Raw genomic sequence first — 57,671 nt, forward strand, 5'->3', positions numbered from 1 at the left:
GTTTAAGACCCCCAGAGCGTTTGGAACTGCTAGGTGCTTCAGAGGAGCCTATAGGCTCAGCCCCATCCTGAGCCGAGTTTTGGCTTGGTTCTGTGCTAGTCAAATTTATAACTGAGTCCAATTCAGCATGGTGACGATACCTGTCTTTGGTTACCCCTTGACTATTTAAATCCTGATTAATTTCATTATTATATATTGATTTATCAAATTCTTTCACCATAAAAAAGCACCATTACCTGGCTACAAACTTATTTTTTATCAAAGCATTGATATATCTATTATCTAAAAAAAAAGTATCGTTTGAGGGTAGTTTTAAATTAACAATCAACAATTCCCAGCTGGCATTGAGTTTAAGTCAATTCCCGTTAAATTAGGTGTTGTGTAAAAGAGATGAAGCCATAATTGCCAAACCATCTAGTACTAACAAAATTTCTTGCTCTTGCAAAGCGCATCCCCGTAAGTAGGGAACCAAACCCGATGACACTTCTCCCAGTGGAGATTGAATACAATCGGGTGTGAGTCGCAACACCCCTTCAATGCTTTGGACTGCAACCCCTAAAGACGCTGACTGATTACGGAGCGTCACTATGTTGTACTGTTGAACATTAGTTTCTACGGTCGGTAAACCTAGCATTTGAGCTAGATCAATTACCCACAAAACACGAGAACGCCGATTCATCAACCCCTGTACGTACAGGGGCATATTTGGCATGGGGGTCAGACGCTCTTGGGGCAAGACTAGAACTTCCTGGGCTTGATGCATAGATATAACCGCAGGGGTTTGTTCATTTAACAAAAATTTAAGATAAGCATCCCCGATATTATTGTGTTCTTCAGATGGTTTGGTTATACTAGCTAACTGAGACCAGGTTTGGGGGGTATGGGCTAGTGCTGACGTATTCATTAATTCACAAGTAAACCTATGTTAGGAGACCGATCATTGGTGAGTTGATATATAATTTCTGAGTTTGCCAAGATATTGGTTAAGTAAACTCTAACCAATAGACTAACCTATAATAGTAACCTATAACAGAGGGATATGTTTTTATAAAACCACCCTAAATGTCTGAATAAATCAACACCGAATTCAGCTTTTTATCCTTGATAGATATAAAGTAGATAGATACCCAATGATTAGTTGAGATGTTTAAACACTATCTTGAGGAGATCGGATTGGTTAAACGGTTTAGTCAAGTAACCAGATGCTCCAACAAGTTTAGCCTTAGCTCGGTCTAGGAAACCAGTATTGCCAGTTACCATAATAATTGGGGTATGTTTAAAAAGTGAATGCTTTCGTAACAGAGAACATAGCTCATAACCATCTAAGTTTGGCATGGCAACATCGAGTAAAATTAGGTCAGGCTTAATGCGGATAACTTGCATTAATGCCCTAACTGGGTCATTAATCATGACAACAGAGAAACTTTTATCTTCCAAGAAGGAGTTAATGGCATTTAAAACACTTGTACTATCATCAATGCAAGCAATCTTGTAAGTTTTACTGGTAGACGTTGGTTGTTGATTAACCGAGGTATGATGCTGAAATCTCTGCTCTAATGGAGCCGAGTTATTTAGAGAGGATTCGTGAATTGAGTTCAATGGTGTAGAATTTCCGATTGGGACTACAGAATGAGAGCTATAGGGATTATTCACTGGCTTTGATTGAGAAGAGGGCTGATGTTGTAACTGTTCGTAACAGTGTTCAACAATTGTGCGAAGGTCAAGCCTACAAAATTTATGCAAATCCTCAGATGGATTAGTTTCCAGTAATTGGTAAGTTCCTTCTTTCTCTGACAGCAGAGAACCTATTACCTCTTCAGCCAATTCTTCGATTAGACTTGCTGCCTGAACGGAATTCAGATAATGTTGATTGACCAACCAACAAATTGCTTGGTAATCTGAAGGATAACTTGAAGTACTGTTTAAGTTGGCTTCAAAGAGCAGACGAACCTGAACCCGAACGGCACTAACAAGGGTAGTAATTCTACGACTTAGACGAGATAAGTAATGGTCTAGGCGATCAAAGGGGTTGATGGAGTTTGAGGCATAGATTAATTTACCATTTTCTAGATAGATTGACCAAGAAACTGAACCACTAGATACTTGTAAACATCCATTGGCATGACGACTGGATAATTGAGCCAATAAGGAAAGGGGGTTTAGTTTTTTATCATGCCTGTAGCTATTGATGTAGGTGGAGTTCATTTTTATCTAATCCGCTGTAAATCAATTGATGAAAAAAATCAATACTAATGATTGATTTCCTTGGCGTAATAGTTAGCTACATCCTAGCTAGGGTAGATTCCGTAAAGTTTTATTGAAGTGAAATTATTTTTTTAACTAAAAATCGATTTTCCAAACAAATAACAGCCATACCCTAACTAAAACTGTACAATAGGTTATGTGACTAGTAAAGATTACCTAATCAACTTAGGTAGTAGCTGCTTCCCTGAATTTGATATCTCAGAAATGAATGGGAGCTGAGATTCAAAAATTAAACGGTTTTAAGTTATTTGAAAAAAAATGAGGGGTGGATTCTCATTTGCATTGCACCATGACATCCAAGAGTGAAGGGTAACTATAGTCAGCTTGCATACACCCTCTAGGGACAGAAAAACTTTCCCAATACTAGATTAACCAAAAATTCACTCGTTGTCAATTATCATAACAAGATTGTGTATCATCTGTGTAAAGCTTATATAAATAGTTTTTTTCAATGGATGAAGTTAGTGTAATTAATCAGTGACTATTTACTGACTGGCAGAAAATATTACCTAACAATGGGTCAGGGAAAAAGTCTCGGAATTTATCATGATAGTCGGAAGTACTGCTCTAATCAATAAGAAGCTTAGCTAAAATCACTTTAAGATTTGGCTAATTACATTAACGACAAATTAGTTAAGATAACCAAAATTGCACTTGTCAATATCCTTATTGTCAAGTTAAAATTGACTGAGGTCAGACTAGCCTATGGCAACTCGAAAAAAGCGTCTACGTATATAGAGCCCCTATATAACCCTACTATGCGCAAGTTTGGGGGGCTAGTGCAAGATAAGAGGTAGATTAATAGTATATTACTATAGTAATTAGTTTTTGTGATTGCCAGCAAAGAAGTGCTTTCCATCAGCAGGGTGATTTGCTCGAAACGTTTTCCGCTCTACAGGAAGACGCAAAAAAATAGTTAGCTTAAATAAGACCTTACTTTGGCAGTCTACCCTGGGAGGAATTGTCTCCCATTATAGGAATAACGTTACGAATAAACTTGTCTGGATGCTAGCTACCGTTAACAATTAACAATCAACGCTAGGAATGTTGCGGAAACATTTCCTAGGCTATATCTTGTCGTTTTATCGATTGGTTAGACAAGTATCGGGAGATATTAATCCCTTACAAAGCCAGTTGATGTTACATTTGGGCTTAATTTTTTATCAAGTCCTATTAAATTCCGCTATAGCTATAAACTCAGTTACAAACGTCTTTTATTAATCAAATATTATGACTCATTTTGGCATCATTTGTCCGGCTGCTTCTGGTCATATTAACATGATGACTACTTTAGGTTATGAACTGAAACAGCGTGGTCATCGCGTCACCGTATTGGGAATTGAAGATGTTCAAGAAAAAGTTCTAGCTGCAGGATTAGAATTTCAGGTTATTGGCAAGTCTGATTTTCCCAAAGGAACAACGAAAGACATATTTACTAAACTAGGTAATCTCAGTGGAATTAAGGCATTTAAGTATACAATCAATTCGTTTGTAAATGTAGCCAAAATGTCTCTTAGGGATGCCCCAGAAGTAATTAAAACAGCAGGTATAGAGCTATTGTTAGTCGATCAAGCTTCTCCAGAAGGAGGAACTATCGCTGACTATCTAGACATTCCTTTTGTTAGTGTATCCAGTTCCTTAATTTTCAATCGAGAAATAAGTGTTCCTCCCGTTATGACGTCCTGGAATTATGACCCTTCATGGCGGGGAATTCTACGGAATAGACTAGGTTATGTACTGGTTTATTTTATGAGTAAGTCTCTGCGAAAAGTTATTGGTTATCATCGTAAAAAATGGAATTTATCTTCCTATAATAATGTGAATGAACAGTATTCCCAATTGGCTCAAATTAGTCAAGAGCCTCCTGAACTTGAATTTCCCAGAAAAGAACTACCATCTTGTTTTCATTTCACAGGTCCGTATCATTATTCAAATTCAGCTAGTCGAGAATCAATTCCCTTTCCCTATGATAAATTAACTGGACAACCCTTAATATATGCTTCGATGGGAACGTTACAAAATCAGCTCCTCTCGATTTTTTCAATGATTGCAGAAGCTTGTGTGGGATTAGATGCGCAATTAGTCATTGGTTTAGGTGGGGGTACTAGTCCAGAATCTTTGCCAGAATTGCCGGTAAATCCGATAGTTGTTGGCTATGCACCTCAATTAGAACTCTTAAAAAAAGCCACTCTAACTATCACTCACGGCGGGACGAATACTGTCATAGAATCGTTGACTAATGGAGTACCAATGGTAGCTATTCCCATTACTAACGATCAACCAGGAGTGGCGGCGCGGATCGCTTGGACAGGAACAGGGGAAGTAATACCTTTGGGAAAAGTCAGGGTGGAGAAGTTACAAAAGGCTATCAAACGAGTCTTAACCGAAGATTCCTATAAAAAGAATGCTTTGAGGCTACAAGAGGCAATTACACGAGCAGGGGGAGTGAGTCGAGCTGCTGATATTATCGAGCAGGTTGTTGCTACAGGTAAACCCGTTATTTCTGAGATCACTACCCAACATTGATATACTATTGACTATGGCGATATCGACGAAATATATACTACTATAAATCGTAATAAATCACTAATTAAACACGATTAATTAGTATTAATTATACATTATTATAGTTTTTTATAAAATAAAATGACTCATATTGGCATCATTTGTCCTGCTACTTCTGGTCATCTTAATCCTATGACTACTTTAGGTTACGAACTGAAACAGCGTGGTCATCGCGTCACCGTATTAGGAATTGAAGATGCTCAACCAAAAGTTCTAGCCGCAGGATTAGAATTTCAAGTGATTGGCAAGTCGGATTTTCCCAAAGGAACAACAAAAGACGTATTTATTAAACTAGCTAATCTGAGTGGATTTAAGGCATTTCAGTATACAATGAATAGGATGGTCAATGTAGCAAAAATATTTCTTCGAGATGCTCCAGAAGTAATTAAAGCAGCAGGTATAGACCTATTGTTAGTCGATCAAGTTTCTCCAGAAGGAGGAACTATTGCTGAGTATCTAGACATTCCTTTTATTAGTGTATGCAGTGCCTTAATGCTGAATCGGGAAATAAGTGTTCCTCCCTGTATAACCTACTGGAATTATGACCCTTCATGGTGGGGAATTCTACGTAACAGAGTGGCTTATGCACTGCTTTCTATTATAGTGATCAAATCTATGCGAAAAGTTGTTGATCAGTATCGTAAGCAGTGGAATTTATATCCCTATCATAATCCCAATCACAGCTATTCCCAGTTGGCTCAACTAAGTCAACAACCTGCTGAATTTGAATTTCCTAGAACAGAACTACCGTCTTGTTTTCATTTCACAGGGCCTTATAGTAATCCAGGGAGTCGAGAACCTGCGCCTTTTCCTTATGAAAAGTTGACTGGACAACCATTAATTTATGCTTCTATGGGAACTTTACAAAATCGGCTTCTCTGGGTTTTTCAAATGATTGCAGAAGCTTGTGTGGGATTAGATGCTCAATTAGTGATTGCTTTAGGTGGGAGTGCTAGTCCAGAATCTTTGCCAGAATTGCCCGGAAATCCCATAGTTGTTGGCTATGCACCTCAATTAGAACTCTTACAAAAAGCCACTCTTACCATCACTCACGCAGGAATGAATACGACTCTAGAATCATTGAGTAATGGGGTACCAATGGTAGCTATTCCCATTACCAACGATCAACCAGGAGTGGCGGCGCGGATCGCTTGGACAGGAACAGGGGAGGTAATACCTTTGGGAAAAGTCAGAGTGGAGAAGTTACAAAAGGCTATCAAACGAGTCTTAACCGAAAATTCCTATAAAAAGAATGCTTTGAGGCTACAAGAGGGAATTAGACGAGCAGGGGGAGTGAGTCGAGCTGCTGATATTATCGAACAGGTTGTTGCTACAGGTAAACCAGTTTTTGTTTCAACAAAACCAAAAGTATTGAATCTAGGAATAAGAGATTACCAAAATCCCTGATGCTTAATGGGGCAAAAAACTCCTGAAAGTATTGTTACGAGGAAGGGTTAAATTTAAGCTAAAAAGTTTACCCTATATAGCGTTTATCGTAGCTATGAAGTACACATTATTTTGTGCCTATTCCCTCTTTCCTCTTTTTTATTCTCTGCTCCCGTCTTGATGCAGCGGTGCATCGCTGCATCGCTGCTCCCTGCTCCCTGCTCCCTGCTCCCTAAAACCTTAAGTGCGACCCGTGGCTAATTTAATTAGCCACGGGTCGCACCTCATAAATTTGTATATCAAAAGTTGTATAGTTGCTATATATATTAGCACTATTTCTGTCGCAAATTCTCGCGCTTAGTCCCATTAGGTAGTTTTCGTAGAGTGTTGGTAAAATTTTAAATAGGTAGGTCTTTTGGCAAATTAGAGACCTATCTTTTTAGACTACACAATGCTATTAGCTTTACATACCCAATATTTCAGCCTATTTTTTTGCCTCTTTATAACCTTCCGCATATGAACCTGATATTTCCCTCATGTAAGGTTCTAACTTATGGAAAATTTTATCATATTTTTTGGTGACTTCTGGCAATAAGTTTATGGGACGTGGTTCGATGACGCTTTCATAATCAAAATTTGATTTTGATTTTAATTTTAGAAAATCTAGACTCTTTAAAATGGTAGTTTTAGGGGCATCACATAGTTGTTCGTATGTGATATAAATATAGTCTGTTTTTGGTAAGTAAATAATATTATTGAAGTAGTAATGATGGAATTGAACAGTCTTTTGAGTAACTTTGCTTAATGCGAAGTTAAAGTAAGGTGAATATAAAATTCGAGAGATTAAATGTCGAAGCGGTTGGTTTAATATATTTCTGTAATCTCTGGAAATTAGAGCAGTGTATTCGCACCTAGTAGATAACATCAGACGTATGGCTTTTAGTTTAGAATTGATTATATGAATCGGATTACGGTGAATGAAAATAAACTTAGCTGCCGGAAAAACACTCTTCACATACATATAATTTGGAAAATCCCATGGATTCTTCAGCAACAGAGGTTTATCTGGATCGGATACCAATTGAATTTTGCGGCATAACTCTTTTAAAATAGGTAAATTATTAGGGTTTAGACCTGCTCTTTTTCCGGTTTTATTATTAATAATAAAACCATACTCTTCTGGTAAATTTGGAGTTACAATTACTTTATCAATAGTGCGATTACTTATCCCCAATGATTTAAAAAGTTGCGCTAATTCTTGAATAGCCTGTTCTTCAGTTTGATTAATATGATTAAACAAAAGCTCATCATATTTCAGGATATGATAAGCTTTGACAAAGTTAAAACACTCCGTCGCCACCAATAGTTTGTATAATAAAGTTGTACCAGACCGATGATCTCCCATAATAAAGATCGGATTAAAATCTACTTTTTGTAGCAAATTTAGGTAAGGTTTGTCAGAAACAGTATTATTAGTTTTAGATTGCATATTCTCTATCAGCCTTATTTCTATGTTTGATAAAAAACTTGGTTACCTGTAGATACCACAAATGTCTTTAAGGGTTTGTGGCTCCCGTTTATTGTTATTTATAGTTTATTGGTGATCTGGTCAAATTTATACTCCTGATAAACAAATGAAAGGTCTTTCATAATCTGCTCTCTTGTTAAGTTAAATTCTTCAAGATTTCTGACACGATGTTTGCGTTTATAGTTTTTCTGTTGTTGCGCTTGTTCTTTGATAGAGTATTTTAATTGCTCGCTGGGATTAATTCCCGTAAAATTAACTATTTCTTCGAAGGCTTTATATAAATCAGATATTAATAAATTATAACGCATAATTCTGACGTTAATTTCTGGTATTTCTTGATTTTTTTTAAGCTGATAAAAATAGCGATAAAGGTCTACATTATAGCGATATCGCCTTTCTTCATATCGTTTTATTTTATCTAGTGGTATATTTTTTATCCCCCATTGGTTATCGAGAAAATTTCTATCCAGGGAAAGATGAGAAGGAATTGTTTCGTGAGGTGAACGAACTAAATAGATAAATTTGGCATCTGGAAATATTTCTAGCAATGTTTTAATACGGTGAGTAGAAAAATGAATTTGGGCAATTACTTGTTTTTTCCCTGTGTAATAGATATGCCGCTTTAAACAACTTTCAAAAAATTTTACTGAACTTCGACGACGAGATGCTGGTTGCTGATCATGGAAGCGAAGCTCGGGATGCTCCTGATCATCAAAGGCTAGGGGTGTTGTTAAAAGCACAAATTGAGTATCGGCTTCGTGAAGAAATAATAGTTCTTCTTCTTCTACTCTGTCAAGAGAAATTCCATGTCCAATATCATCAGGTATCAGGGAGTTTAGATTGTGTTTAACTAAATAGTCAACCAGAGGTTTAACTAAAATACGAGCTGTAAGTGATGGCACAAAAATATGCCAAGCTTTGAATGTGCTAAATTCTTCTGTCTGGGTTAATACATGATGGAGGAAAGTAGTTCCACTCCGAGGGTGTCCAATGACAAATATCGGTTTCACCACTTTAATGTCACGATACTTAGAAAAGAAAATTTCATCTAAAGCCAGGGTTAGTCTAACAAAAATAAAAGCTAAGGGTGGCAAAAATACCCATAAAAAAAACCAGTGGCTTATCCCAAAGGTTTTCCAACAGGAAATAATAATTCGGTAATAAACTTTTAACATGTTTTATGTCCCAATTATGGTAAATAATTTTTAGTTAAAATAGACATATATAGCGTTTATCTCAGTTACGAGGTACGCTTTTCAACCTCAAAGTCCCCCTTATTAAGGGGGATTTAGGGGGATCAATTTGTACCTTATGGGATATAGAATTGCTATATAGCAGTTCTCAATATTTGAGAACTGCTATAATAACTAATTAGTGCATCTGTGGAACAGGCTTAGGGCTTTACTGCCACCTGTTGACCAGTGGCTGGTGTTCGCCGGAACTGAATCGGTTTGCGGGGAACTAAACCTGCCTTTTGTTGCCATTGAGCGATCTCAGAGAACGACCAGTTACTACCAGCACTGGTCAAGGATAAAAACAAATTCCCCAATGCACCTAGTTGTCCATCTTGTTTGGAAGGAAGTATAGTTTTCTGAACGACGAGATGGCCTCCAGGTCGCAGAGCTTGAGCCAAACGCTGAAATAGCTCAATATTGGTGTGTTCATCAAACTGCTGTACTAGGTTAGCCATAAAGACTAAGTCATAGACATTGGTGCCTAGATCGTCTGTAAGAACATTGCCAGCTTTGTACACCACGCGATCGCCCATGCCTTCCTCGGCAAGAAGCGGTCCTGCATATTCAATCTGCTCAGGTAAATCGAGGATGACCGCTTGAAGGTCAGGGTAGCGGCGGCAGAGGGTTACTGAAAAATAGCCGTGAGAGCCACCAACATCTAGCATATTCTGAGCACGAGTTGGTACAGGTGTGTATTGAACTACCTCAGGAGCAGCTAGGCTAGCGATTGAGCGCAGACCCCGATGATAAAGTTGCCAGTGATCGGGGGTCATTTTATCCTGAGATTCCAGAGGCTCTCCAGTGCGGATGAACTCTTCTAAGTGGGTCAGCCATTCCCAGGCCAAAACCCGGCTAATGGTGAAATCGTAAAGTGACGACTCATTCTGACTTAGTAGCCATTTACGGGCAACTACAGCCAAGCTATAGGACTCCCCCTCCTTGGCAAGGTAATCTGTAGCAACAAGAGCATCTAAAAGCTGGGTTAAGGCATGCTTGTTGAGATTACACCGCCCAGCAATCTCTTCGGCTGAAAGTGAACTTGACCCTAGGGCTTCAAACACACCTAGCTGTGTTGCTGCTATAAGAGATCGGGCTAGAATCAGGCAGGCTTGAGTTTCGATCGCAGGTTGGGGTACTTGCCCCAAGGCAAGGGCACTCTTTTCGAGCAAGTTTTCAGGATTAATACCAACTCTCATCTAGAACTATTAGCTCCTTTAATAAATCCAATGACTGGAATAAAACGGGGTCGATTGGCAAAGACATCACCATAGTTGGTGTCTTCGCTTAAGGCTTGTTCTTCAGTTTGAATACGCCGACTCATTAATAGAGCATTGGCGATGCTGAAAACGATAGTGGTGAAATAAGCAGTATGGATCAGGGGTAAAGCGGCGATTTCCAGAATTACTCCTAGCCAATTGGGATGCTTTAGGTAAAGGTAAATTCCTGAGTTAACTACAGGCTTGCCTGGGAAGGTGATGATCGGAAGAGTCCAACGCTTTTTTAGCGATCGCATTGATAAATACCGCAAGCCTTGACCAGCTACAGTAAGCATCAGTGCTATTGCTGCCAATCCTGGCATAAAAGGGCGGTTGAGCCACCAAACCTCGTTAATCATCGCTGCAAACCAGCTCACCTGCAATACTTTCACTATCCAAAGAGAATTTGAGCCATATTCTCGTCCTCCGTTAGTAAGCAAGTATGTTGCATTCTGTTTGCTGATACGAAGTTCAATCAGTCGCTGTAAAATCACCGCAACTACAACAAGCGTGAAGATAACCTTAGTAATCATGGAGCGCTTCCTACCATTGCAATAGCAGAATTTCCTGGGAGAAACCAGGTCCCATTGCGACCATCAAGCCATAACTACCTGGACTCGGCTGCTCTTGAGATAAGACTTCATTAAGCATATAGAGCACAGTGGATGAAGACATATTGCCAACTTTTTCTAAGGTGTCCCAGCTAAGCTGTACTGCTTCCTGAGTCAGTCCAAATTCCTCTTGTATAGTTTTAATTACCTTCGGTCCACCTGGATGCACAATCCAGCAAGAGATATCATCTGTTGATAAGTTATGCTTGTTCAGGAGTCGGTCAATCACCTCTCGCAGTCCTCCTTTGAGATGGTCAGACACTTCAGGTCTAAGAATATTCCTGAAGCCGGTATCGGCAATATCCATTCCCATCAAGTGAGTGGTATTGGGAAGCAAGATTGATCCAATATCAATTACCCGAGCTTGACCTGGCTTGGCTAAGGCATGCTCGCGACCTACCATTAAAACTGCTCCCATCCCATCAGCAAACAATGCAGCAGTAACGATAGAGCAAATGATTTCGCTGTAGAGAGAGGGGTCGTCTGGTAGTTTAGAAATCATTGTTTGCAATTCCATTTGCAAGGAACCCTGCCACAGAGCAGAGGACAGTTCACCAGCAAAGAAAATTGCAGCATCCTTGGGGTGTCCCTCTAGGTACTCTGTCACTCGCGCTATACCTGCTGCTCCACCCATGCAGCCATAGCCAAACATTGGTAGTCGTTTGATGTACCGTGAAAAAGGGATGCGATTCATTAACCGAGCTTCCAGGGAGGGAACCGAAATGGTTAGTGTAGAGGAAGCGATTAATGCGATCTCCTCGGGCTCGATGCCGGTTGAACTGAACAATGACCCCACAGTTTTTTCAAAGTTATCGAGAGCAAGGTTTATAGACCGGTCAGCAGTGACTCCAGGAGTCGGTGGGTCAAACAAGGAATCTAGGGAGTGGGTGAAATAACGGCCTTTGACATTGACATTGGTGAAAAAGCGGTCGATGGTATCTAGATCAAAATCTAGATTCATCGTGATGCAAAACTTTTTGACCGCTGTGGCTAGCACTTCTTGAGGATAGTAGTGCTCGGGAAACGTGAAGGCAGTAGCAGCAATAACAGGCATGGTAATTTTATTCTTAAATAGGTTGAAAGTTAGTCGGTTGAAAGTTAGTCGGTTGAAAGTTAGTTGGTTTTTCGCGTAGCGTGGCCTTTTGGCCAAGGTTAGTTGGTTGTTCGCTTAGCGTGGCCTTTTGGCCAAGGTTGAAAGATTTTGCTGCTTTGTGAAAATAGTGGTTAGTGGTTAGTAATTAGTAATTAGTAGTTAGTGGTTAGCACTTAGATTAGGAAGATTGTTATGCTTTGTTGTGAGCAATAGTATCTGGGTGGTATCCCACTCTCGATCCGGGAGTGGGATTTGACATCACCCCATCACCCCATCACCCCGACAGGTTGGCTAAGTTGGCTAGCGATCGCATCCAATAAAAGCTGGTCATGGCTCTTGAGGAAGAAGTGGTCGCCAGGAAACATTTGCAGGGTGAAGTCTTTCTGGGTCTGCTTGCGCCAAGCCTCAAGTTCCGAATCACTGACTTTGGGGTCGGATTTGCCACCAAACACTGTGATTGGGCAATCGAGGGGATCTGCGCTGGAGTAGAAGTAAGTTTCCAAAATCGCAAAGTCTGCTCGCAACACTGGGAGGAATAGCTCCATCAGCTCAGGATTTTCTAATGTTTCCTGTGGTGTTCCATTTAAGCGACCTAGTGACTGGATAAACTCATCATCAGGCAGTCGATGGATGGGTAGATTCAGATCCGGTAGCTGAGGAGCAGGGCTTGCAGAAACAAATACGTGAACTGGGCTTGGTAAGTTCTGTTTGCGTAACTCACGGGCAAGCTCAAAGCTAATTAATGCTCCTAAACTGTGACCGAAAAAGGCAAAAGGAATGTCTAAGTAAGGATGCAAAACAGGTGTTAGGGCCTGAATCAGAGGTGAGAGGCGAGTAAATGGCTCTTCTTCGAGTCGGTTTTCTCGCCCAGGCAATTGAATTGAACAAACCTCAATCTCTGGTGGTAGCAATTCTAACCAAGAGCGGAAGATAGAAGCACCAGCTCCTGCATAGGGGAAGCAGAATAGACGTAGTTTTGCTTGGGGATTCGGCTTTGCACAAGTGACCCAAAGATTGGCTTGAGGTACTACCTTCTCTGAAGAGTTCATTGTCCCTGAAGACTCATTAGTTGAATCCATCAAGTCCGTAGTGCTCGGTTTGCCTTGAGTTCCTTCATTAGGTGATGATTTGGCTTCTTTAACAACCAGCAATAAAACTTGGGTGATAAAATCCTCAATGCTTAAACTAATGAAGTATTCTAGAGGAACAACCACCTCCAGATCAGTCTCAATTTGATTCCTGAGCTCAACACCAACTATGGAGTCAAGTCCTAAGCTATGAAGGGGCTGCTGTAAGTCCAGTTGGCTGACACCAATTCCAATAACCCTGGCTAATAATTCTGTCAAGTAAGACTCCAACAGTCCCTGGCGTTCTTCTGGTTCTGCCGCCAGCAATTTAGGGCGAGTTAGACTTGGCTTGGCTTCGGGTGCGACACCATGATTAGGGGTGGATTTCCCATTAAGTTCTGATGGCATGCTCAGGGTTACGGTTACCCCTGAACTCTCCTGTTCAGTTGAGTTAGGAACTACGTCCAACCAGTAACGCGATCGCTGCCAAGGATAAGAGGGCAACGAAACACACTGACCCCCAGATGGATAGCGTCGGCTCCAGTCTACTGGGTAGCCCTGGCTGTAGAGAGTACCCAAAGAACCCAACATAACTGCTCGTTCCCGTTGCTGTCGGCGTAGAGAAGGCAATACTGTTCCGTTTTTGCCTGAGTTCTTCAGACACTGGGAGATATTTATCCCTAGGACTGGGTGGGGGCTAATCTCTACAAATAGATTATGCTTGGTCTTGATAAGTTGATCAATGGCACCGGCAAAACGCACTGGCTCTCTGATATTGCGTCCCCAGTAGGCACCATCAAAATTTTCACCCTCATGAGCTAGACCTGTGACGGTTGAGATGATTGGAATAGATGCAGTTTGAGGTGTAATTCCTTGAAGCGATCGCACTAACTGCTCTTGAAATGGCTCCATCTGGGGACTGTGGAAAGCATAATTCACCCGCATCATCTTACAGAAAATCTGTCGCTGGTCAAGGGACTCAAGCACTTCTTCCAGGGCTGCTGCTTCACCTGATAGAACCAGTGAGGTAGGACTATTGATGGCAGCAATAGACAAACGACCGGCATACTTAGCTAACAGTTCCTCTGCCTCAGCTACGGACAACTCCACAGCTGCCATTTTCCCAAAACCTGTTCCCTGCTGCATGAAGCGAGCACGGTGGAAAACAACTTGGACTGCATCCTCCAAGCTAAGAGCTCCCGCAACATGAGCTGCTGCTACTTCTCCCACGCTATGCCCGATTATGGCCTTGGGTTCTATTCCCCAAGAGCGCCACAAAGCAGCTAAAGCAACTTGCAAGGCAAAAATAGCTGGCTGAGCAATCTCAGTTTCTGCCAAGCGGGATGTTGACTCATTAGCCGTCAGTTCCTCCAGCAGTGACCAGTTGGCATAAGAACGTAGCAGCTGATCGCACTTCTCTATAGTGGAGGAAAAGACCGGTTCAGTCGATAATAATTCACGCCCCATCCCCCACCATTGCGGTCCTTGACCAGAAAAGACAAAAACTAGCTTAGGACGGCGGTTCCGTTGCTTACGACCCCAAGACAGACCGGAGTAAGTTTCTCCAGAGCAAAATGCTTCAAGGCCTTCCGTTAGTTCCTCACAGTTTTGAAATACCAAGGACAAACGGTGGTCATGATCAGAACGTCGTACACTAGCTGTATAACAAATGTCTGATAATGAGGCAGTGCTACCAGACGCTGCTGGTGCTAGGAATTCCTGATACTCCTGAGCTATAGCTCTGAGAGCTTCTGGACTGCGAGCAGATAGGGGAAGCAGATAAGGTGACGAGGAGATCCCAGGATAGACAGACTTATTTTTCTTCAAGTTCTCATCCCCTTGGAGAGCTTGCCCTAGAATTATATGGGCGTTAGTTCCGCCAAAACCAAAAGAACTCAATCCAGCCAAAGCTAGACCATCGGTTTCCGGCCAAGGGGTCAGGGTTTGCTGTACCTGAAGCAGAAGTTTGTCGAAGGGAATATAGGGATTCGGTGTTTGGAAATGCAGGCTCGGTGGTATCTTACCATGATGTAACGATAGCGCTACCTTAATTAGACCAGCAATGCCAGCGGCAGATTCTAGATGACCGATATTGGTTTTAGCGGAACCGATAATGCAGGGGTTGTTCGGGGAACGGTCTTGACTCAACACAGCCCCTAGAGCTTCGGCCTCAATTGGGTCTCCTAGGGGAGTGCCTGTACCGTGAGCTTCGACATAGTTAATTTGAGCTGGTGCGACTCCAGCATTTGCCAAAGCTTGGCGGATAACTGCTTCTTGAGACGGACCATTGGGAGCGGTAAGTCCGTTGCTACGGCCATCTTGGTTAAGTGCTGAACCCTTGATCACAGCAATGATATTGTCATTGTCTCTAATCGCATCCTCTAGACGTTTGAGTATTACAATACCGCAGCCTTCTCCCCGGACATAACCGTTGGCTCTGGCATCAAAGGTCTTACAACGCCCATCCTTAGCCATCATTTGTGCCTGAGAGAAAATGATGGTCAACTCCGGAGACAGTAGCAGATTAACTCCACCTGCCAAGGCTAAATTAGACTCTCCACTCTGCAGACTTTGACAAGCAAGATGCACAGCCACCAATGAGGAGGAACAGGCTGTGTCAATTGCCATACTCGGTCCTCGAAAATTAAATAGATAGGAGAGGCGGTTAGCAGCAATACTTAAAGCATTGCCAGTCCCCATGTAGGCATTGATGACACTATACCCCCCTTGCTGAAAACGCTGGTGGTAATCGCTGGCAGAAATACCAACAAAAACACCTGTGTTACTGTGGGCTAGTTTTTCTAGCACCTGCCCAGCATTGTCCAGGGCTTCCCAAGCTACCTCTAGCAAAAGTCGCTGCTGGGGGTCGATATAAACTGTCTCTCTCGGAGTAATTCCAAAAAATTGGGGGTCAAATTGATCTACTTGTTCTAAAAAGCCACCCCACCGAGTACTCATTTTTCCTGGTGTACCAGGTTTAGGATCGTAGAATGCATCGATATCCCACCGATCAGCTGGTATCTCTGTAATGGCATCTACCCCGTTACATAGGAGCCGCCAATACTCCTCCGGGTTTCTGGCACCAGGAAAACGACAACCTAGACCAATAATTGCGATCGCTTCCATTTCTTAACCTTCATCTGAACTTTGGTCATGATTACCACTACTGGCTGCTTGATATTTAACCATTCGCATCTTCAGCTAAACGTTGTGCTAGGGCTTCGATGTTGGGATAGTTCCACAAAAGGGTGGGAGATATCTCACGCCCAAGATAGTTTTCCAATCTACCTAAAAGAATCAAAGCATCTGCTGATTCTAGGTTGTAGCTTTCAAATGGTTCCTGGATATCTATTTCTTCAGGATCAACCTCCAGGCGTTGGGCGAGTTGGGAAACTAACCAGGCTTGAATAGCTTCTTCAGTATGAACGTCTTGATCGATTTGCTCAGAGATTGTTTCAAGCATTTTGTTTACTTTTTTAGTTAGTTTTAATCTGTCATTAATCAAAATACAAGTGCCAATTTGTAATTGGTAATTGTATTGTGGTAGTTGCAGTTAATTGATGATGTTAATGGAAATTTTCAATTTTCAATTTGTCTTTCGACTTTTGCCTTTTCCATTTCGTCATTAGCTGGTGACTGTGGTGTGATTAGATACCCGTCTTCCATACGAAGGATGCGATCAGCAACATCCAAAATTCTGTTATCGTGAGTCACCATCAAAATAGCGCATTCTTGCTCAAGAGCTAGTCGTTGCATAAGATCGACCACATCTCGACCTGTCTTACTATCTAAGGCAGCAGTTGGTTCATCTGCTAAGACCAATTTGGGATTATTGACTAAAGCACGGGCAATTGCTACCCGTTGTTTTTGCCCCCCAGAAAGGTTTTGAGGGTAGTGATTAACTCGATCCCCCAGCTTAACCAGTTGGAGCATGGCTTCAGATCTAGTGCGAGCTTCCCGGCGAGAGATGCCTCGATGCAGTTCAATCGCCATTTGAACATTTTCCCGGGCTGTCAAGAACTCTAGTAAGTTGTGAGCTTGAAAAATATAACCAATGTGGCTACGCACTGACACTAATTCGTCAGGAGTAGCGCCATACAATTCTCGGTCTATAATTTTTAGACTTCCCTCTTGTACAGAACGCAATCCTCCAATTAACGTCAACAACGTTGTTTTCCCTGACCCCGATGGTCCCGTTAGAATGACAATTTCTCCAGATTTTATTTCCAGATTAATGTCAAATAAAATTTGGCTCCGTAATGACCGTTGACCCAAGTAATGATTCAGTTTTTTTATATCAATCAAAATTTCTTGGGACATCGGTTTATTGGATTATACTCTAGTAATTATCAAGTTTATGTCTAGTAACTATCAAACTTTTGAGAAGAAAACTAAAAAATATCAGCTGGATCAGCAGACCGCATTTTGTTAACAGCCAAAACACCAGAAGCAAAACACATTAAAATGGTTACTATTAAAACGATAGAGGCTTGATTAAGTCTAATCTCCATTGGTAACCCAGTAGCATCCCTGACAACATTATACAGACCTATAGAGATTGCTAATCCTGGGATATACCCTAAAACAGCTAATATAACAGACTGTTGAAATACTACAGATAATAAGTATTTATTTGGATATCCAATTGCTTTTAGAGTGGCATAGGCAACTAAGTTAGTAGAAATATTACTATGAAGAATTTGATAGACAATAACTATACCAACCACTGCAGCCATAACCAGCATCATACCAAGGATAAATCCAACGGGAGTTCTTGTCTGCCAATACTGTTTTTCAAAGTCAAGAAATTCTTGATAAGAAAAAACTAGAACATCTTTAGATAAGTGGTTTCTCAAATTTTTTAAAACAATTGCAGGATCTGCATCAGGTTTGAGGTTAATGACTCCTACATCAACCATCCCTGAATTGAGATCGAATATCCGGAACAATGTTGAGTCGCCAACTACTAAATTACCGTCCACCCCAAAGGAAGGTCCTAGACTAAACAAGCCTCCAACCTTAACTCGATAACCTTTTCTTGCTGTAAAACCAAATATTTCAATAGTTTGTTCCGTGTTTCCCTGCTCAAAGTTCTCAGCAATTGGACCAAAATCAGATCTAGACTTCCGGTCAAATAAAACTACATTAGGAAGTTTAAGCATATCCAGGTTTTGATTAACTTCCGGGGAATTAAGGACAGGCTTTCCCGGATCAAAGCCAATAACATAGATTGAGAACTTTTGAGCATTAATGGGATTTTTAAATTTCGCAAATCTTAGATATAAGGGACTAACTGATTCTACTCCATTAAATCCTAGAGCCTGATATAAACGCTCTCTATGGAAGCTCTGCTTGGCCGTCAAGGATTTATATTGGGAACTTATTAAAAACAAATCACCTTTGATAATCTGATGCACCTTGACAGCACTAGTATAGAGAGAATCGTTAAACCCAAGTTGCATAAAAATAAGAACAACGATAAACGCAATACCAGCTAGAGCAACCAGAAAACGAACTCTTTGTCTCGCTAGTTGAAACCAGGCAATAGGAAGTTGGAGAATCATTATTCAAGCATTTTGCTAAATGAGATGTCTGGGGAATTTAATATAGAAGTTCTCAATGGGGTGAGGGACTTTCGTGCTGGGTTAATAGGAGTAGGTAGTAAGAATGCGGCGCTGCATCCCTTGACAATAATGAGAGACAGACATAAACTATTTTGGTAAACCTTTATTGCTGGATTCAATACTTCTAAATCTGGTTAACCGAGTTACAGGTGAATCCTCACCTCTACTTGTAAGTTGGTAAATGCTGCAACTCGTTGACTGTCTACGGAATCATCAATGCGGATTTTAACGTCCACCACTTTACGATCTGTATCTGATCCAGGATTAACATCAAAAACCTGTTGTCTGTCAATTTGTAAACCAATCTCAGCGACTGTTCCCTGTATTTTCCCCTCAAAAGCAGCACTACTAATAGTAGCTTTTTGACCCAGATGGACTTTGCTAATATCCGTTTCATGGACTTCTGCGATTACATACATCTGGTCGGTTTGACCTATTTCAAGAAGCCCGTTACTGCCAATAATTTCTCCAGATTTGGTGTGAACTTTCAGGACTTGTCCATCGATAGGAGAACGGATGTAGGTTAAATCTAGTTCAGCTTGAGCAAGCTTGACAGCAGCGATCGCACTCTCAATCTCTCCCTGAGCTATTTGTACATCTACTGGACGAACCTCAGTAATACGGTCTAGAGTCGCTTTTGCTTGACTGATCTGTTCTTGACCTGTGTCCATAGTCCGTCGCTGAGTCGCTTTTGCTTCATTAATTTGCTCTTGAATCGTTTCCACAGTTCGTTTCAGAGCAGCATTTGCTTCATTAATTTGCTCTTGAATCGTTTCCACTTGCAGACGTTTACTGTCAAAAAGAGAGGCAGAAATTGCACCTTCTTGATAGAGTTTTTGATTACGTCGATACTCGGCTTGAGCATTACGCAATTGGGCTTGTAAGCGAGCCAGGGTTGCTTCCTGTGTCGCCACTTCCCCTCGTAACTGAGCTTGTAAGCGAGCCAGGGTTGCTTCCTGTGTCGCCACTTCCCCTCGTAACTGGGCTTGTAAGCGAGCGATCGTTGCCTCTTGTGCCGAAATTTCTCCTGCCTGAGCCCCAGCTTTAACTTTGTCCAGACGAGCTTGGGAAATTTTAACCTTTTGTTTAGCTTGTTCTAAAGTAGCAAAACGAAGAGCATAACTGTCTAGCAGAGCGATGATTTGCCCTGCCTTAATCTTGTCTCCTTCTTTCACTAAGAGTTGGTCAACTCGAGTACCTCCTACAGAATTAGGGGCAGACAAACGAGTCACTCCTCCTTGAGGCTCTAGACGTCCAAGGCCAGTGACCCCAACCATGACCATGGTATTATTTTCTGGGGAATTTGATATAGAAGCTTGACGTTTAGATTGAAATTGGGGCAAGCCATAGAAATAAATCCCCCCAGTAGCTAAAGCCATAGCTGCTGAGAAAATCAGGTACCATTGACTTACAGGGTTTGTAAATGATTGACTTTCCTTATGCACGATAATCGTTAGTTGGCAATAGTAGTGGAGAAGTGCATCGCAATGCCACTGGGTTGACTGTATAATGAATTCTGTTGTACATTAACTTCATCTAAGAAGATGAGGCAGAAAGCATGGATGGTTTGAACTGGCTAAATTTGCTATTGCTGAAGTAATAAAACGCGCATCATAAGATATATAGCATTTATTAATTCGCTGAGGTACTTTCGTCCTGGGTTTTAGGGAGCTAAGACCGTGGATCACGCTTTGGCCTAGCGTGGCCTAGGGCCAAACGCGAATGGAGCTGGCAGTAGGAAGTAGGAAGTAGGGAGAATAAAATTGACTTTACCTAATAAGTACGATAAACGCTATATTATCTTCGCCATCACTAGATGTAACTAGTGTGTACAAAGTTTTGCAAGTTGGTAAAAATTCAATTATTTATGAATGTTGGCAGTACACCACTGAACCTATATATTTTTTTTAAAACCAGTAATTATCCTAAATTAAACTTTATTTTTTTGGTAAATTAACCCTATTTATCTACCTTTAAATAGTATGTCATGATTGGCAAATTATCGCAAGGGAATTTTAGGAATATTTTTTAAAGATTGTTTAAAGCCTATCTAGGACATTTAATTGAATAAAATACTAATTTTATGATTATTTTTTGATAGATATTTTTATAAATGTAATCGTGAAATTTTCTAGATAATAAAAAAACGTTTTGGCGCTTTAAGCAAAGTCTCAGGAGTTAAGCAGTGAACCCAACAATCAATGTTCCAATTTTGCTGACTACACTCCACACCCTATAGCCCACAACCATTCTAAATCAATAAGCTTGGAGCCTAGGGCGTGTCTTCAAACTCGGATATCCCCCTAAATCCCCCTTAAAAAAGGGGGACTTTGAGTATGGCTCCCCCTTTTCTAAGGGGGGCTGGGGGGGATCTAAATCTTGCAGAAAACTTTGAAAACACGCCCTAAGTACTAAGTCTTAGAAAGTGGTAGAAGACACCCTCAAGCAAGACCGCTCAGATTTTAGCTACTGGGTTAATGCTACTGGGTTAATGCTACTCTCAGTAGATCACAAAGTTAGGAAATCCTAAGGTTTTGGTGGTGTTAGGTTAATGATTTTAGATTAAACTGGTTAAGTACTTTTCTTGGAGACAGTGGTGTGGAACTTCTTTCCAAGTCTTTTCTTGAAGCCAGCACCAAAAATCAGTGTGGCTAAAGAACCCAAAATGGTGGTGGGTTCAGGAGCTGAAGGCACAGATCCAGTAGAAAGGCTGGAACTAGCTACCCAGGCATCAAAGGATCCGGCATTGGCTCCTCCCAAAGACCCATCAGTGAATCCGGCTAAGTAAACCTTAGCAGCCTGTTGGGCATCAATACCAAAAAAGGCAAAGTCATCTTCGGGGGTTCCAAACTGCTCAGTCATCAACAGGTTACCGTCACTGTCGAACTTGGCAACAAAGACATCATTGAGTCCGGCATTTATTCCTCCTAAATCACCATCAGTGATCCCTGAAATATAGATCAAGCCGTCACTGTCGATGTCAATAGCGAAGGCGCTCTCAGAACCAGAAGTGCCAATCTGTTGAGTCCATAGCTGGTTGCCATCCGTGTCATACTTAACCAAGAAAGCATCATAATACCCAGCATTAGGTCCCCCTAAAGAGCCCAGGGTAAATCCTGTGCTGTAGACATTACCAGAGCTATCAAGAGCAACATCCCAGGCAAAATCATAATTAGAAGTACCAAACTGCTCAATCCACAACTGCTCACCGTTACTATCAAACTTCGTCAACCAGCCATCATACAACCCAGCATGCTCTTCGCCTAATTTACCAGTAGTGAATCCTGTAGCAAAGACATTACCATTGTTGTCGGCTGCAATACCGTAAAGTTCGTCAAACTCAGGAGTACCAAACTGTTTAGCCCACAACTGGTTACCATTGCTATCAAACTTGGCGACATAGGAATCATCAAACAGGGGAATGGGCTGATCTGATCCAGCATTTACTCCGCCTAAGTCACCTGTAGTATATCCCCCAGTGTAGATATTACCGTCATTATCAACGTCAATTGCAAAGGCAGTGTCAAATTCGGAAGTTCCATACTGTTGACTCAACAGCGTGTTGCCATTACTGTCTAACTTAATAAAATAGGCATCATCTCCTCCAACAACCGACCCCCCTAAGTTACCCGTGGTAGTCCCTGCAATGTAAACATTGTCATTGCTGTCAAAGCTAATATCAAAGGAGCGGTCCTCACCAGAAGTCCCCAACTGTTGAACCCACTGTTGTTCACCCTGGCTATTGTATTTAGCTATGTAGGCATCTTGAGATCCAGCATTGGATTGCCCCAAGTCCCCTTGAGTCCATCCTGTAACGTATACATTACCAACGCTATCAGTGCCAACGTTAAAGGCGATATCAACACTGGCACTTCCCAACTGCTGAGCATTATCGAAAGCTGGTTGTTGGGATGGGGGAGTATTATCGTACTCAAAGTAGTCACCATCTACACTCAGACCAGAAGCTCCTGGCAAAACGGCGATCAGATCAGGTCTAGGATTATTCACAAATATGGCTGTGCCATTTTGTTTCGGTCCGATCGGTTTGAGAGTATACTTACTTGAATCGCCGTGAAGCCTAATAATATCTTGGTTGGGATCGAAGTCTGGAATTAAAGCATAGTCATTCTTGCCTCGGAATCCGGTACCGCCAGCGTAGTAGGGATTATTCTCATCGCCCAACAAAAATCGGTCTGTGGTAGGGGCATTGAAGCTCGATCCTTCACTAGTACTATCAGGACCACCAATTAAGATATCAATTTCTCCTTGACCAGGTATAGGAGCACCAGGATCGACACCCAGTAAAATATCATTGCCAGTACGAGTGAAAATGATATTATTCCCTGAATCCCCTACAAAAGCATCGGGACCTGGGGTGCCTACTTTCAGGACAGTAATAAAATCCGCTAGTATATTATCATCTGAGGTTTGACTACTACCTGATGTTCCGCCTGATGTTCCGCTGTTGACTATGGGCCAAGGCAATAGTCTTTGCAAGAATGAATTATTATTGGAAATCCTTCGATTGTTTGACGATAGGCTGCTCAAAAAATTACTGATATCAGATTCTTTCGGATCTGACAAATTTAAGGAATGAGATGTAGCCGGTTTGACCTCAACTCCCAAAATTCCCAAAGTAGCTAATAAAATATTAGCGGTAGCAAAAATGGAGGCTTTCACCAAAATTCAAACTCCCTATTCTTCCTTGTACTTGGTAGAAAAATTATGCTCCCAGGCGGCTTTGGTCAAAACCATGACCGTTTCTGAAGTCATATAAGGTGATTGAGGCTACAGTCTGTCATCCCTATTTGAGGTAACGGTAAGGTAGTGGTCAAGGCATTAGTTACAACCAAGACAAATATATCTCCTGAGATAATTAACTCAAGTCATTAACTCAAGTCACCTCATCAGCCGCTAGCTTCTAAACTAATTGTTGCATACCCCAAGCATATGCAACCACAGATTTTGGATATCTTTATTGAAACAACATAGTGATTGCTCAATGATATAATGCTTCTCTAAAACTGTCAATGGATTGGCTATGGGATTAACTCTAGACAAATGAAAAAAAAAATTGCCTTTGAAGAAAATTTTATTGTATAAAAGAGGTATTATTCTGCTAGTAAAGCAGAGGATATATTTATAAAATACCATGATTACAAAATACTTTCTATTTTTGAGTGAGTTTTTAGCGTTTTAGGCACGCTAGCAGCTTATATGTCCATAAAAAACATATATATTCACCATTTTTTTACCATTACTTGAGCTTTCTTTATCGGACTTTCATTCACAGTTTTTGAATGATTGAATAGAAGTTCTGTATAAATCAATTATGGTTCAAGAATATGGCTTATTAACGAGAGGTAGTTGTACTCACTACCGGTGCAGTTGGTGGTTTTGGACAGGAGTTAACCCGACAGTTATTAAGGGCTGGCAGTCTATTAATTCTATCTGATCTCGAAGAAATCATTGTCCGTAAACAGGCTGAAGTGATTTGACGTGAAGTTGCAACAGGGGATGTGATACCACGCCTAGGAGCTAACTTTCCTTCCCCTTAGGGATGTAAAAGCCTAACACTTAACACCTAAAATCTTGCTCTAACCCTCAAAACTAAATTGGCAGAGTCCTAGTGGTTGACGGCTTAAAGCCCTACCTAAGGCTATAATCGCCACTTAATCAAGAATTTATACAAAATTTATCAAATATCTTTCTGATATTTATAAAATTGTATGATTATTGTATTTAAGTTAACATTTAACCTGTAATTCGGGATTGCTTTGTCAAGCTACATGGCTCCTTAAAACTAAGTTTAAGAGGCTAAGTCTAGTTTAGATCAACAGAAAAAACGGTTACAGGCGAAATCCCTGTCGTAGTAATTGAGGATAAATTATTTTTTTGTATTGAATATTTATATGGCTCAATGTGTAAATCCGTAAAAATTGGCTAGGTTAAATTCAGATATTTTTTCTAATATCAATTTGGTCAATATTGTCATTGACACCAACTATATTGCTATTCTCGATCTAGATAGATAGACTTGAACTGGAGAAAAAAGTTTGCTATTTTAGGGTGAGCGTTTACCTATCAACTCCTGAGCTAAGGCGCTACGGGTATGCTGTACACACAGCTAATCTAATTCAACCTCTGATCAATAAAGAGAGTTCCCCCATAAGCTTGTTTTCGTGAGCGACGCGCTTCGTGATCGGCTACTCCTGACTCGGTTCTGTTGCAGGAATCATGAATAGCTGATAGCTGGCAAGTAAAGTAAGCACGTAGCTCGTTAGCTGATGCCTGAATACCTCAGGGGATGACAAGCAGCTTGAAAGCTGGACTTGGTGTTGGATGTAGGGTGTGAGGTGTAGGGTGAAATTAAGCCGTAACTAAAACCTGTTAATCATCACTGAACCAGATAGAGTAGTTTCCTGGAAATTCAGGCGCTAATTTCTGGTCAATAAACCTGTCAATAAGCGCCAAGAGTGGTGAGAGTTAAAACGCAATCAAGCCTGCTCTCACCTGAAGCTATGGTATGTAGAGTTACGGCAGTAAGCGTGCAACATCGCAGAAATAAGTGATACCAAGTTGCCTTCATATATAGGACTTTCTCCCTGCTCCTCCCCTACTTTCCTCTCTTCCCACAAGTCTCTCTATTGGTAGTTTTTTATGTCCCTTTACAAACAGTCAACAATAACCATTCAGGATATGAAATTTTTGAAAAGATCATCCAACTTATCCCTTAGGGCAATCGATCCTATTTACAATAGCTAAAATGGAGGCAATAATTAGGTTGCAATCTATTATTGCATTTCATAATAAGGTACTTTAATTATAACAAAAAAAAAAAAAATAAATCTCCCTTTATTTTTGGCATAAAATTGCTAAATTTTTAATTTTTCATTTGTTATTAACGAAAAATTAATTTAAAATTAAAAGCTTGATAATAAATTAATAAACTAAGCAATTTAGTTTATAAAACTAGTTTTATAATCACCAAAAAAAATTAAATTTTAATTAAGTTAACTAGTTTACCGTGCTTAAGACTCAGTCTATGTCTAATTCTAAACTTGACATGGCATTGGCCCAGCTCCAAGACGACGTGGATAGCTTTGAAAAGAATCTGATCCAACGTATCCAAGGGAAAGACACGATGTCGGATAAATTAACACAATCAAGCAATATCAACCAAAAACTCCCACAAACTCCTATCGCCATTATTGGTATGGCATCGCTTTTACCGAAAGCCAGAAATTTGCAGGAATACTGGCGGAATATTATTCAAAAAATCGACTGCATTACTGATATTCCTGCCTCCCACTGGAATGTAGAGGACTACTACGATCCAGACCCGAAGGCACCGGACAAAACCTACTGCAAAAGAGGTGGATTTATCCCACATATTGATTTTAATCCCATGGAGTTTGGGCTCCCTCCGAACATCCTGGAAGTAACAGATGTTTCCCAGTTGTTAAGTCTAGTAGTGGCAAAGGATGCGATCGAAGATGCGGGCTATGGCAAATCCCGGGAGTTTAATCGAGAGCGTACTGGGGTTATCCTAGGCTCGGCACTGGCAAAACAACTATGTACACCACTTTCAGTTAGATTGCAGTATCCGATTTGGGAGAAAGTCCTAAAAAGTAGTGGGTTATCGGATCACGATACTAAAAAAATTGTAGAAAAGATAAAGCTAGCCTATGTGCAGTGGAACGAAAATGCTTTTCCCGGGATGCTAGCTAATGTAATTGCTGGACGAATCGCCAACCGTCTAGATTTGGGGGGAACAAACTGTGTAGTGGATGCCGCCTGTGCCAGCTCATTAGGTGCTTTAAAAATGGCAATTAGTGAGCTGAGTGAGCATCGTGCTGACATGATGCTCACTGGAGGAGTTGACACTGATAACTCCCTCATGGCCTATATGTGTTTTAGCAAAACACCTGCCATCTCCCCAAGCCAGACTATTAAGCCTTTCGATGCTGAGTCGGATGGGATGATGCTGGGTGAAGGCATCGGAATGCTGGTACTTAAACGTCTGGAGGACGCTAAGCGAGATAATGACAGAATTTATGCTGTGATCAAAGGCATTGGTACCTCCAGTGATGGTCGATATAAAAGCATTTACGCTCCTCGCCCAGAAGGACAAGCGAAAGCATTGAAGCGGGCTTACGAAGATGCAGGTTTTTCTTCTAGTAGTGTCAGCTTGATTGAAGCACATGGTACGGGGACTAGGGCTGGGGATCCTAGTGAATTCAAGGCTCTAAAGGACGTTTTTAGTCAAAACAACCCCAAAAAGCAGTATGTTGCTCTCGGTAGTGTTAAATCTCAGATTGGGCATACCAAAGCTGCGGCTGGTGCCGCCAGTCTAATCAAAACTGCTTTGGCTCTACACCACAAAATCTTGCCACCTACTATCAACATCACCAACCCCAACCCATCACTGGATCTTGATAATTCTCCATTTTATTTGAATAGTGAAACCCGACCCTGGATTCGGGCTGAAGGAGATGGGCCAAGGCGTGCTGGTGTGAGTTCTTTTGGCTTTGGTGGCACGAATTATCATGTTGTTCTCGAAGAATATGAACAGGAAAACAATCATGCCTATCGTTTACACCACACTTCCGAGTCCATTCTCCTGTCTGCGCCAACACCAGAGCAATTGTTAGCTCGTTGTGAAGATACCTTACAAAAATTGCAATTTAAGACTGGAGAGGAGCACTACCAGGAACTAATTGATAGCTGTAAAGCTGAAGAAATTCCGGTCACTGAAGCCAGAGTGGGGTTTGTGGCGGATTCTCTAATACAAGCTTGCAGATGCTTACAAACCACTATTAACTACCTGAAAAAGAGACCACAAGCACCGTCGTGGAATCATCCCCAAGGGATCTACTATCGTGACAGTGGCATCAAGCTGGAAGGAAAAGTCGTTGCCCTGTTTTCAGGTCAAGGTTCCCAGTATCTAGAAATGGGGCGGGAACTGGTGATGAATTTCCCTTGTTTGCGCCAGACCTATGGTTATATGGATAGTCTGTTCCTCAAGGATAGTTTGAAGCCCGTTTCAGAAAAGGTTTTTCCTGCGCCTGTGTTTGATACAGCTCAACGGCATATCCAGGCTGAAGCACTGCAAGGTACAGATTATGCTCAGCCAGCCATTGGAGCCTTCAGTGTTGGTCTTTATAAGATTCTACAACAGGCAGGATTTAAGCCTGATTTTATTGCTGGACACAGCTTTGGAGAACTCACTGCTCTCTGGGCTGCTGAAGTTTTGAGTGATGAGGATTACTTTTTCCTAGTTAAAGCTAGAGGCCAGGCAATGGCAACCCCAGATGATCCAAATTTTGATCCGGGAGCAATGCTGGCGGTGAACGGAGAAGTTAATCGAGTCAAAGCGGTTATTGATAGTTTTCCTCAAGTTACCATTGCCAATTTCAATTCCAATCGCCAAGTGGTCTTAGCCGGTTCAACAGCAGAAATTCCGAAGGTAAAGGAAGTGTTGACTGAAAAAGGGTATTCTGCTACTTTGCTGCCAGTTTCCGCTGCCTTCCATACTCCTCTGATTGGACATGCCCAAAAAGCTTTTGCTCAAGCGAGTGAAGCAGTTACGTTCAAAAAAGCAAAAATTCCTGTTTATACCAATGTGACTGGGGAGCGTTATCCCACTGAACCCCAAGACATTAAAAACATTTTGGGAGTACATTCAAGCAAGTCAGTACTGTTCAAGCAGGAAATCGAAACTATCTACAATGCAGGGGGGTATTGCTTTGTTGAGTTTGGACCTCGGAGCATCCTGACCCACTTAGTAAAGGATATTCTTGGTGATAAACCCCATGTCGCCGTAGCCTTAAATGCTAGTCGTCAACAGGATAGCGATCGCCAATTGCGTCAAGCGGTTATCCAGTTGCGCGTCGCTGGTTTGCCCTTGAAAAACCTCGACCCCTACCAAATTGAGCCTCCAGCACCCAAGACTGACAATAAAAAACCCCTGAATTTCCGCTTAAATTGCGCTAATTATGTGTCAGAAAAGACGAAAAAGGCTTTTGAAAATGCTTTGCAGGATGGACATCAAGTGACATCTCTTGCTCAGGATAATGGGGTAAGTCATGTGAGCACAGTGGAAACTCCACTGACACAAATGCTCACCAATGGAAATCGGTCGAGCCAGAGCAATAGTTACACAGCAAAGGCCAATCATCAGCAGAGTTCTTCAACTAAGGTTGTCACGCCATCGACACCATCCCTGAGTAATAGACATCGGTCGAGCCAGAGCAATAGTCACACAGCTAAGGCCAATCATCAGCAGAGTTCTTCAACTAAGGTTGTCACGCCATCGACACCATCCCTGAGTAATGGGCATCGGTCGAGCCAGAGCAATAGTCACACAGCTAAGGCCAATCATCAGCAGAGTTCTTCAACTAAGGTTGTCACGCCATCGACACCATCCCTGAGTAATGGACATCGGTCTAGCCAGAGCAATAGTTACACAGCTAAGGCCAATCATCAGCAGAGTTCTTCAACTAAGGTTGTCACGCCATCGGTACCATCCCTGAGTAATGGACATCGCTCTAGCCAGAGCAATGGTCACACAGCTAAGGCCAATCATCAGCAGAGTTCTTCAACTAAGGTTGTTACTCCATCGACACCATCCCTGAGTAATGGACATCGGTCTAGCCAGAGCAATGGCAACGGGGCTATGGCCCAGAACCCAAGACACAGGATTGCACTCTCGCCATTCATCCAGCCCACATCTCGGTTACGTCCCATGGAGACTTCTCAGACCAAACCCACATCAATTCCCACTCAACCTACTCAACAGCCAAATGGGCATCTTGTGACCTCCTCTGGGAGTAGCACCAATGACAGGTCTGATGCCAAACCAGCACTAGCTCTTACTCAACCTGCTCTTGAATCGAACATGCCCTCAACACCAACCCTATCTGTAAATTCTCAACGTCTTTTAGAGAGCTTAGAGTACAGCTTGAAGTTGTTTAGTCAGCATCAAGGTGAAACGTTACAGGTTCACGGACAATATCTGAACAATCAGCTGGAATATGCCAAAACCTTTTTCCAACTGATGCAGCAGCAACATTCCTTGTTTGGAAACAGCAACGGAACTGATCAACAAGCGCAAACCAAGCAAGTTGTCCTACAGAGCTTAGAGCGCAGTATGATGCAGTTTCACCAGCACCAAGCTCAGACTCTCAACGTCCATGAACAATATTTAAACCATCAGGTAGACTATACTAAAAACTTTTTCCAACTGGTAAAACAGCAGTATCAACAGGTTCTCACAGGTGAGGTTGTTGATCAACCAGTGCTAGAAGCTGGTGTAGGGAATCAATTGGTGGGGAATCAGGAGTTAACCAAACAACCTACTCCTACAACGGTGACAACATCGGTTACTAGCGCTCAGGATAGTCTCAATAATTGGCCAGGCACTACCAAACTCACTACAGCGACCAAACCAAAAAATAAGTTAGTAGACCAGCAGGATAGCCAAACTTCTGAGAATAGCGAAGTTGTCAACCAAGAGGAAACAGTTAAACCGAATCTCGCTGATAGCTCGAGTAGATCGAGTGCATTTATAACCAATCCTGCTGCTACTTTGGTCAAGGAGCCGGAGCCACAGCCAGCTTTAAGCAATGTCCCAAAACCCGTTCAGGAAAGTCCAGTAGCTGAAGTCAAGGTTGAGCCAACAGCAAAAGTACCATCTTCACCATCAGCAGCCACGGATATTAATGCCATTCGTCAAACTCTGCTCGATGTGGTTAGCGAGAAAACGGGCTATCCAGCAGAAATGTTAGAGCTGGATATGGATATAGAAGCAGATTTAGGGATTGACTCCATCAAACGGGTGGAAATCCTAAGCGCTTTGCAAGAGATGTATCCTGATTTGCCTCAAGCCAATCCAGAGGAACTTGGAGAACTGCGTACCCTCGGTCAAATCGTGGAGTACTTACAGTCTAATGGTTCCAAGGTTCTCCCTGTCCAACCTGAAGCAACAACTGGTACTGACTTAGCTCAGATGCAAACAATCGAATCTGAGCCAGTGGAAAGCCATGAGGTTAAACCAGTTGGTGAAAATATAGCGCTAGCAAATCCAACACCACTACCAGCTATAGATGTTAAGGCCATCGGTCAAACTCTGCTCGATGTGGTGAGCGAGAAAACGGGCTATCCAGCGGAAATGTTAGAGCTGGATATGGACATGGAAGCGGATTTAGGGATTGACTCCATCAAACGGGTAGAAATCCTAAGCGCTTTGCAGGAGATGTATCCTGATTTGCCTCAAGCCAATCCAGAGGAACTTGGAGAACTGCGTACCCTCGGTCAAATCGTGGAGTACTTACAGTCTAATGGTTCCAAGGTTCTCCCTGTCCAACCTGAAGCAACAACCAATAGCTCAGCTGAGATGGAAACAATCCAATCTGAGCCAGTGGAAAGCAATGAGGTTAAATCAGTTGGTGAAAATCTAGACCTAGAAACTCCAACACCACTACCAGCTATAGATGTTAAGGCCATCGGTCAAACTCTGCTCGATGTGGTTAGCGAAAAAACCGGCTATCCAGCGGAAATGTTAGAGCTGGATATGGACATGGAAGCGGATTTAGGGATTGACTCGATCAAACGGGTGGAAATCCTAAGCGCTCTACAGGAAATGTATCCTAATATGCCTCAAGCCAATCCAGAGCAACTCGGAGAACTTCGCACTCTTGGTCAAATTGTTGAGTATCTTCAACAGCAGACAGCGACGACTGAAAAAAAAAAGTTCCAGCAGCAGCCTTCTAGTGAGCAACTTGACCTAGATCATAATATTCCACGCTGTTTGGTAAAACTTAAAACTTTACCTGAGCCAGATAGTTTGGATTTCGCGTTACCTGACAAGCATATTGTTTTGTTAACCGATGATGGTTCACTAACTACATCCAAACTGGCTCAATCCCTAACAGACCGTGACTGGAAAGTGGTGGTTTTAAGTTTTCCCCAATCCCTGATTGCAGAACAACTACCTTTACCGAAAGGAGTTAGTCGTATTGTGTTGAACGATTTGAGTGAGGAGCATTTGAAACAACAATTGGCAGCAATTACTGCTAACTATGGTTCGGTTGCTGCATTCATTCATCTCAATCCTGCCATTGAGACCGGTCCCAATCATGGGATTCGCTTTCTTGACCTAGAAAAAGCTCTTGTTAAGCAGGTCTTTTTGATTGCAAAACATCTCAAACCATCCCTGAATCAAGCAGCGCGTCAAGGACGCAGTTGTTTCATGACTGTTACTCGTCTTGATGGAGCGTTTGGATTAGCACAAAACGTGAACTTTGGTGCAATTGGTGCGGGTCTATTTGGATTGACTAAAACCCTAAACCTTGAATGGAAATCGGGATTTTGTCGGGGCATTGATCTGAGTCCTGATCTGAATGCTGAGGGCTCGGCTCAGTACATCATGGCTGAACTTCACGATCCTAACCATTATATTACTGAAGTTGGATATAGTTCACTCGGACGAGTAACCCTCAGCACTGAGCCATCCATCTAAATATAGTGCTTGAGTGCTGAGTGTAACTAGTGGCAAAAATCAGGGTGCAGTTTACTATATAGTGCTTGAGTAATGAGTGCTTAGTGCTGAGTGTAACTAGTAGCAAAAATTAGGGTCTACCTTAACAAACTGGAACAATCAAGCAAAACATTTAATATGTTAACAATGTCGCAAATTTCCCCAGGAGACACCCTAAACAGAAAGCTACTTCCTGTCGAGGAAGGGACGGAAATCTTAAATCGCCTTGCTACATCGAGTTCTGTAGACACAACCCTGCAATGCATTAATTGATTCGCGTGTCAGCGTGAGAGATGGGTATAAAGCTCATCTCTTTTTTTGATACAATGATTATCGTCATAAAAAAAAACTGCTTATGATTATTGCTGTCGCCAGTCCGACCGGTGGCGGTAAAACCCACTGGATTCGTCAACAAATAGCCCAAACCAATAAACCTGTAGGTTATTTCAGTCCTAAAACCGATTCCGTACCCATTGATGCAATATATCTCCAAAGTGAATACCCTCAACTAAAACTTTATCAGACAGGGGAAGAAGCGGAATTACACAAAACCATTACTTATCTAGAGATTCCCTGGTATTTGGATTTAGCCGGAATTGAACCTTTACTGCAAACTTTTAACCCCCATCGAGTAGCCATAATCCCCGGCGATACAGATAGTACAGAGTTAAATACTTGGGCGGATGAAGTTATTCCAGGAAATAACATCACTAAGCCAACCACAGCTTTGCAGATTCATCGGGGGGTTTTGACGGGGGAAATTTTAGATTTTGATAGTTTAGCTACTTTTTGGCTGGAACTTACTCAAGGTGCTTACGGTGAGGTAGCTCGGGTAAAAGGACTTTTCGACCTAATGGATGGACAAATTTATTATGGTGACTTCATACTAGGGGAATCCGAATTAGCATTTACACCTTTAAAATTACCCCGTTGGTTAAATGGTAAACCAGATCGTTTTAGTGGTTTTGAAATAGTAGGTAGTAATTTAGATAAAGCTGAAATTGTTCAAACTGTCCAAGATTGCTGTCTTCCCGAATCGGCAATTGATTATTACCAACAACAAGTAAAAGAGTCTTTAGAAAGTGAAGTAGAGGTAGAAGTGGTATGAAAATAGCAGTGATATCTTGTATCCATGGTAATTATGCAGCTTTAGATGCAGTTTTACTGGATATTGACGAACAAAAAGCAGAAAAGATTTATTGTCTGGGGGATTTAGTGGGTTATGGTCCCTATCCTAATGCAGTGGTGGAACAAATTCGTTCTTTAGATATTCCCACTGTACAGGGTTGTTGGGATGAAGATATTGTAGAAGGACTAAATGCTTGTGAATGTAGTTATCCTTCCCTGTTGGCGGAAAAAAGAGGTAAAATCGCCCACGAATGGACAAATAAGCACGTCAATCCCGAAGTTAGGGAATATTTAGCCCAACTACCCCATACCTACAAAGAAGATAATCTCTGTTTCGTACATGGTAGTCCTAATAGCAACCACGAATATTTGTTACCCGAAATGGATGCTTTCACTGCTTTAGAAAGAGTTCTCTCCAGCGATGCAGATATATTATTTTGCGGACATACCCACTTTCCCTATGTCCGCACCCTAGATTCTGGACAATTACAGGTTAAAGTTCGTCAACCCAGTAGAAACGAACAACCAACCATAAGTTTTAATAGTCCCCTGAAGCGAATTATCAATGTCGGTTCGGTAGGCGAACCCCGTCATGGTCGTCCCAATGCTACCTATGTTATCTATGATACGGAAACACAAGCAGTAAACTTGCGGGAAGTGGAGTATGACTATAAAACCACCTGCGCTGCCATCTTAGATGCTGGTTTACCACCGATTTTCGCTTGGCGTTTGGCTAGAGGTTTGGAATTTGCCGAAAAAGCCGACGATCCGACTCATGTGTGTGAGAGGTAAATTAAATTACTTAAATATTTAAATTGAAAATCAATGTGGGCAATTTTAAGCGGAATTGAAGGAAATATCGCAGCTTACGAAGCAGTGTTGGCAGATATCAAACGCCAGCGCTTTAAGGTGGAAGTATTGTATGTTCTGGGCGATATCGTAGCAGCTAACCAAGATAGCGAACAAGTAATTAAACGAATTCAGAATCCTTTACCTGGAGAATTAGAACCCCAAGTATGCGTCGGCTGGTGGGAAGAACAATGCTTTACTTTACACGGTTTGGGTTCGACACCAGAACCGACAGAATTAATCGAGCGCTTTGGTAAAGAAACTGCTAAACTTCTTTGGGATTCGGTATCTCGCGAAACCGTACAGTGGTTACGCAACTGTCATTTTGGCTTCTTTGAATTAGATTGTTTGTTAATTCACGGTAGCACTGTTAGCGTCAGCGATGAGTTAACCCCCGAAACCGCACCCTGGAAAATGCTAGACCGCTTGCAAAGAGTCCAGGCAAATTATCTCTTTTGTGGTCGTTCGGGTCAAGTATTTGAATATCAACTACAAGGAGGTTCGGTAAATAGTTCGGTGATGACTTTAGATCGCCAGCAACCCGTGCAAACTATTACTGCACCCAAAAGAAGAGTTGTTGGTGTAGGAAATGTAGGCAAAGAACCAGGAAAGGCTACTTATACGCTTTATAGTCCAAATACCGATTTTCTAGAGTTTAAAACAGTTTTTTATGGTAAGAAAAAGGGATATGGTAATTAGTTTAAGGTTGCTAAAGGTATTGTTAAGTGCAAAAACAGGTAGTCGGAGACAACTTTATGGTAAATGGGTCATCTCATGGCGTTGCTGATTTAGGGGGCTGTAATAAAATCAGATAATCGCGCATTCATTCCTTAATTCAGCAACGCCCAAACGTCGCTGATAATTGCTATAGTAAAAAATATTAGTGCTTAATTGGTGACGGCTTAGCAGCTACCTTGATTTGGAATTTTGAAATCAGCCATGAGAGCAACCAAGGCATGTGACGTTTGATCAGGACAATCAGCTTGCCATAGTTTGTGATTACCTGTTCCCGTTGTCGTCGGGAAATAGCTTTAACAATTTGTTTGGCAGTTTGATCAGCAGAAATCAGAAGCCTGGGGGAAATAGGATCCTGCCAGTCTGAATGCCAAATTCCCTGATTGTCTAGCTGACGAATTTCAGTGGCAACGTATCCTGGACAAATGTGTGTGACCGACACGCCATGGGGAGCCAACTCCTGAGACAACGACTCACACAAAGCCCGGATAGCAAATTTACTCATAGTATAGGGAGAATCGCCACTCAAGGCAACGTAACTTTTTACCAAAAATTTGGGTTTAAAGCCCCGTCCTTCTAGGACGGCTTTTCTTTGAATTAAACTTGACAGTTTTCGCCAGGTATGTTAGCGTAATATTATATCAGTTTAGGTCGAGTTCTGATGATCATAATAGAGTTCAAAGCCTACGGAAAATCCCTTCAATATCAAGCCATAGACGAAGCAATTCGGACGGTTAAATTTATCCGTAATAGCTGCATCCGTTTATGGATGGATAACAAAGGTACGGGGAAATACGATCTTAGCAAGTACTGCAAAATTCTTGCCAAGGAATTCCCTTTTGCTAATGAATTGAACTCTACCGCCCGGCAAGCTGCCGCTGAAAGGGCGTGGTCATCAATCTCTCGCTTCTTTGACAACTGCAAAAAGAAAATACCTGGTAAAAAAGGCTTTCCTAAATTCCAGAAGCGTTGTAGGTCAGTCGAATATAAGCAGTCAGGATGGAAGTTATCCCCTGATAAGAAATCGATCACCTTCAGCGACAAGAAAGGGATCGGAAAACTAAAACTCAAAGGTACCTGGGACTTGTGGCGCTTCGACAAGAAGCAAATCAAACGACTTCGCATTGTCAAAAGGGCTGATGGGTATTATGTTCAGTTCTGCATCTCTGTTGATGTAAATGAAGAATTGGAACCATCCAGAACAACTATCGGATTAGATGTTGGGCTAAAAGACTTCTATACTGATTCTGATGGAAACTCTGAACCCAATCCCCGATTTTATAGAACGGGAGAAAAGGCTATCAAGTTTTATCAACGCCGGGTTTCCCGGAAAAAGAAAGGCTCATCCAATCGAAAGAAAGCTGTCAATAGATTAGGCAGACAACACCTTAAAATAAGTAGGCAACGTGAAGAACATGCCAAGAGACTGGCAGGTTGCGTAGTCCGGTCTAACGACCTGGTCGCCTACGAAGATTTAAGAGTAAAGAACCTGGTCAAAAACCACTGTTTGGCCAAATCTATTAACGATGCAGGTTGGTATCAATTTAGAAAATGGTTGGAGCATTTTGGGGAAAAGTTTGGTAGGGTCACCGTTGCGGTAAATCCTGCCTATACAAGCCAGATCTGCTCAGAATGCGGCGAAGTAGTGAAGAAGTCACTATCTACTAGAACTCACGTCTGCAAGTGTGGATGTGAATTGGACAGAGACCACAACGCCGCGATCAATATACTAAAAAGAGCCTTGAGTACGGTGGGGCACACCGGAACTTGGATCGTAGATCCGAACGCTTATGGAGAATCAACCCCTACTCTTCCTGACTCCGGTTTGGTTGAGCAAGTTGGCTCGCTGAAGTAAGAATCCCCGTTCTTCTAGGACGGGGAGTGTCAAGCTACTAATAATGACCAGTCTTCCTTGAGTTTTCTTGAGGTCATCTAAGGTCGCGTAGATGGTACTCAGTACCCCAAAAACATTGGTTTCCCACAGACGTCGATAGTCATTCACCCTGAGGTTTTCCACATTACCCTTCAAAGACCAGCCAGCATTAGCAACAACGATATCAATTTTGCCGAACTTACTACGGGCAAAGGTTGCCGCTTGATCAAGCTCACCATCCTTCGTCACATCACAGGGGATAGCAAGTACACGTTGACCATTAGGATCAATTTGTGAAGCTATGGTTTCTAATCGTTCTGCTCGCCGAGCTAGGAGTACCACATTGGCTCCTTCACGGGCTAATTCATGAGCAAGAGCTGCTCCAATGCCAGAGGAAGCTCCTGTGATTAGTGCCACTTGATCCTTAAAGTTGCTCATCTATTGCTTGCTGAAAGTTAATTTCAATATTTTGAGCTGGATTGTATTAAATAATAAAATTTTACTGTATAATTTTAAATCCTAAGATAAACACTCGCCTAGTTGAGCTTCAATCGGGTCGCGAACAATCTAACGATATCAGCCCCAAGTTACCGTCCCTAGTATAAGGTCTAATGAATTTCCCTGCTTTTAAGGGTTAAATAAGTTAAATATACCATTTATCCCTAAGTCCTAAAAAATTTTGTGCCAAGGACTTGACACATTTGTAATATGTATGTAGTATAAAAGTAAGGTCAAAGATAAAACATCGCGCTACAAGGAGGGATGCCCAATGATTCATGTTCGGTTTGAAGGTCGTTCCTACGACATTGCTGAAGGTCAGCTGGGTATAGCCAAAAGTATGAACGATATTGCTGTTAAACAGCAACTTGCGAAGTACTTTGATGTAGCCCCAGAGCGCTTTACCTCTTATGTCATTGACCGCAGTACCAACCGCAATCTGATTATCAGACCTGAAGCGGTTTATGGTTAAGGTTTATGGTTAAAAGGTGTTAAAAGGTTAAACCTTTTGTCCTGTGCCCTGATCTCAAGAAGCCTACAAAGCTTTTGTTATAGCAGTCGCCAGGGCAGGCGCGGACATGACAAAAGTCTCAAACCTAAGTAAGCGCAAGAGTTTGACTTCTGACTTCTGACTTCTGACTTCTGACTTCTGCTATAACTTGCACAGGAGCAATTGTTCCAAATTTCCCCCCGCGCCCTAACCGCTGAAGCTTACATACTACCGAATACGAATCGGAAGGTTATAGGTTCGAATCCTATCAGCGGCGCTATTTGCCGCTGTAGCTCAAATGGATAGAGCATCATTTTATTAAAAGCTTTACTGACTTGCGCGGGGACCCTAATTCTAGTGGAAATCAGCTGCCATAACTAAACAACTTTAAAATTAACCGATTCACCTTCGCGCCCTGACCCGGAAAGCTTTCATACTCGCCAAATGGAAAGGCACTTGACTCTAAATCGAGAATATACGGGTTCAAATCCCGTGTGTGATACAACAGCTTTCTGAACTTGCGCGAATTGATTCAATCTTTTATAGCAAAGGGAACAGGGAATAGGGAACAGGGAGTAGGGAGTAGGGAGTAGGAAGTAGGGAGTACGGATTAGGAAACAAAATTATCACAATTCATTCATTTAGGATTCCTAAATTACTAAATCATGACACATCTAATTAGTTATTAATTCTTGTTTTTTATTAGCTTAATATCCCCGATTAATGAGTTAAAGAAGCTAGTATTAGCTACCATTGTTATAATTATTATTGGCCTTATTTATTCTTGACTGGATGTAACTATGTCTGTTAATAATTTATCTTTATCGAGTATTTGAATTTGAGAAGCCGAAACAAGGCTACTAAACTAGTGGATAATATTTACAATATTTAAGGTTGATTTTTAGTAAACCTTCAACCTTAAACCAAACAACCTTCAACCTTAAACCAAACAACCTTCAACCTTAAACCAAACAACCTTCAACCTTAAACCAAACAACCTTCAACCTTAAACCAAACAACCAAACAACCAAGTAAATTATAGATTTATCCAGAAATTACATAGGACCATAGGAGGTGAATCCTATGAAAACTGAAGAGCGTGACCTGCGTTTAGAATTACTAAACAGTTTATTGACTACACCCCATCGTAAGCTGGAGCAAGTAACAGAATTGCACCAACTGATGGTAGAAATTGACCCAATTTTTTATGGTCACTTAGCCGTTTGGTACGAAAATCACGGGGATGTCCGTGACCACAAAGAAGTGTTTTTAGGTCATTTGTTGACTAGCAATTTGACTGAACACCGAGATGCTGGCTTTGTGATGCTGCAAAAATTCCCACCCTACCAGGTGGCACGAGTAGTGGATTTTATGAAGCAGCAGCGCAATAAGGTGCCTCGTTCGGCTCGGACAGCAGTGCGGCGCTACCTTAAAACACGGGAAAAGACTCCAGCCTTGTTTGACCGAGCAGCATTGCGGGGTCGAAAGGCGATGAAGCATCTCTATGCTAGTTTACATATTAAGCCTAGCCCTAGAGCAGATGCAGTCTTATTTAAGGATCATCCTCCAGAAGGTTCCTTAGCTTGGATACTCAAGCAGTTAGCGAAAACGGAAACTGCTGCTGAACAGGCGCAATTGATTGTTGAACATAAGATTCCCTACACCATCGCCATTGGTGCTGTGCGCTCTGTCACTCCTACGGTGTTGGTAGCACTAATCAATTCTATGACACCCCAAGAGGTAATTAATAATCTCAAATCCCTCCAAGGGCGGGGTGCGATGGAACACCCACAGGTCAAGGAGTTGATTGAGGCAAAGCTAGAACAGGCACAGACAAGCGATCGCGTTTCTGCGTTCAAGGCACAAGTTGCTGCTGAAGCTGCTCAGTTAGATACTCAAACTCTTGCTAAGTTAGAACAAGTTACCAATCAGCAAGTAAAGCGCAAGGGTACCATTACCAAGCCCACTGCTCTACTAGTGGACAAGTCCGGTTCAATGGACAAAGCCATTGAAGTTGGTAAGCGGCTGGCAGCCCTAATCTCTGGTATTACTGAAGCTGAGCTGTTTGTCTATGCCTTCGATAATATGCCTTACCCAGTTAAGGCTCAAGGAAAAGAGTTGAGTGACTGGGAACGTGCCTTCAGGCACATCAAAGCAGGGGGTGGAACTAGCATTGGTTGTGCTTTAGAAGTAATGCGCTCTCGGAAGCAGGTGGTTGACCAGATTATCTTGGTTACCGATGAAGGTGAAAACACAGCACCTTACTTTGGTAAAGTTTACAAGACCTACTCTCGTGAATTGGGATTGATGCCCAATGTGATTATTGTCCGAGTTGGTTACTCCTACGACTGGGTGGAAACTACACTGAAGCAGCAAGAGGTGCCAGTAGAAACCTTTACCTTTGCTGGAGATTACTATTCTCTACCAAACCTGGTTCCACTGATGACTCGTCCGTCACGGCTAGAGTTACTGATGGAGATTCTGGAGACACCGCTACCGGTGCGAGATGATAAATAGTCGCGATCATTTGAATAAATTTTAAGAACTTGTGTGCCCTAACAGCCAGAGCTTACATACATTAGTACGAGAGGAATAGTACCGTTACTCTAACGTAGCGGGCGTGAAGCGAGGAAGGCGCAAAGAACCCGGAATGTGGGCTTAGAAGTAGCCATCATTTAAAGAGTGTGTAGTAACTCACCGGCGGAGTTCCTTTTAAGTGACGAACGCTTTGGCTCTGGCGACTTGCACATTAATTAATACAATCGAGCAGGATCATGGCAAATATCCTCGACCTCATCAATCAAATTGCTGCAAAGGAAGCGCAACTGAGTGACAATCAATTCCTCGCTCCCTGTGTACGTGGGGGACGGGTAAGAACTCGTGTTGCTGGAATGATTTATACATTTTCCCCTAAGCCTCGTAACTTTGAAGGATGGGGTATTTTTCAGCCAGTCAACGAGAAAGTGGCAACTGTGGTGGAAGAGCCAGATGTGTTTCAACTTGATGAGTATTGGCAACTGCTCCAACCGTTGCGTTTACGACTAGCTTATCAATTGTCGGGAAAGACCTGGCTAGGATATCCGGTGAATGAATCCGATGCTCGTCAGCGCTTTGGCACGGTTAAACCTATTCCTATCCATCTGGTAGAGGGCGGGGTAGCCTTTGAACAAGTGGTAGCTCGTGGGGATGGTAAGGCTTGGTGGTTTCAGCAGCTTGACCGTAAGGGAGATCCTTTACTAGCAGAACAACTTAGAGAACAGTTAAAGCAAGTAATATCACCTGAAGAACTGGATTTAAAGGGGCTGACACCGGAAATCAGAATAGTTTATGACTTGGTAACACAACAGATTGTAGACTTTAAAGATAAAAGCCAGCATCAACGGGATCACAGAAGGCTGGAGCAAGCTTTGGAAATGGGTGGGGGAGCACTGCAACAGTTCCATGACCGGGGAGAATTCTGGCAAGTGCGCTGGAGCACTGCTGACGGTAAACACCACATATCAGCGATATCTAAACAGGATCTGACTGTAATCAGTTCTGGGATTTGTCTGAGTGGACGCGATCGCGATTTTGATTTACAGTCCTTGGTTGGCGTGATTGAGGCACGAGATAATCGGGATTAGGATTATGTCAATTTTTTTCCACGAACAACTCTACCGTACCTCCCAAGTCATGGCTCAGTTACGTGACTACCCCGTAACCGTGTGTGGTGCGGGAGCACTTGGAGCAAATATTACCGAAAATTTAGCTCGTTCAGGGTTTGGAAAGCTTAAGGTGATTGATTGCGATCGCATTGAAGAACGCAATCTTTCTACCCAACCCTACTACCGCTCTGATATTGGTGCCCATAAAGCCAAAATCCTGGCCCATTCCCTCTACCAAGCGGTTGGGGTAAAATTGGAGGCTAAGGTTAAGGAATTAACTACAGCTAATACCAAACAATTACTGAATAATTCTACTTTAGTCATTGACACCTTTGATAACAGTGTCGCTCGTCAAGCCGTAAAAGATTACTGTGATAATTCCCAAATCCCTTGTCTTCATGTTGGGTTAGCAGAAGACTACAGTGAGATAATTTGGAATGAAAATTATCGAGTTCCTTCCCCAGTTAATGATGATGTTTGTGATTATCCATTAGCTCGGAATTTAGTGCTGATGACTACAGCAGTTGCTACTGAAGTCATCATTGAATTTATTAGCACAACCAAAAAACTAGATTTCACCTTCACCTTGAGAGATTTAACTATCAAGGCCATAGATCGCAGTTCTTAATTGGGTGATGGACTTTCATTCTAGGGAGTAGGGAGTAGGGAGTAGGGAGTAGAGGGAGTAGAGGGAGTAGAGGGAGAGGGTTTTAGCACTGCATCGCTTAAAACCCTCTTTGCTATTGCCTATTGCCTCTTGCCTCTTGCCTTTTGCCTCTTGCCTCTTGCCTTAAAAGGATAAGTAATATCCATAAAATGTTGCTGAGAATTGCTATATCTCTATTAATTCTTTATCCATCAATTTAGGATTAGTATCAACTAACTGTCTTTCAATTTCATCCCGGACAATTTGACGATATTCAAGAAAGTGTTCGTTGTGAGCGCATAGAGTAAGGTAATGTTCCCACACACCTGGATTATGCCTGAAAATACCAAATAAATGATGCCAGAATTTCCAGCGAGTACTGCGCTTAAACCCTTGCCGCCAAACTACAGTCGCCAGAGCTTTCAAATCTACCAAATCCGGCATTTTGAATGGGGCTTTGCATTTAGGGGGGCCAAGCTTTAAAAAACATTGATAGGCACGGTCTATATAGCGCTCAGGTTCGTATAGCGTCCAGAATGCTTCGATGTATTCTTGAGCAATCTCCTCAATGGGACGAGTAGGAACAAAGTTCATTAGGGTGGTTTGATTGATATCTTTTTTAGTGTTATCTCGCAAACGCCCTTCTTTTTCTAAGCGATTCCACAGAGCAGTATTAGGTAACGCCTGTAACATGCCAAACATGGCTGTAGGGATAGCAGCCTGTTCAACAAAACTAATAATACGGGAACCTGCTCCTTGTTTCTCTCCATCAAAACCAATAATAAACCCTGCCATTGGTCGTAATCCCGCACGGATTATTTTATCTACATCATCCGTTAGAGAGCTGCGAGTGTTTTGGTATTTTTTGGTTAGTTTAAGGCTTTCTTCGTCTGGTGTTTCAATCCCTAAAAAGACAGCATCAAAGTTAGACTCCACCATCAAGTCCATCAATTCTGAATCCGCAGCTAGGTCTACCGATGCTTCCGTATTAAATCGGAAGGGATAGTGATGGTCTTTTTGCCATACTTTTAGCTCTTTCAGAAGTAGCTTAACATTACGCTTATTCCCAATAAAGTTGTCATCCACCATAAAGATACCACGCCGCCAGCCTAATTCATAGAGATAATCCAATTCCTTGAGAAGCTGGGCTGGTTCCTTTGTTCTCGGTTTGCGGCCATAGAGAATAATAATGTCACAAAATTCGCACTGAAAAGGACATCCCCGCGAAAACTGGACTGACATTGAATCATAGGCATCAAGCTCTAACAAATCATAGCGGGGAATCGGGGTTTGAGTGACATCGGGTTTTTCTGTAGTGCGAAAGGTTCCACTAGTTTCTCCCCGCTTTAAAGCCTCTACAAACATCGGTAGGGTGATTTCTCCTTCATCTAGGATGAGAAAATCCACCCCTGCCTTCTTTCCTTCTTCTGGTAAAGACGTAGGATAAGGTCCCCCAAATGCTACTAATTTACCACGTCGTTTGGCTTCTTTAATTTGGTTTAGGGCATCCGTTTTTTGGACAATCATCGCTGAGATTATCACCAGCTCTGCCCATTCAAATTCTGCTTCGGTTACGTCTCGGATATTGCGGTCAACAAGTTTAAATTCCCAGTCTTGAGGTAATAATGCAGCAACAGTAATTAGACCTAAGGGTGGCAATAAAACTTTGCGATTAACTAATTCAAGGATTTTGTCATAAGACCAAAACGTTTTGGGAAATAAGGGATACAGTAATAAAACTCGCATTTAGAGAAATCCTCACACACATGGCCATAGAGCCTATAGCGATCTTACATCTTAATTAAGTAAGCTATCAGCTATCAGCCATCAGCTATCAGTCATTAGCTATCAGCTATCAGTCATCAGCTATCAGTTATAAGCTATCAGTCATAAGCTATCAGCTATCAGCTTATGGGTTAGGTCACAGGCTTCTAGCCTGTGCCACGCTACTAGATCGGTGTTTTTGAATAAAATGACCATGATAGCTGACCACTGACTGCTGACCGCTGACCACTGACCACTGAATGCTTACTGGCTGAAGGGGTGTCCAGTTCTATTGAGCTCCCAACTTGGCTAAAAAATTATCAGTAAATGATGACAGGTAATAATAAACGAATGCCTAGGCTAAGTTCAAGTTAATAAATCTAGTCTAGGGTTTGAATGACGGCTGCAATTATTCACTACCCTTAGGAGCTTAAAAGGCTGCTTGTTACCCCCTGAGGTTTAATTACTTACTCTGGTTAGTCTGCTGGTAAGTCTGCCAAGACAGTTTTACGATTGCCAGATTCCGCCATAAATTGTTCCTGCGTTTCCGGTCAGAGTTTTTATCCTCAGAGCGGTCCGTGTCAGAGCGGTTGATTGCTGCGAGAATGCGATCGCATTCTCTGGTGCTAACTATACTACAACCCTGGGTCAGTAAACTATCCACTGAAGTACCTCTACCCTCAGGAGTATACCACTGTGAGAACAATGTGGCCCTGTTACCGTTGGGATAATTCCAATCTGACCCCGATGTGGCCGTTTCACCGTTGGGATAATACCAACCTGACCACCCTTTTACTCTCTGACCGTTGGGATAATACCAATTTGAAGCCCATTTGGCTGTTTTTCCATTTTGCCAGTATAAGGTAGACCTCTGACCTTGCCTAGGACGTTTGCAGGTAACCTGTTTTAAACCTTCAATCATACCCACAAAGCTTTTTGCGTCTTCTGTCATGCTGGCTAGTTTTGCCATGGCGGTCAGGTCGAAGCAATCTTCAGAAGAATTTAGTGGTGACTCAATACTTGATGAAGGTAAGTTATTATTTCCACAGTATTTATCTTCTAGGGTAGCTAGATTATCCCTATCTAAGTTTTCGCGAATCGCCAAGCGACGGACAGCACGAATCTCCCTACATTGATTAGATTCAGCAGATACGTTATTAGTTCCTAAGCCAATAGTACATAGGGTTAACAGTGATAATAACACTCGAATCGGATATTTCATGGAGATGAATCTTCCTCAAGATATCAATAATCTGAACAGCCAGGATTCTCAAAGACCCTGACTTCTCACTGACTACTACAGACGTTGGATGATATCAAAAGTTTCACCATTGAAATAATCTTGGTCGCGATTCAATTTTAAGGATTGAGCTGTCAGTTATTAGCTATCAAAAGTTATGTTTAGGGACTTATAGCAGTTCTCAATAAATTTAGTATAGGGTTTTAATTAGGGCTCCAATTATTCACTAAACCCTACACCCAGTGCTAAGCTAGGGACCGACACCCTTAGGAGCTTAAAAGGCTGCTTGTTACTCCTTGAGGCTTAATCTGCTACTCTAGTCAGCCTGTCAAGAATTTGCATGATTGACAAATCCCGCAAGAAATTGTCTCTGCTCTCGGTTTCATAGCGGTTCGGGTCATAGCGGTTCAGGCTATAGCTGTTCCGGTCAGAGCGGTTGATGTGTGTGAGGATGCGATCGCATTCTGTGGTGCCAACTATACTACAACCCTGGCTCAGTAAACTATCCACTGAAGTAGTCCTACCCTTAGGGGTATACCAACGTGACCCCAATTGGGCAGTCTGACCGTTAGGATACTTCCACGAACCTGATGACCCGAATTTGGCAGTCTTTCCGTTGGGATACTTCCATTGTGACCCGACTTTAGCAGTCGTTCCGTTAGTATACTTCCATTTTGACCCGAATTTGGCAGTCGTTCCGTTGGGATACTTCCATTTTGACCCTGATTTGGCAGTTTCCCCATTTGGCCACTCTAACGAAGACCTCTGACCTTGGCTAGGACCATTGCAGATAACTTGCTGTAAACTTTCAATCGTACCCAAAAAGCTTGTTCCCTCTTCTGTCATGCTCGCTAGTTTTGCCATGACAGTCAGGTCGAAGCAATCTTGAGAAGAATTTCGTGGTGACTGAATACTTGATGAACGTCGGTTACTCTGTCCACAGTACTTATATTCTAGGGTAGCAAGATTATCGCTATCTAAATTTTCGCTAATCGCCAAGCGACGCACAGCACGAATCTTCATACATTGATTCGATTGAGCAGATACGTTATCGGTTCCTAAGCCAATAGTACATAGGGTTAAGAGTGATAATAACACTCGCATCGGATATTTCATGGAGATCAATCTTCCTCAACACATCAATAGTCTGAACAGCTAGGATGATCAAATGGCCTAGCTTCTGGCTGACTACTACAGACGTTATATGATATCAAAAGTTTCAGCGGCGAAATAATCTTGATCGCGATGCCAAGGTAAGCATGGAGCTGTCATAAAATGCTGTTGCATAAAAAATTACCAAAAGGCTGAGAAGTATATAGCCATGTGTCCAACACTGAACTTTTGGGAGAGGTCAAGGTACTAAGTATGATGCTGGAATAAAGTGTTAATTCAAGTGTCAAGTTAGCATACATCATCCTCTGATAGTTCATTACCAGGACTTATGCCAAATTGGGTAACAAACGCAAACGCACTTATATAGTATGGTGTGTTATCAACGCACCCTAGCGGCAGAGTTTATGGGTAAGTCCTGAGTAATTGACACAATTGACCGATGATTGCGGTAATCTGGAGTAACACGAAACATGCTAAAAACTATACTTATCAACTCTCAAACCAACGAGTTACAGGAAAAAACCCTGAAACCGAAAACTGGGATTCAAGGTGAGTATATGATTGGTCGTCACCCGAGTTGTGACCTACTTCTGGATAGTCCTCTAGTGAGTCGTGTACATGCCAGAATCCTATGCCTTGGGGGACAGTATTACTTTGCTGACCTCGGTAGCACCGATGGCTCTCGGATCAATAATGAGGAGATAGATGTTAACCAGAACTGGCTCCTGAGGGAACAGGATATTATCCGCATCGGTGACTTTGTCCTGCTGGTCAAAGAACTACAGCAGTATGATTCTAACCAGGAACAGAACCTAGTGGTAGATGACAATAGCACTGGGATGAAGCGGTGGACTAAGGGTGAGATTACTGTCCGCTGTGTGCAGATCATTGATCAGACCCATGATGTCAAGACCTTTCGCTTTGTCGCCGACCCGCCAATGTTGTTCAGCTACAAGCCAGGTCAGTTTGTCACTCTGGATTTGGAGATTGATGGCAAACCAGTGAAGCGTTCCTACTCCATCTCTTCGGCCCCCTCACGTCCTTATACTTTGGAAATTACTGTCAAGCGAGTTCCAGCACCAGCCGATACTCCTGATGTTCCAGCGGGTTTGGTGTCTAACTGGTTGCACGACAACATCAAAGTTGGGTCCGAGGTGAGATTAAATGGCCCAATGGGGAAATTTACCTGTGCTGACCATTCTGCTAATAAACTGCTGTTCATCTCAGCAGGTAGCGGGATTACTCCGATGATGTCCATGTCTGAGTGGCTTTGTGACATTGGGGCTGATGTGGATGTGGTCTTTGTCCACAGCGCTCGTAGCCCAAAAGATATCATCTTCCGTCAGAAATTAGAGTTGATGGCGGCTTTGTACCCTAACTTTAAGCCTGCTATTACCACGACTCGTCCAGAACTCGACCAAGCTTGGTGGGGTTATACCGGAAGACTTAATCAAACCATGGTGCAAGAGATGGCTCCTGATTTTCGCGATCGCATTGTTTATGTCTGTGGTCCGAATCCCTTTATGGCAGGGGTGAAAGCCATGCTAGCCGGTCTAGACTTCCCGATGGAGAACTACTATGAAGAGAGTTTTGGTGGCAAAAAGCCCTCAAAACCCAAAGCAGTAGAACAGACTACTGAACCAGTCAAAGCAGAAGATCGTCCTAAACTGCAATTAGTTAAATCACCGTCAACCTCTAATGAACCGACTATAGTCTTTGCTAAGTCTGGGAAAAAAGTCACCTGTGATCCAGAGGATGTGATCCTAGATGTGGCGGAACAAGAAGGATTGGCATTACCCAGCGGTTGCCGCATGGGAGCCTGTGGTGCTTGTAAGCAAAAGCTTCTAAAAGGGAAAGTAGAGTATGACGAGGAACCTGATGCTCTCGAAGAGGATGAACGGAACGAAGGTATGATTTTGACTTGTGTGGCTCATCCTGTAGGAGAAGTAGTAGTTAGCGCGTGAGCTAGAGCAGTTTTCAAGTGGGTGAGGTACTTTCGTTCTAGGTTTTAGGGAGTCGGGAGTCGGGAGTCGGGAGTCGGGAGTACCTTATACATTATCTGTTTTTTTACAACAGTCATCTTTTCCCTTTTTGTTACATAAGGTGAATTCTTTATTGGCGCACTTTGCATCTAGTTTTGCGTAACTTGCTAGTGAAATTTCCCGCTTCTTTAGTATAAAATGAAACTGAATCGACATTCAAGCTTGAATTGTCATAGTCAAATCATCAAAATTAGTTTGAATCCAAAATGAGTAAGACAATTTTAATTACAGGAGCAAGCAGCGGTATTGGAAAAGCAACTGCAAAATTGTTCCAGGAAAAGGGTTGGAACGTGGTTGCGACCATGAGAACTCCAGAAAAGGAAACAGAACTAACCACCCTTGATAATGTGTTGGTGACAAGACTAGATGTTTTAGACCAAGATTCAATTACAAAAGCCGTTGAGCTAGGCATTGAAAAATTCGGCAAAATAGATGTTTTGGTCAACAATGCTGGTTATGGTGCTTTTGGCCCTTTAGAAGCAACCCCCAGGGAAAATATAATAAGACAATTTGATGTTAATGTTATTGGTCTATTGGATGTAACCAAATAAATTATCCCCCATTTCAGACAAAATAAAGATGGTATTTTGATTAATATTTCATCGATTGGTGGCAAAATGACCTTTCCATTATTTTCATTATATAACGGGACTAAATTTGCTGTTGAGGGGATTTCCGAAGGTCTGAGTTTTGAAATGGAGGCAATTGGCTGCAAAGTTAAAATTGTTGAACCAGGAGTGATTAACACGGATTTTGCTGGTCGCTCTCTTGATATGAGCAACGATGAAAGCCTAACTGAGTATCAAGAATTAATTGGTAAGCTGTTCAATTCGATGGAATCTTTGGCTGAGCAGGCTTCTGAGCCTATTGTTGTCGCTAACGTGATTTATGAAGCAGCAACAGACGGCACTGATAAATTGCGATATACTGCTGGCGAAGATGCCAGGATGATGGTAGCTAATCGAAAAGAATTGGATGATAAGACCTTTATCCAAGGTATTAAAGAGCAATTTGGCATCTAGTTCAAATAGAGGGTTTATCCTGAAGGGGCGAGGAAATAGCCTGGAATTATTGGTATGTAAAGCTAGTATAATTTTGTGCTATAAAAAGGGGCGTTGCTGCTTCAAGGAATGGTATAATAAAAAGAAAACCATTCCTTGGATAAGCAACGCCCCAGAGGTAACCAAAGTCCCTTCAGCCATAAAAAAATAAAGCACAGTCTATACAAGGGTTTAGAGTGCAGTGCTTTCAGCCAGTATTAGGTATATTGCTCATCTGCGGGAAAACCAGACCAGTTCCCCTGTGAGCTACTCCCTCTCCCCTTTTAGCAGTTCGCGCTTATTAATCAAATTCAGCAGCAGTTAGGGAACAATCTCCCCATAGCCACCTTATTCCAAAGCCGAAGGATTGAAGAGTTAGCAACTATTCTCCACCAGTCGGAAAATTATTCTATCATCTGTGATTAAAAGATGTCGAATATTGGCTTTGCGTTAAAATGACAATACCCGGTTTTGATGAAAAAGGAAACCTACCACCTGGCATACATTGGACTACATGGCTAGAATTTCAAGAGCGTTTTGGTACTAACGTAACGCGGTTACGCCAGATAGAAGGACTCAAAAAAGCAATGGAGCAATTAAAGGCAGCGGGATGTAGAACCATTTATATCAATGGCAGTTTTGTCACAAGTAAGCCCAGACCAAATGATTATGATGCATGTTGGGATACAGAAGATGTGGATGTAAATTATCTCCTTACTCATGCACCCAGATTACTCAATCCTATCGACCGCGATGCACAAAAAGCTATCTATAAAGGTGAGATTTTTCCTTCAGAGCAGCCAGTGGGCATTTACGAGATGAACTCCCTAGAATTCTTTCAAAAGGATAGGAATAAAAACGCCAAAGGAATTATTGCTATAGATTTATTGAGGTGGGAACCATGATTAAAAATCAAAGACAGTATGACTACAGCCAAGAATTAGTTCGTCAATTTGAATCTGACTTATCTGTTTATGACGCTCAAGATGAAGATATCAAAAAAAATGATTGTTGGTGGAAGATTAAGCGCGATTCATTACAAAGTCATCTTAATGCTTTAAAAGCCGAAGTTGCTGAATACGAAACCCTCATCAACCATGACGATCGTACTCCAATTGTTCTGAAGCTTGATGATATTAACAATTTACCACAACTTATTATCAAAGCTCGAATAGCTGCTAATATAAGCCAAAAACAACTGGCGGATATCGCTGGTTTAACCGAGGAAAAAATTATAGAATATGAAGATAAAGACTACCAAACAGCGAGCCTTATAGATTTTTTGTTTGTCCTTGATGCCATGAATATTAAGCTCCAAAAAGGTGAGTTTTTAGTTCCTTTAGATACTCTCATAATAACCCCAATCACCGCAGGATAATTGATGGGTAATACGTCTAGTGAAACCTCTCAATCAATTGGGTGCATTCTGACAGGGAACGAGGCATGGGAGTCTTATGTAGTCACCCCGTGAGGTAAAACATACATCTTCTAAGCGTGAACTAATTTTTTTTACCCAAACTATAGGGAATACAGAGAATGTTTAAAGGTATTTGATTAGTTGTCTCTAGCTATGATAAAGAACGGCCTCTAATCCCCTAACCACAATCAATTCAGCCGTTTCTTCTCACCGCCACTTTTTTTGGTGCAACATCTGAGTTTTACCCAATTCCAATTAGTATAACAGTAGCGCTAGATACACATAAGTTTTACTGTGCTGCAACTAAGGCAAACGGTTGTGATAAAATCATATTGGCTTAATAAAAAAAAAGGAAGTATTTGATGAAACGTCTTTTTTCCTTGCTGCTGTCAGGAATCCTGATGGTCTCTAGCACGCTATTGTTGGGTATCGCCGTCGCTGAGGGCGTTGCCCCCGGTCAAGCACAAGCACTGGTTGAAGAAAGTTTGCCTGAAGTAAGTCTGGCTGAAGAAAGTCAGACTGAAGAAAGTCAGACTGAAGAAAGTCTGGCTCAGTGTTTTTACAGTCGAGTGAGTCAGGGTAAAGATGTGAAAGAATGTGACTCGGTTTTAGAAAAAGAGCGGAACGCACTCAAATCTGTTGAACTTAAAACAGCTGCTCGCTGTTTTAAACTCCAAAATATGGTGGAAACAAACAAGCCTGAATATCTGAGGCTTTATGACGTGAGGAATTGCCATTTATTCATAGAAGACAGTCCGTTTTGGACTAGTGTTTACTATGGCGATGATGACTCTCCTTGTAAATACAATTCGCTTTATAAGGAGTACGTCTGCGAATAATTGTTCCTCCGATCGCACTACTGTCTGTGTATCATATCAAACCTAATTTGTGGGCAGATTATCTCAGTCAAGAGCTTAAATATATCTATCTCGTTAAATCTAAAATTAATTTAGCTTTTTAATTCATTAGATTTTTCGACCTCAGAGTTAGAAGAAGTTTTGCTTACTCCCTTGAAAGTTTTAATGGAACAGCCAAAATGTATTAGTGGGTTGTCGGGAACTTTGGACAAGGTAACTTCGGCTCAGGGTAAAAGAATTGACCCAAACAGGATCAGAAACGGGTTACCAATCGGTAACCCATCAGTTACCTATCGGTTGGGATCATGCCACCTTCAGCAATGACTCCTTCAAGCGAGTTTGGTCAAACCCGCGCTGATGAAGCAGTACCCAGGATTCAATCAAATCAGGACCATTGACATCCCCAGTTAGTGCAGCACGAAGCGATCGCATAACCAATCCTTTCTTGACCTTTTGCGCTTTTGTGACTTGGTTAATAATCTGCTTAGCTTCCTCTGGACTCAGCTGTTGGTAATTACCGAGTTGGTCAAGAATAGCTTGCACCACCTCACTAGCACCAGCTTTTTTGAGCTGCTCTACTGCCTGCTCAGTGTACTCAACTGACTCAGTAAAGAACATCCGAGTCATATCTACGGCTTCTGGCAAGCGAGTCAAACTTGGCCCAATCATGGCAGTCAACCGTTCCAACCAAGGGCGATTTTCCACAGAATCACAGTTGTAGCCAGCACTTTCCCAGTAGGGGATTAGCAAGTCCACTAACTCAGATGCACTCATCTGGTGGATATATTGACTATTAATCCAATCCAGCTTAGCCCAGTCAAACTTTGCCCCAGCTGGGTTCACCCGTTCAAAACCGAACTTTTGAGCGGCTTGAGCCAAAGTAAAGATTTCCTGAGTAGAGTCAGGGGGAGACCATCCCAGCAATGTCATATAATTAACCATCGCCTCAGGGGTAAAGCCCATGGCTTTGAAGTCAAAAATAGAGGTTACACCATCGCGCTTGGATAGCTTCCGTCCCTCATGGTTAAGAATCAGAGGTGTATGGGAAAATTCTGGGACTACACTCCCTAGGGCTTCATAGAGCAAAATCTGTTTAGCAGTATTAGCAATATGGTCTTCACCGCGAATGACATGGGTAATATGCATATCAATGTCATCCACCACCACAGCTAGGTTGTACAGAGGCTGACCGATCTCATTCTCTTGAGATGCCCTAGCAATCACCATATCACCCCCAAGGTCACTGCCTTTCCAGGTGACTTTACCTCGGACTAGATCATTCCAGACAATCTCGCGGTCATTATCAATCATAAAGCGGATCACCGGCTTGCGCCCTTCCGCCTCAAATGCTGCTTGTTGTTCTGGTGTCAAATTGCGATGGCGATTGTCATAGCGAGGGGCTTCTTTTCTTGCCTTTTGAGCTTCCCGCAGTTGTTCTAGTTCCTCAGCTGTGGTGTAGCAGCGATAAGCCAATCCCTGGTCTAAGAGTTGTTGAATAGCAGCACTATAAAGGTCAAGACGTTGGGATTGGAAGAATGGTCCTTCGTCCCATTCCAGTCCCAGCCAAGTTAAACCATCGAGGATGTTTTGGGTATATTCCTCTCGCGATCGCGTTTGATCGGTGTCTTCAATGCGCAGAATAAACTTACCGCTGTGGCGACGGGCAAATAGCCAGTTAAATACAGCGGTTCTAGCGGTACCAATGTGTAAATTTCCGGTTGGACTTGGGGCAATACGGACTCTAACTGTCACAGCTGATTGCTAAGAACCTAATTACTATTGTCTTTTCGTCTCTATTGTACCTGCAACAATCAACTACTCTTAGCTAGATCATGTTTAGGATCATCTTTAGGAGGAGTCGATAGTATCCTACATTTTTTCTACGGGACTGACGGGGCTCGAACCCGCAACTTCCGCCGTGACAGGGCGGTGCTCTAACCAATTGAACTACAGTCCCAATCTCCGAGCCATTTACTATTATTATGTATGACTGGTGTATTTGTCAAGGCTTTTTTTTAAAAAAACCGAAAAATACTTTGAGCAGTCACCTTAGACCTCTGAGCTCTCAGCCGATTTGCCTTGAGCTTACCCTCGACCAATGACCGAAGGCTCAGTTTATGGCTGGAACCAGTATAACCTATCCCAGCGCTAACGCAATAGGGTGGGCTAATCACGCACCCTAGGGCTCACTATTGTTTTTTCAAGACCAAAAACCTTATGTACTGCTATGGCATAATCACCGTTGTCTGTTGGTATTGGAGACTTTTGAGATTAAAATTGCCTCTGAAGCTGTTCTGCTGAATGGATAAAATCGTTCCAGGCTAAGAATTAATAGGAGCATCAAAACCTGTACTGGCCAAGGTGCCATAGCAAAACCAAATATTAGACAGACAATGGTACTGCCTACTCCCAATAGGCGAGGGATTTCGTGAGAGACTCTCCAAGATATCAAGATGCTCCCTAGGGCAGTTACCAGAAGAATTAGAAAAAGTGGAAGCATATTAATCACCTGTTATAAAAGAAATTCTAGACTTCAATAATTTCCAGACCTCTCAATACCAGACCTCTAAAAATTATAGAGAGGGCTCCCCTCCATCCAATGATGGCGAAAGCCCCCTTTAGATTTAATTTAGCATCTAGCTATACATTTTGTGTGTAAGCTAGAGCACAAAAGCTAATAACTTAAGAAATTGTTGCATAACTTCATGCTAAGTTTTGAAAGTTAATAGTATTGGGCAAAGTGTTGGGCAAAGTGTTGGGCAAAGTGTTGGACAAAAAGTTGACTAGCCACTGCTTGAGGTGATATGTAGCGCGGCAGTCATCTTCATTGTAGCGCTGGATAATTTCGAGAATAGAGTGATTGCCTGTTTTTAACCACTGGTCATACAAACACACACATTCGGAGCCAGTCATATCCGGATCGCGCCACTCAAACCCCAACCATCTAGCCAGATTTTTCAGAGAATAACTCTCCACTGGCATGGTCACAGTATCAATAACTATTTGATGAACATCCACGAAACGATCTAGCAGGGGTCTAACTATATGTCGTGGAGTTTGGTAAAGGGTTGCTAAGCGCTTGACCGTATCAACTTCATACTTGGAAAAATGGAAGATTGGGGCATCTGGATAACGCTCAACTAAGTCTAGAAATTGTAGCCAGATGAATCCTTCTTGCCAAGAATGTTCTGCGAATAGGTTATGGAAGGTCTCAGTTTCAGTGCGTCGATCAATCACCAACACCCCTAGCAAATACTCCAGGGGCAAATCAGGCTGTGCTTCAATATCAAAATAAAGCTCAACAGATGCTGTTGGTAAAGAGTTTTGATTCGGGAGGTCTGCCGAGATTTTGGCATTACCATTCCCTCGCTCTAGTTGTTGGTATTCAAGTATACTAAAGTAGTGTTTGGGATAGAGCAGCACCCGGTTTTGTACCTGAGATTGGGCTTGCTGCACCAGCTGGAAAGCTACTAAGCTACCAAAGCTTGGCTCTAATTCACTAATTGTGGACGTGGCTAAGGATTCGATTGTGGTTACTCCCAAAGCCTTCAAATCCCGATAGCGGCTGGGTGTTACTCCAGGCAATAGGGAAATGTGCTCTACAGATTTAGCGATCGCATAACAACTGTGATACCAACAGCAAAGACTACACCGCTGACGGGAAATGAACACCTCTGGTTCTTGTCGCTGCAATAGAGTCTCAATACATTCCGATAGCAGTTGTTCCATCAGTGGCACCCATCGTTCTATTACCACGGTGTAGGACTTTTGGTTACGCAAAATTAATGAGGCAGTGCTGGGCCACTGTCCTTGTACTGCTGCTAACAGCTGAGCACGAAAAGCGGTAAGGATTTTATACTCTGGCTTGGGCCGTTTGCTGAGCTTAATGGTGGTGGGAACATAGATCCAATCACCAAAATTAGAACGTCCCGGCTGTTTGACTAGCAAATCAGGAAAACATAGCAATGTCACCCCGTCACCAGTTGGCATCAACAGTACCCCTCCAGAAATGTACTCTGTCCCTTGTTGCATTAGTTTCAAGGTGGCCTGTGCAGCAGCGTGCCAATCTGTTCTGCGGTAGCGGGGTGAGTGGTGGGGCACAGTAGCCAGAATCTGTTGTTTATGGTCTCGGCTTTTCTGTTGCAGTTTCAGCCGAAAATCTGAGGGTGGGTCTTGCTCTGTGGGATCTCCATAAATGTCCAAAAAAGCCCGACGCCGACAGCGTTTGTAATCTAAAAGTAATGCGTCCGTCAGCAGCATAATTATAGTTTCAGCTAACCCGTCATGGCTGGTAACACTCGCCGCTCCGGTAAGATGTCACCAGCCATGCAGGATGAATCAATCCGGTCAACCCGGATTGATTGATCAATCCAGGGTTTATCCCGCTTTTATTAATTTATGTAAATTTACCGAAACATTGACTGAGCAACCAGGGATTACTTAACAATTATTTACATAAAGGCTTGATTTAATTTTACCGAATCCCACCGCCCAAAAGTCTAGTAATCACGGGCTTTGGCTTTCTAATCAAGGGGAATCAAAGCAAGACTGGCAACGGAATCGACTCTGGCAAAAAAAACTAATTATGACACCGCGCTGGTAAAATCTTTATAAAAGATTAAATCTTTAAGAGATCACTGTAAGAGTCTATCAAAAACAGGAGAACACAAATTGACTTACTCAATCTTGCTTGCTGCTGCATCTGCCGTTCCCAACACCCTGGAATGGAGTCCGACAGTCGGAATCATCATGATTATCTGCAATGTCCTAGCGATTGCATTAGGAAAAGCTACTATCCAGAATCCTAGCGCAGGGCCAGCGTTGCCTATGCCTGAGTTCTTCGGTGGCATGGGTTTTCCCGCATTACTAGCAACCACTAGCCTCGGTCACATCATAGGACTAGGCACTATCTTAGGATTGGCTAACATGGGGATTATCTAGAGCTTAGGAGCTCTAGGGTATAGGGCGAACTGGGATAGTGATGATGGTCAGGTTGATCCAGGGCTGATAATTCACAGCAGATTCTCACCCAGTCACTCGGTCATGCAGTAATCCTAGACACGATTACCCTATACCCGATCTTCTAACAGGTATCCCTGCTTGGCCAATAGTGCTGTACCATAAGCAGCCGCTGTGTGAATAGATGGCAACATCGGTACCATGAGCTGACGCTCTCGAATCCTTGTCCAGGTAGGATTTTTGGCACCACCACCAGCAGTATAGACACAGGTTTTGGGACTTGCTCCGAGCTGTTGTAACAAACGATACCCCCTAGCTTCAATTCGGGCTATGCTTTCAAGGATTCCTTGGAGAAATTCCACGGAATTATCGGGTTTGGGTTCCAATCTTGGGGGGAGATCCGGGTCATTAATGGGAAAGCGATCGCCTGGTCTAAGTAAGGGATAATAATCCAAGGCACTTTCTTGCTCGGGGTCGATTTGAGAGCTGAGACTTTCTAATTCTCTGTCACTGAAAAAGTGTCGTAGTACTGCTCCACCGGTGTTGGATGCGCCACCGGTAAGCCATAAATTTCCCAATCGATGACTGTAAATGCCAAATTTGGCCTCTTCTACACGAGTGGTACTCAATAGTTTAAGTACCAAGGTAGACCCAAGGGAGGTTACCGCTTCACCTGGTTGTTTGGCACCACTAGCGATAAATGCGGCAATACTATCGGTGGTACCTGTACAAACTAGACAATCTGGTGATAATCCCAAGCTGTGAGCTACCTCAGGGGTTACAACTCCTACTGGTGTACCGGGAGCCAAGACGTTGGGTAGCATGGGTGACACCGGTAGCTGTTTGATCCAGTCAGGATAGCACAAGTTTTCAGGATTATAACCAAGCTTTAAAGCATTGTGATAATCACTTATGCCTAGTTTTCCATGCAATAGAAAGGCTAACCAGTCCGCTTGATGGAGGAAGTATAGGGGATTAGTTTCAGCACAGATGTTGCTGATCACATCTGTACAGTCATACCACCAGAGAAGTTTGGCAAGGCTGGAGGTAGCACTTAAAACGACATGGTTGGGAGGAGCAATGGTTCTAAGTTGTTCCATCACAGCTACTCCTCGTGGATCGTTGTAAAGGATGGGTGCATCTACAGGTTGACCGATGCGATCGCATAACAAAACTGTTGCGGAGGTGCCATTAATTGCGATCGCA

At 42.3% G+C, this 57,671-nt stretch carries 40 protein-coding genes, 1 tRNA gene, 1 pseudogene and 1 other annotated feature (2 of these 43 running past the window's edge); of the genes and pseudogenes, 17 read left to right on the forward strand and 25 right to left on the reverse strand.

The genetic code is table 11. The annotated features are described in order from the left end of the window. The 3 genes from F6K51_RS01605 to F6K51_RS01615 form a co-directional block, all read right to left on the reverse strand. A protein-coding gene (locus F6K51_RS01605) for a GAF domain-containing protein (RefSeq protein WP_293017535.1) crosses the window boundary here: on the reverse strand, window positions 1-220 show its start. Its footprint begins 3,188 nt before the window's first position; 220 of the gene's 3,408 nt are visible here — the first part of the coding sequence; its start codon is at window positions 218-220; its stop codon lies beyond the left edge, outside the window. Between the two features lie 150 nt (window positions 221-370). After that, window positions 371-904 (reverse strand): chemotaxis protein CheW, encoded by a 534-nt coding sequence (locus F6K51_RS01610; protein ID WP_293017536.1) that lies wholly within the window; start codon window positions 902-904, stop codon window positions 371-373. Window positions 905-1,134: 230 nt separating this feature from the next. Beyond that, window positions 1,135-2,205: a response regulator gene (locus F6K51_RS01615; RefSeq protein WP_293017537.1), complete on the reverse strand. Its 1,071-nt coding sequence runs from the start codon at window positions 2,203-2,205 to the stop codon at window positions 1,135-1,137. A 1,290-nt stretch (window positions 2,206-3,495) separates the two neighbouring features. Here F6K51_RS01615 and F6K51_RS01620 point away from each other — a divergent pair. Both F6K51_RS01620 and F6K51_RS01625 read left to right on the forward strand, forming a co-directional pair. Continuing rightward, window positions 3,496-4,791, forward strand: a complete 1,296-nt coding sequence (locus F6K51_RS01620) for a glycosyltransferase (protein WP_293017538.1) — start codon at window positions 3,496-3,498, stop codon at window positions 4,789-4,791. Between the two features lie 120 nt (window positions 4,792-4,911). Beyond that, window positions 4,912-6,237, forward strand: coding sequence for a glycosyltransferase (locus F6K51_RS01625; RefSeq protein WP_293017539.1), 1,326 nt, complete (start codon window positions 4,912-4,914; stop codon window positions 6,235-6,237). A 463-nt stretch (window positions 6,238-6,700) separates the two neighbouring features. Here the strand turns inward: F6K51_RS01625 and F6K51_RS01630 are convergent, their stop codons facing one another. The 11 genes from F6K51_RS01630 to F6K51_RS01680 all read right to left on the reverse strand — a co-directional run bounded on the left by F6K51_RS01630 (window position 6,701) and on the right by F6K51_RS01680 (window position 23,310). Beyond that, window positions 6,701-7,705: a sulfotransferase gene (locus F6K51_RS01630; protein WP_293017540.1), complete on the reverse strand. Its 1,005-nt coding sequence runs from the start codon at window positions 7,703-7,705 to the stop codon at window positions 6,701-6,703. A 98-nt stretch (window positions 7,706-7,803) separates the two neighbouring features. Beyond that, entirely contained in the window at window positions 7,804-8,919 is a 1,116-nt protein-coding gene (locus F6K51_RS01635) for a sulfotransferase (protein WP_293017541.1), read from the reverse strand. A 218-nt stretch (window positions 8,920-9,137) separates the two neighbouring features. After that, window positions 9,138-10,175, reverse strand: a complete 1,038-nt coding sequence (locus F6K51_RS01640; protein ID WP_293017542.1) for a class I SAM-dependent methyltransferase — start codon at window positions 10,173-10,175, stop codon at window positions 9,138-9,140. Further along, window positions 10,172-10,768 carry an isoprenylcysteine carboxylmethyltransferase family protein gene (locus F6K51_RS01645; protein ID WP_075898286.1) on the reverse strand — a complete coding sequence of 199 codons (597 nt, stop codon included), beginning with the start codon at window positions 10,766-10,768 and terminating at the stop codon, window positions 10,172-10,174. Before F6K51_RS01645 ends, F6K51_RS01640 begins: the two co-directional genes overlap by 4 nt. A 10-nt stretch (window positions 10,769-10,778) precedes the next feature. Beyond that, entirely contained in the window at window positions 10,779-11,996 is a 1,218-nt protein-coding gene (locus F6K51_RS01650) for a 3-oxoacyl-[acyl-carrier-protein] synthase III C-terminal domain-containing protein (protein ID WP_293017545.1), read from the reverse strand. Between the two features lie 209 nt (window positions 11,997-12,205). Further along, window positions 12,206-16,132 carry an alpha/beta fold hydrolase gene (locus tag F6K51_RS01655; protein WP_293017546.1) on the reverse strand — a complete coding sequence of 1,309 codons (3,927 nt, stop codon included), beginning with the start codon at window positions 16,130-16,132 and terminating at the stop codon, window positions 12,206-12,208. Between the two features lie 55 nt (window positions 16,133-16,187). Then, entirely contained in the window at window positions 16,188-16,469 is a 282-nt protein-coding gene (locus F6K51_RS01660; RefSeq protein ID WP_293017547.1) for an acyl carrier protein, read from the reverse strand. A gap of 116 nt (window positions 16,470-16,585) precedes the next feature. Beyond that, window positions 16,586-17,326, reverse strand: a complete 741-nt coding sequence (locus tag F6K51_RS01665; protein ID WP_293017548.1) for a DevA family ABC transporter ATP-binding protein — start codon at window positions 17,324-17,326, stop codon at window positions 16,586-16,588. A gap of 71 nt (window positions 17,327-17,397) precedes the next feature. Then, window positions 17,398-18,570, reverse strand: coding sequence for an ABC transporter permease DevC (gene devC, locus F6K51_RS01670; protein ID WP_293017549.1), 1,173 nt, complete (start codon window positions 18,568-18,570; stop codon window positions 17,398-17,400). Window positions 18,571-18,773: 203 nt separating this feature from the next. Then, complete coding sequence (locus F6K51_RS01675; RefSeq protein WP_293017550.1) at window positions 18,774-20,009, reverse strand: ABC exporter membrane fusion protein; 1,236 nt, start codon at window positions 20,007-20,009, stop codon at window positions 18,774-18,776. Window positions 20,010-21,201: 1,192 nt separating this feature from the next. Further along, on the reverse strand, window positions 21,202-23,310 hold the full coding sequence (locus F6K51_RS01680) for a PEP-CTERM sorting domain-containing protein (RefSeq protein ID WP_293017581.1): 2,109 nt from the start codon (window positions 23,308-23,310) through the stop codon (window positions 21,202-21,204). 2,365 nt (window positions 23,311-25,675) lie between these two features. Between F6K51_RS01680 and F6K51_RS01685 the strand changes: the two genes are divergently transcribed. The 4 genes from F6K51_RS01685 (at window position 25,676) to F6K51_RS01700 (ending at window position 34,846) form a co-directional block, all read left to right on the forward strand. Next, window positions 25,676-32,152: a type I polyketide synthase gene (locus F6K51_RS01685; protein ID WP_293017551.1), complete on the forward strand. Its 6,477-nt coding sequence runs from the start codon at window positions 25,676-25,678 to the stop codon at window positions 32,150-32,152. Between the two features lie 373 nt (window positions 32,153-32,525). Beyond that, window positions 32,526-33,278, forward strand: coding sequence for a GTP-binding protein (locus tag F6K51_RS01690; RefSeq protein ID WP_293017553.1), 753 nt, complete (start codon window positions 32,526-32,528; stop codon window positions 33,276-33,278). Next, window positions 33,275-34,090: a metallophosphoesterase family protein gene (locus F6K51_RS01695; protein WP_293017554.1), complete on the forward strand. Its 816-nt coding sequence runs from the start codon at window positions 33,275-33,277 to the stop codon at window positions 34,088-34,090. The genes F6K51_RS01690 and F6K51_RS01695 overlap by 4 nt, the downstream gene beginning before the upstream one ends. A gap of 33 nt (window positions 34,091-34,123) precedes the next feature. Beyond that, window positions 34,124-34,846, forward strand: a complete 723-nt coding sequence (locus tag F6K51_RS01700; RefSeq protein ID WP_293017556.1) for a metallophosphoesterase family protein — start codon at window positions 34,124-34,126, stop codon at window positions 34,844-34,846. Window positions 34,847-35,027: 181 nt separating this feature from the next. Here the strand turns inward: F6K51_RS01700 and F6K51_RS01705 are convergent, their stop codons facing one another. Beyond that, window positions 35,028-35,432 carry an SDR family NAD(P)-dependent oxidoreductase gene (locus F6K51_RS01705; protein ID WP_293017558.1) on the reverse strand — a complete coding sequence of 135 codons (405 nt, stop codon included), beginning with the start codon at window positions 35,430-35,432 and terminating at the stop codon, window positions 35,028-35,030. A gap of 111 nt (window positions 35,433-35,543) precedes the next feature. On the opposite strand from F6K51_RS01705, the gene F6K51_RS01710 reads away from it, so the two are divergent. After that, window positions 35,544-36,737: a transposase gene (locus F6K51_RS01710; protein WP_293017559.1), complete on the forward strand. Its 1,194-nt coding sequence runs from the start codon at window positions 35,544-35,546 to the stop codon at window positions 36,735-36,737. Here F6K51_RS01710 and F6K51_RS01715 read toward each other — a convergent pair. After that, on the reverse strand, window positions 36,681-37,193 hold the full coding sequence (locus F6K51_RS01715) for an SDR family NAD(P)-dependent oxidoreductase (protein ID WP_293017560.1): 513 nt from the start codon (window positions 37,191-37,193) through the stop codon (window positions 36,681-36,683). The two genes, F6K51_RS01710 and F6K51_RS01715, sit on opposite strands and share 57 nt — an antisense overlap. Window positions 37,194-37,524: 331 nt before the next feature. On the opposite strand from F6K51_RS01715, the gene F6K51_RS01720 reads away from it, so the two are divergent. The 4 genes from F6K51_RS01720 to F6K51_RS01735 all read left to right on the forward strand — a co-directional run bounded on the left by F6K51_RS01720 (window position 37,525) and on the right by F6K51_RS01735 (window position 42,015). Further along, window positions 37,525-37,725 carry a hypothetical protein gene (locus F6K51_RS01720; RefSeq protein ID WP_070393156.1) on the forward strand — a complete coding sequence of 67 codons (201 nt, stop codon included), beginning with the start codon at window positions 37,525-37,527 and terminating at the stop codon, window positions 37,723-37,725. 1,101 nt (window positions 37,726-38,826) lie between these two features. Next, entirely contained in the window at window positions 38,827-40,260 is a 1,434-nt protein-coding gene (locus F6K51_RS01725) for a vWA domain-containing protein (RefSeq protein WP_293017561.1), read from the forward strand. A 113-nt stretch (window positions 40,261-40,373) separates the two neighbouring features. Next, window positions 40,374-40,456: a sequence feature (23S ribosomal RNA rRNA prediction is too short), on the forward strand. Window positions 40,457-40,517: 61 nt separating this feature from the next. Next, on the forward strand, window positions 40,518-41,366 hold the full coding sequence (locus F6K51_RS01730; protein WP_293017562.1) for a hypothetical protein: 849 nt from the start codon (window positions 40,518-40,520) through the stop codon (window positions 41,364-41,366). Window positions 41,367-41,370: 4 nt separating this feature from the next. Then, on the forward strand, window positions 41,371-42,015 hold the full coding sequence (locus F6K51_RS01735; protein WP_293017563.1) for a ThiF family adenylyltransferase: 645 nt from the start codon (window positions 41,371-41,373) through the stop codon (window positions 42,013-42,015). A 204-nt stretch (window positions 42,016-42,219) separates the two neighbouring features. On the opposite strand, the gene F6K51_RS01740 is transcribed toward F6K51_RS01735, so the two are convergent. The 3 genes from F6K51_RS01740 to F6K51_RS01750 all read right to left on the reverse strand — a co-directional run bounded on the left by F6K51_RS01740 (window position 42,220) and on the right by F6K51_RS01750 (window position 46,153). Further along, on the reverse strand, window positions 42,220-43,779 hold the full coding sequence (locus F6K51_RS01740) for a B12-binding domain-containing radical SAM protein (RefSeq protein ID WP_293017564.1): 1,560 nt from the start codon (window positions 43,777-43,779) through the stop codon (window positions 42,220-42,222). A gap of 481 nt (window positions 43,780-44,260) precedes the next feature. Next, the gene (locus tag F6K51_RS01745; protein ID WP_293017565.1) at window positions 44,261-45,019 is read right to left on the reverse strand and encodes a hypothetical protein; all 759 of its coding nucleotides are present in this window, start codon (window positions 45,017-45,019) and stop codon (window positions 44,261-44,263) included. A gap of 321 nt (window positions 45,020-45,340) precedes the next feature. Continuing rightward, window positions 45,341-46,153, reverse strand: coding sequence for a hypothetical protein (locus F6K51_RS01750; RefSeq protein WP_293017566.1), 813 nt, complete (start codon window positions 46,151-46,153; stop codon window positions 45,341-45,343). Between the two features lie 467 nt (window positions 46,154-46,620). Here F6K51_RS01750 and F6K51_RS01755 point away from each other — a divergent pair, with 467 nt between their 5' ends. Beyond that, window positions 46,621-48,114 (forward strand): FHA domain-containing protein, encoded by a 1,494-nt coding sequence (locus F6K51_RS01755; protein WP_293017567.1) that lies wholly within the window; start codon window positions 46,621-46,623, stop codon window positions 48,112-48,114. Between the two features lie 44 nt (window positions 48,115-48,158). Here F6K51_RS01755 and F6K51_RS01760 read toward each other — a convergent pair whose 3' ends face one another. Next, window positions 48,159-48,281 carry a hypothetical protein gene (locus F6K51_RS01760; protein WP_269087005.1) on the reverse strand — a complete coding sequence of 41 codons (123 nt, stop codon included), beginning with the start codon at window positions 48,279-48,281 and terminating at the stop codon, window positions 48,159-48,161. Window positions 48,282-48,398: 117 nt separating this feature from the next. Between F6K51_RS01760 and F6K51_RS01765 the strand changes: the two are divergent. The 4 genes and pseudogenes from F6K51_RS01765 (at window position 48,399) to F6K51_RS01780 (ending at window position 51,488) form a co-directional block, all read left to right on the forward strand. Further along, window positions 48,399-49,214 (forward strand): annotated as a pseudogene (locus F6K51_RS01765) (SDR family oxidoreductase). A gap of 473 nt (window positions 49,215-49,687) precedes the next feature. Continuing rightward, a complete protein-coding gene (locus F6K51_RS01770; protein WP_293017568.1) occupies window positions 49,688-50,137 on the forward strand; it encodes a hypothetical protein in 450 nt (149 codons plus the stop codon). Further along, window positions 50,134-50,610 (forward strand): helix-turn-helix transcriptional regulator, encoded by a 477-nt coding sequence (locus tag F6K51_RS01775; protein ID WP_293017569.1) that lies wholly within the window; start codon window positions 50,134-50,136, stop codon window positions 50,608-50,610. The genes F6K51_RS01770 and F6K51_RS01775 overlap by 4 nt, the downstream gene beginning before the upstream one ends. Before the next feature lie 401 nt (window positions 50,611-51,011). Next, entirely contained in the window at window positions 51,012-51,488 is a 477-nt protein-coding gene (locus tag F6K51_RS01780) for a hypothetical protein (protein ID WP_293017570.1), read from the forward strand. A 321-nt stretch (window positions 51,489-51,809) separates the two neighbouring features. On the opposite strand, the gene gltX is transcribed toward F6K51_RS01780, so the two are convergent. The 4 genes from gltX to F6K51_RS01800 form a co-directional block, all read right to left on the reverse strand. Further along, window positions 51,810-53,258 (reverse strand): glutamate--tRNA ligase, encoded by a 1,449-nt coding sequence (gltX, locus tag F6K51_RS01785; protein WP_293017571.1) that lies wholly within the window; start codon window positions 53,256-53,258, stop codon window positions 51,810-51,812. 131 nt (window positions 53,259-53,389) lie between these two features. Further along, window positions 53,390-53,463 (reverse strand) — tRNA-Asp (locus F6K51_RS01790). A gap of 279 nt (window positions 53,464-53,742) precedes the next feature. Beyond that, complete coding sequence (locus F6K51_RS01795) at window positions 53,743-54,006, reverse strand: hypothetical protein (RefSeq protein WP_293017572.1); 264 nt, start codon at window positions 54,004-54,006, stop codon at window positions 53,743-53,745. A 203-nt stretch (window positions 54,007-54,209) separates the two neighbouring features. Next, the gene (locus F6K51_RS01800) at window positions 54,210-55,766 is read right to left on the reverse strand and encodes a TM0106 family RecB-like putative nuclease (protein WP_293017573.1); all 1,557 of its coding nucleotides are present in this window, start codon (window positions 55,764-55,766) and stop codon (window positions 54,210-54,212) included. 411 nt (window positions 55,767-56,177) lie between these two features. On the opposite strand from F6K51_RS01800, the gene psaK reads away from it, so the two are divergent. Beyond that, window positions 56,178-56,447 (forward strand): photosystem I reaction center subunit PsaK, encoded by a 270-nt coding sequence (psaK, locus tag F6K51_RS01805; RefSeq protein ID WP_075899863.1) that lies wholly within the window; start codon window positions 56,178-56,180, stop codon window positions 56,445-56,447. 128 nt (window positions 56,448-56,575) lie between these two features. Here psaK and F6K51_RS01810 read toward each other — a convergent pair whose 3' ends face one another. Continuing rightward, window positions 56,576-57,671: the 3' portion of an FGGY-family carbohydrate kinase gene (locus F6K51_RS01810; protein ID WP_293017574.1), read on the reverse strand. 197 nt of this gene lie beyond the right edge of the window; only the last 1,096 of its 1,293 coding nucleotides appear in the window; its start codon lies off the right edge, out of view; the stop codon is at window positions 56,576-56,578.

This window comes from Moorena sp. SIO3I8 (assembly GCF_010692325.1).
Taxonomy (GTDB): domain Bacteria; phylum Cyanobacteriota; class Cyanobacteriia; order Cyanobacteriales; family Coleofasciculaceae; genus Moorena.

Coding starts and splice junctions, on each gene's coding strand:
- F6K51_RS01665 (WP_293017548.1), bottom strand. CDS start 17,326: ATGTCCCAAGAAATTTTGATTGATATAAAAAAACTGAATCATTACTTG.
- F6K51_RS01760 (WP_269087005.1), bottom strand. CDS start 48,281: ATGCAAAGTGCGCCAATAAAGAATTCACCTTATGTAACAAAAAGGGAA.
- F6K51_RS01635 (WP_293017541.1), bottom strand. CDS start 8,919: ATGTTAAAAGTTTATTACCGAATTATTATTTCCTGTTGGAAAACCTTT.
- F6K51_RS01645 (WP_075898286.1), bottom strand. CDS start 10,768: ATGATTACTAAGGTTATCTTCACGCTTGTTGTAGTTGCGGTGATTTTA.
- F6K51_RS01610 (WP_293017536.1), bottom strand. CDS start 904: ATGAATACGTCAGCACTAGCCCATACCCCCCAAACCTGGTCTCAGTTA.
- F6K51_RS01775 (WP_293017569.1), top strand. CDS start 50,134: ATGATTAAAAATCAAAGACAGTATGACTACAGCCAAGAATTAGTTCGT.
- F6K51_RS01745 (WP_293017565.1), bottom strand. CDS start 45,019: ATGAAATATCCGATTCGAGTGTTATTATCACTGTTAACCCTATGTACT.
- F6K51_RS01780 (WP_293017570.1), top strand. CDS start 51,012: ATGAAACGTCTTTTTTCCTTGCTGCTGTCAGGAATCCTGATGGTCTCT.
- F6K51_RS01690 (WP_293017553.1), top strand. CDS start 32,526: ATGATTATTGCTGTCGCCAGTCCGACCGGTGGCGGTAAAACCCACTGG.
- F6K51_RS01720 (WP_070393156.1), top strand. CDS start 37,525: ATGATTCATGTTCGGTTTGAAGGTCGTTCCTACGACATTGCTGAAGGT.
- F6K51_RS01675 (WP_293017550.1), bottom strand. CDS start 20,009: ATGGCTTTAGCTACTGGGGGGATTTATTTCTATGGCTTGCCCCAATTT.
- F6K51_RS01640 (WP_293017542.1), bottom strand. CDS start 10,175: ATGAGAGTTGGTATTAATCCTGAAAACTTGCTCGAAAAGAGTGCCCTT.
- F6K51_RS01660 (WP_293017547.1), bottom strand. CDS start 16,469: ATGCTTGAAACAATCTCTGAGCAAATCGATCAAGACGTTCATACTGAA.
- F6K51_RS01750 (WP_293017566.1), bottom strand. CDS start 46,153: ATGAAATATCCGATGCGAGTGTTATTATCACTCTTAACCCTATGTACT.
- F6K51_RS01630 (WP_293017540.1), bottom strand. CDS start 7,705: ATGCAATCTAAAACTAATAATACTGTTTCTGACAAACCTTACCTAAAT.
- F6K51_RS01695 (WP_293017554.1), top strand. CDS start 33,275: ATGAAAATAGCAGTGATATCTTGTATCCATGGTAATTATGCAGCTTTA.
- F6K51_RS01715 (WP_293017560.1), bottom strand. CDS start 37,193: ATGAGCAACTTTAAGGATCAAGTGGCACTAATCACAGGAGCTTCCTCT.
- F6K51_RS01655 (WP_293017546.1), bottom strand. CDS start 16,132: ATGGAAGCGATCGCAATTATTGGTCTAGGTTGTCGTTTTCCTGGTGCC.
- devC (WP_293017549.1), bottom strand. CDS start 18,570: ATGATTCTCCAACTTCCTATTGCCTGGTTTCAACTAGCGAGACAAAGA.
- F6K51_RS01800 (WP_293017573.1), bottom strand. CDS start 55,766: ATGCTGCTGACGGACGCATTACTTTTAGATTACAAACGCTGTCGGCGT.
- F6K51_RS01730 (WP_293017562.1), top strand. CDS start 40,518: ATGGCAAATATCCTCGACCTCATCAATCAAATTGCTGCAAAGGAAGCG.
- F6K51_RS01795 (WP_293017572.1), bottom strand. CDS start 54,006: ATGCTTCCACTTTTTCTAATTCTTCTGGTAACTGCCCTAGGGAGCATC.
- F6K51_RS01735 (WP_293017563.1), top strand. CDS start 41,371: ATGTCAATTTTTTTCCACGAACAACTCTACCGTACCTCCCAAGTCATG.
- F6K51_RS01740 (WP_293017564.1), bottom strand. CDS start 43,779: ATGCGAGTTTTATTACTGTATCCCTTATTTCCCAAAACGTTTTGGTCT.
- F6K51_RS01625 (WP_293017539.1), top strand. CDS start 4,912: ATGACTCATATTGGCATCATTTGTCCTGCTACTTCTGGTCATCTTAAT.
- F6K51_RS01685 (WP_293017551.1), top strand. CDS start 25,676: ATGTCTAATTCTAAACTTGACATGGCATTGGCCCAGCTCCAAGACGAC.
- F6K51_RS01620 (WP_293017538.1), top strand. CDS start 3,496: ATGACTCATTTTGGCATCATTTGTCCGGCTGCTTCTGGTCATATTAAC.
- F6K51_RS01770 (WP_293017568.1), top strand. CDS start 49,688: ATGACAATACCCGGTTTTGATGAAAAAGGAAACCTACCACCTGGCATA.
- F6K51_RS01755 (WP_293017567.1), top strand. CDS start 46,621: ATGCTAAAAACTATACTTATCAACTCTCAAACCAACGAGTTACAGGAA.
- F6K51_RS01725 (WP_293017561.1), top strand. CDS start 38,827: ATGAAAACTGAAGAGCGTGACCTGCGTTTAGAATTACTAAACAGTTTA.
- F6K51_RS01700 (WP_293017556.1), top strand. CDS start 34,124: ATGTGGGCAATTTTAAGCGGAATTGAAGGAAATATCGCAGCTTACGAA.
- F6K51_RS01710 (WP_293017559.1), top strand. CDS start 35,544: ATGATCATAATAGAGTTCAAAGCCTACGGAAAATCCCTTCAATATCAA.
- F6K51_RS01615 (WP_293017537.1), bottom strand. CDS start 2,205: ATGAACTCCACCTACATCAATAGCTACAGGCATGATAAAAAACTAAAC.